This window comes from Streptomyces spirodelae (assembly GCF_017676385.1).
Classification (GTDB): domain Bacteria; phylum Actinomycetota; class Actinomycetes; order Streptomycetales; family Streptomycetaceae; genus Streptomyces; species Streptomyces spirodelae.
The window spans coordinates 1-56,108 of record NZ_JAFFZN010000013.1 but is presented as its reverse complement, the minus strand read 5'-3'; the positions used below and the strand labels follow the sequence as shown (position 1 = coordinate 56,108).

53 protein-coding genes and 1 pseudogene (1 of these 54 running past the window's edge) are annotated in these 56,108 nt (G+C 71.8%); 27 read left to right on the top strand and 27 right to left on the bottom strand.

What is annotated here, in order from left to right:
* The 8 genes in view from JW592_RS15745 to JW592_RS15710 are tightly spaced (at most 51 nt apart) and all read right to left on the bottom strand, a layout consistent with a single transcriptional unit that may run on beyond the window.
* On the bottom strand, positions 1-16 hold the 5' portion of the coding sequence (locus JW592_RS15745) for a GvpL/GvpF family gas vesicle protein (protein WP_209265710.1). It extends 926 nt beyond the left edge of the window; 16 of the gene's 942 nt are visible here — the first part of the coding sequence; the start codon lies at positions 14-16; the stop codon falls past the left edge of the window.
* A complete protein-coding gene (locus JW592_RS15740) occupies positions 13-420 on the bottom strand; it encodes a gas vesicle protein (RefSeq protein WP_372446513.1) in 408 nt (135 codons plus the stop codon). Before JW592_RS15740 ends, JW592_RS15745 begins: the two co-directional genes overlap by 4 nt.
* Positions 421-432: 12 nt before the next feature.
* A complete protein-coding gene (locus tag JW592_RS15735) occupies positions 433-1,437 on the bottom strand; it encodes an SRPBCC family protein (RefSeq protein WP_209265709.1) in 1,005 nt (334 codons plus the stop codon).
* A complete protein-coding gene (locus JW592_RS15730) occupies positions 1,430-2,020 on the bottom strand; it encodes a hypothetical protein (protein ID WP_209265708.1) in 591 nt (196 codons plus the stop codon). The genes JW592_RS15735 and JW592_RS15730 overlap by 8 nt, the downstream gene beginning before the upstream one ends.
* Entirely contained in the window at positions 2,013-2,336 is a 324-nt protein-coding gene (locus JW592_RS15725; protein ID WP_209265707.1) for a gas vesicle protein GvpG, read from the bottom strand. Before JW592_RS15725 ends, JW592_RS15730 begins: the two co-directional genes overlap by 8 nt.
* Position 2,337: 1 nt before the next feature.
* Entirely contained in the window at positions 2,338-3,117 is a 780-nt protein-coding gene (locus JW592_RS15720; protein ID WP_209265706.1) for a GvpL/GvpF family gas vesicle protein, read from the bottom strand.
* Between the two features lie 3 nt (positions 3,118-3,120).
* Positions 3,121-3,645, bottom strand: a complete 525-nt coding sequence (gene gvpJ, locus JW592_RS15715; RefSeq protein ID WP_209265705.1) for a gas vesicle protein GvpJ — start codon at positions 3,643-3,645, stop codon at positions 3,121-3,123.
* Between the two features lie 51 nt (positions 3,646-3,696).
* Positions 3,697-4,053 (bottom strand): gas vesicle protein GvpO, encoded by a 357-nt coding sequence (locus tag JW592_RS15710; RefSeq protein WP_209265704.1) that lies wholly within the window; start codon positions 4,051-4,053, stop codon positions 3,697-3,699.
* A 201-nt stretch (positions 4,054-4,254) separates the two neighbouring features.
* Between JW592_RS15710 and JW592_RS15705 the strand changes: the two genes are divergently transcribed.
* The 3 genes from JW592_RS15705 to JW592_RS15695 are packed head-to-tail and all read left to right on the top strand — an operon-like array spanning position 4,255 to position 7,138.
* Positions 4,255-5,346 (top strand): type III polyketide synthase, encoded by a 1,092-nt coding sequence (locus JW592_RS15705; protein ID WP_209265703.1) that lies wholly within the window; start codon positions 4,255-4,257, stop codon positions 5,344-5,346.
* Entirely contained in the window at positions 5,343-5,939 is a 597-nt protein-coding gene (locus JW592_RS15700) for a cupin domain-containing protein (RefSeq protein WP_209265702.1), read from the top strand. Before JW592_RS15705 ends, JW592_RS15700 begins: the two co-directional genes overlap by 4 nt.
* Before the next feature lie 2 nt (positions 5,940-5,941).
* Positions 5,942-7,138: a cytochrome P450 gene (locus tag JW592_RS15695; protein WP_209265701.1), complete on the top strand. Its 1,197-nt coding sequence runs from the start codon at positions 5,942-5,944 to the stop codon at positions 7,136-7,138.
* A gap of 196 nt (positions 7,139-7,334) precedes the next feature.
* Here the strand turns inward: JW592_RS15695 and sodN are convergent, their stop codons facing one another.
* The gene (gene sodN, locus JW592_RS15690; RefSeq protein ID WP_209265700.1) at positions 7,335-7,730 is read right to left on the bottom strand and encodes a superoxide dismutase, Ni; all 396 of its coding nucleotides are present in this window, start codon (positions 7,728-7,730) and stop codon (positions 7,335-7,337) included.
* Between the two features lie 140 nt (positions 7,731-7,870).
* Between sodN and sodX the strand changes: the two are divergent.
* A pseudogene (gene sodX / locus JW592_RS15685) lies at positions 7,871-8,239 on the top strand (nickel-type superoxide dismutase maturation protease); the annotation flags it as partial.
* Between the two features lie 44 nt (positions 8,240-8,283).
* On the opposite strand, the gene JW592_RS15680 reads toward sodX, so the two are convergent.
* Positions 8,284-8,958 (bottom strand): CGNR zinc finger domain-containing protein, encoded by a 675-nt coding sequence (locus JW592_RS15680; RefSeq protein ID WP_307805430.1) that lies wholly within the window; start codon positions 8,956-8,958, stop codon positions 8,284-8,286.
* A 77-nt stretch (positions 8,959-9,035) separates the two neighbouring features.
* Between JW592_RS15680 and JW592_RS15675 the strand changes: the two genes are divergently transcribed.
* Complete coding sequence (locus JW592_RS15675) at positions 9,036-9,821, top strand: class I SAM-dependent methyltransferase (protein ID WP_209265698.1); 786 nt, start codon at positions 9,036-9,038, stop codon at positions 9,819-9,821.
* 124 nt (positions 9,822-9,945) lie between these two features.
* Here JW592_RS15675 and JW592_RS15670 read toward each other — a convergent pair whose 3' ends face one another.
* Entirely contained in the window at positions 9,946-11,142 is a 1,197-nt protein-coding gene (locus tag JW592_RS15670) for an NAD(P)-dependent malic enzyme (RefSeq protein WP_209265697.1), read from the bottom strand.
* A gap of 530 nt (positions 11,143-11,672) precedes the next feature.
* Between JW592_RS15670 and JW592_RS15665 the strand changes: the two genes are divergently transcribed.
* The 6 genes from JW592_RS15665 (at position 11,673) to JW592_RS15640 (ending at position 17,202) form a co-directional block, all read left to right on the top strand.
* The gene (locus JW592_RS15665) at positions 11,673-12,629 is read left to right on the top strand and encodes an ABC transporter substrate-binding protein (RefSeq protein WP_229376128.1); all 957 of its coding nucleotides are present in this window, start codon (positions 11,673-11,675) and stop codon (positions 12,627-12,629) included.
* A 124-nt stretch (positions 12,630-12,753) separates the two neighbouring features.
* A complete protein-coding gene (locus tag JW592_RS15660) occupies positions 12,754-13,710 on the top strand; it encodes an amino acid ABC transporter permease (protein ID WP_209265696.1) in 957 nt (318 codons plus the stop codon).
* Positions 13,707-14,468, top strand: a complete 762-nt coding sequence (locus JW592_RS15655) for an amino acid ABC transporter ATP-binding protein (protein ID WP_307805429.1) — start codon at positions 13,707-13,709, stop codon at positions 14,466-14,468. The genes JW592_RS15660 and JW592_RS15655 overlap by 4 nt, the downstream gene beginning before the upstream one ends.
* Before the next feature lie 88 nt (positions 14,469-14,556).
* Positions 14,557-15,462, top strand: a complete 906-nt coding sequence (locus tag JW592_RS15650) for a TIGR03620 family F420-dependent LLM class oxidoreductase (protein ID WP_209265695.1) — start codon at positions 14,557-14,559, stop codon at positions 15,460-15,462.
* 112 nt (positions 15,463-15,574) lie between these two features.
* A complete protein-coding gene (locus JW592_RS15645) occupies positions 15,575-16,168 on the top strand; it encodes a Uma2 family endonuclease (protein WP_209265694.1) in 594 nt (197 codons plus the stop codon).
* 71 nt (positions 16,169-16,239) lie between these two features.
* Positions 16,240-17,202 (top strand): zinc-binding dehydrogenase, encoded by a 963-nt coding sequence (locus JW592_RS15640; RefSeq protein WP_209265693.1) that lies wholly within the window; start codon positions 16,240-16,242, stop codon positions 17,200-17,202.
* Here JW592_RS15640 and JW592_RS15635 read toward each other — a convergent pair.
* The 6 genes from JW592_RS15635 to JW592_RS15610 form a co-directional block, all read right to left on the bottom strand.
* A complete protein-coding gene (locus JW592_RS15635) occupies positions 17,199-17,738 on the bottom strand; it encodes a DUF6624 domain-containing protein (protein WP_209265692.1) in 540 nt (179 codons plus the stop codon). The genes JW592_RS15640 and JW592_RS15635 overlap by 4 nt on opposite strands.
* 73 nt (positions 17,739-17,811) lie before the next feature.
* On the bottom strand, positions 17,812-18,636 hold the full coding sequence (locus JW592_RS15630) for a class I SAM-dependent methyltransferase (protein WP_209265691.1): 825 nt from the start codon (positions 18,634-18,636) through the stop codon (positions 17,812-17,814).
* A 207-nt stretch (positions 18,637-18,843) separates the two neighbouring features.
* Positions 18,844-19,950, bottom strand: coding sequence for an NAD(P)H-dependent flavin oxidoreductase (locus JW592_RS15625; protein WP_209265690.1), 1,107 nt, complete (start codon positions 19,948-19,950; stop codon positions 18,844-18,846).
* Complete coding sequence (locus JW592_RS15620) at positions 19,947-20,732, bottom strand: CoA-transferase subunit beta (RefSeq protein ID WP_209265689.1); 786 nt, start codon at positions 20,730-20,732, stop codon at positions 19,947-19,949. The genes JW592_RS15625 and JW592_RS15620 overlap by 4 nt, the downstream gene beginning before the upstream one ends.
* On the bottom strand, positions 20,729-21,532 hold the full coding sequence (locus JW592_RS15615) for a CoA transferase subunit A (RefSeq protein WP_229376151.1): 804 nt from the start codon (positions 21,530-21,532) through the stop codon (positions 20,729-20,731). Before JW592_RS15615 ends, JW592_RS15620 begins: the two co-directional genes overlap by 4 nt.
* 56 nt (positions 21,533-21,588) lie before the next feature.
* Positions 21,589-22,356 (bottom strand): enoyl-CoA hydratase family protein, encoded by a 768-nt coding sequence (locus JW592_RS15610; RefSeq protein WP_209265687.1) that lies wholly within the window; start codon positions 22,354-22,356, stop codon positions 21,589-21,591.
* Between the two features lie 94 nt (positions 22,357-22,450).
* On the opposite strand from JW592_RS15610, the gene JW592_RS15605 reads away from it, so the two are divergent.
* Both JW592_RS15605 and JW592_RS15600 read left to right on the top strand, forming a co-directional pair.
* The gene (locus JW592_RS15605; RefSeq protein WP_209265686.1) at positions 22,451-23,209 is read left to right on the top strand and encodes an SDR family oxidoreductase; all 759 of its coding nucleotides are present in this window, start codon (positions 22,451-22,453) and stop codon (positions 23,207-23,209) included.
* 14 nt (positions 23,210-23,223) lie between these two features.
* Positions 23,224-24,219, top strand: coding sequence for an SDR family oxidoreductase (locus JW592_RS15600; protein ID WP_209265685.1), 996 nt, complete (start codon positions 23,224-23,226; stop codon positions 24,217-24,219).
* A 40-nt stretch (positions 24,220-24,259) separates the two neighbouring features.
* Here JW592_RS15600 and JW592_RS15595 read toward each other — a convergent pair whose 3' ends face one another.
* From JW592_RS15595 to JW592_RS15580, 4 genes are read right to left on the bottom strand one after another with little or no spacing between them, the layout of a single operon-like run.
* A complete protein-coding gene (locus tag JW592_RS15595; RefSeq protein WP_209265684.1) occupies positions 24,260-25,081 on the bottom strand; it encodes a hypothetical protein in 822 nt (273 codons plus the stop codon).
* A gap of 47 nt (positions 25,082-25,128) precedes the next feature.
* Positions 25,129-26,292, bottom strand: a complete 1,164-nt coding sequence (locus JW592_RS15590) for an acetyl-CoA C-acetyltransferase (RefSeq protein WP_209265813.1) — start codon at positions 26,290-26,292, stop codon at positions 25,129-25,131.
* A 19-nt stretch (positions 26,293-26,311) separates the two neighbouring features.
* Complete coding sequence (locus JW592_RS15585; RefSeq protein ID WP_209265683.1) at positions 26,312-26,944, bottom strand: TetR/AcrR family transcriptional regulator; 633 nt, start codon at positions 26,942-26,944, stop codon at positions 26,312-26,314.
* A 35-nt stretch (positions 26,945-26,979) separates the two neighbouring features.
* Entirely contained in the window at positions 26,980-27,774 is a 795-nt protein-coding gene (locus JW592_RS15580; protein WP_209265682.1) for an SDR family oxidoreductase, read from the bottom strand.
* Positions 27,775-27,913: 139 nt separating this feature from the next.
* Here JW592_RS15580 and JW592_RS15575 point away from each other — a divergent pair, with 139 nt between their 5' ends.
* Genes JW592_RS15575 through JW592_RS15565 form a run of 3 tightly spaced genes read left to right on the top strand, consistent with a single transcriptional unit; the run spans position 27,914 to position 31,053 of the window.
* The gene (locus JW592_RS15575; protein ID WP_209265681.1) at positions 27,914-28,864 is read left to right on the top strand and encodes an enoyl-CoA hydratase; all 951 of its coding nucleotides are present in this window, start codon (positions 27,914-27,916) and stop codon (positions 28,862-28,864) included.
* Positions 28,865-28,866: 2 nt separating this feature from the next.
* The gene (locus JW592_RS15570) at positions 28,867-30,069 is read left to right on the top strand and encodes an acyl-CoA dehydrogenase family protein (RefSeq protein WP_209265680.1); all 1,203 of its coding nucleotides are present in this window, start codon (positions 28,867-28,869) and stop codon (positions 30,067-30,069) included.
* 6 nt (positions 30,070-30,075) lie between these two features.
* On the top strand, positions 30,076-31,053 hold the full coding sequence (locus tag JW592_RS15565; protein ID WP_209265679.1) for an acyl-CoA dehydrogenase family protein: 978 nt from the start codon (positions 30,076-30,078) through the stop codon (positions 31,051-31,053).
* Positions 31,054-31,111: 58 nt separating this feature from the next.
* On the opposite strand, the gene JW592_RS15560 is transcribed toward JW592_RS15565, so the two are convergent.
* Complete coding sequence (locus tag JW592_RS15560; RefSeq protein WP_229376127.1) at positions 31,112-31,846, bottom strand: permease prefix domain 1-containing protein; 735 nt, start codon at positions 31,844-31,846, stop codon at positions 31,112-31,114.
* Positions 31,847-31,857: 11 nt separating this feature from the next.
* Positions 31,858-32,235 carry a PadR family transcriptional regulator gene (locus JW592_RS15555; RefSeq protein WP_209265678.1) on the bottom strand — a complete coding sequence of 126 codons (378 nt, stop codon included), beginning with the start codon at positions 32,233-32,235 and terminating at the stop codon, positions 31,858-31,860.
* Between the two features lie 103 nt (positions 32,236-32,338).
* On the opposite strand from JW592_RS15555, the gene JW592_RS15550 reads away from it, so the two are divergent.
* The gene (locus JW592_RS15550; protein WP_209265677.1) at positions 32,339-32,839 is read left to right on the top strand and encodes a DUF2269 family protein; all 501 of its coding nucleotides are present in this window, start codon (positions 32,339-32,341) and stop codon (positions 32,837-32,839) included.
* 95 nt (positions 32,840-32,934) lie between these two features.
* On the opposite strand, the gene JW592_RS15545 is transcribed toward JW592_RS15550, so the two are convergent.
* Both JW592_RS15545 and JW592_RS15535 read right to left on the bottom strand, forming a co-directional pair.
* The gene (locus tag JW592_RS15545) at positions 32,935-33,705 is read right to left on the bottom strand and encodes a transglycosylase SLT domain-containing protein (RefSeq protein WP_229376126.1); all 771 of its coding nucleotides are present in this window, start codon (positions 33,703-33,705) and stop codon (positions 32,935-32,937) included.
* Positions 33,706-34,044: 339 nt separating this feature from the next.
* Positions 34,045-35,352: a sensor histidine kinase gene (locus JW592_RS15535; RefSeq protein ID WP_209265676.1), complete on the bottom strand. Its 1,308-nt coding sequence runs from the start codon at positions 35,350-35,352 to the stop codon at positions 34,045-34,047.
* Positions 35,353-35,508: 156 nt separating this feature from the next.
* On the opposite strand from JW592_RS15535, the gene JW592_RS15530 reads away from it, so the two are divergent.
* The 10 genes from JW592_RS15530 (at position 35,509) to fxsT (ending at position 50,804) form a co-directional block, all read left to right on the top strand.
* On the top strand, positions 35,509-35,724 hold the full coding sequence (locus tag JW592_RS15530) for a hypothetical protein (protein ID WP_209265675.1): 216 nt from the start codon (positions 35,509-35,511) through the stop codon (positions 35,722-35,724).
* A gap of 155 nt (positions 35,725-35,879) precedes the next feature.
* On the top strand, positions 35,880-36,065 hold the full coding sequence (locus JW592_RS15525) for a DUF6104 family protein (RefSeq protein WP_209265674.1): 186 nt from the start codon (positions 35,880-35,882) through the stop codon (positions 36,063-36,065).
* A gap of 201 nt (positions 36,066-36,266) precedes the next feature.
* Complete coding sequence (locus tag JW592_RS15520; RefSeq protein WP_209265673.1) at positions 36,267-37,268, top strand: DUF4097 family beta strand repeat-containing protein; 1,002 nt, start codon at positions 36,267-36,269, stop codon at positions 37,266-37,268.
* Between the two features lies 1 nt (position 37,269).
* Positions 37,270-38,451 (top strand): PadR family transcriptional regulator, encoded by a 1,182-nt coding sequence (locus tag JW592_RS15515; RefSeq protein WP_209265672.1) that lies wholly within the window; start codon positions 37,270-37,272, stop codon positions 38,449-38,451.
* Between the two features lie 168 nt (positions 38,452-38,619).
* Complete coding sequence (locus JW592_RS15510) at positions 38,620-39,036, top strand: CU044_2847 family protein (protein WP_229376124.1); 417 nt, start codon at positions 38,620-38,622, stop codon at positions 39,034-39,036.
* A gap of 178 nt (positions 39,037-39,214) precedes the next feature.
* A complete protein-coding gene (locus JW592_RS15505; protein ID WP_209265671.1) occupies positions 39,215-41,560 on the top strand; it encodes a VMAP-C domain-containing protein in 2,346 nt (781 codons plus the stop codon).
* Positions 41,557-42,621: an AAA family ATPase gene (locus tag JW592_RS15500; protein ID WP_209265670.1), complete on the top strand. Its 1,065-nt coding sequence runs from the start codon at positions 41,557-41,559 to the stop codon at positions 42,619-42,621. Before JW592_RS15505 ends, JW592_RS15500 begins: the two co-directional genes overlap by 4 nt.
* Before the next feature lie 88 nt (positions 42,622-42,709).
* Positions 42,710-45,823, top strand: a complete 3,114-nt coding sequence (locus tag JW592_RS15495) for an SAV_2336 N-terminal domain-related protein (RefSeq protein WP_229376122.1) — start codon at positions 42,710-42,712, stop codon at positions 45,821-45,823.
* Between the two features lie 577 nt (positions 45,824-46,400).
* Entirely contained in the window at positions 46,401-47,723 is a 1,323-nt protein-coding gene (locus JW592_RS15490; protein WP_209265668.1) for an aKG-HExxH-type peptide beta-hydroxylase, read from the top strand.
* A 60-nt stretch (positions 47,724-47,783) separates the two neighbouring features.
* Positions 47,784-50,804 (top strand): FxSxx-COOH system tetratricopeptide repeat protein, encoded by a 3,021-nt coding sequence (gene fxsT, locus JW592_RS15485; protein ID WP_209265667.1) that lies wholly within the window; start codon positions 47,784-47,786, stop codon positions 50,802-50,804.
* A 91-nt stretch (positions 50,805-50,895) separates the two neighbouring features.
* Here fxsT and JW592_RS15480 read toward each other — a convergent pair whose 3' ends face one another.
* Both JW592_RS15480 and JW592_RS15475 read right to left on the bottom strand, forming a co-directional pair.
* A complete protein-coding gene (locus JW592_RS15480) occupies positions 50,896-54,789 on the bottom strand; it encodes a multifunctional oxoglutarate decarboxylase/oxoglutarate dehydrogenase thiamine pyrophosphate-binding subunit/dihydrolipoyllysine-residue succinyltransferase subunit (RefSeq protein WP_209265666.1) in 3,894 nt (1,297 codons plus the stop codon).
* Positions 54,790-55,012: 223 nt separating this feature from the next.
* A complete protein-coding gene (locus JW592_RS15475) occupies positions 55,013-56,107 on the bottom strand; it encodes a HAMP domain-containing sensor histidine kinase (protein ID WP_209265665.1) in 1,095 nt (364 codons plus the stop codon).
* Position 56,108: the final 1 nt, after the last annotated feature.

The window sequence follows — 56,108 nt, the reverse complement described above, 5'->3', positions numbered from 1 at the left end:
CCACCGTCTGTGTCATCTGCCGCCCGCCTCCTTCACGTGGTGCCAGCTGTGGCTTCGGCTCTCGTCCCAGCCCGCGTCCCGCGGTTTGTCCCTGCTCTCGCCGGCGCCGGCCTCCAACTCGGCGATCCGCTCCCGCAGCCGCTTGTTCTCCTCGTCGACGGCCTCCCGGTGGGCGCGGGTCGAGAGCGCTGGATCGGTCTCCCACCAGTTGATGCCGGCCTTCTTGGCCGTCTCGACCGAGGAGACGAACAGACGCAGACGGATGGTGAGCAGTTCGATGTCGAGCAGGTCGATCTTGATGTCCCCGGCGATCACGATGCCTTTGTCCAGCACTCGTTCGAGGATGTCGGCGAGGTTCGCCGGGCCGGACGGGGTCGAGGGTGCATGGGTGATGGGCCGCTCGGCGGTGCGTTCGGTCACGGTCGGCCTGCCTCACCGTTCGTCATCCTCGTCCTCCTCGTCCTCGTAGCCCTCGTCTTCGTCCCCGTTCTCGTCTTCCGCGTCTTCCTCGTTGTCCTCGTCCTCGTAATCCCCCTCCTCGTCCTCGTCGGGCCCCTGGTCCTCCCTGTCCTCCTGGTCCTCCCGGCCCTCGCGTTCCTCTTCGTCCTCCTGCTTGACCACGTCCTCGTGGCTACGGACGACCTCGCCGTCCCGGATCTCGCCGCGCCAGCCCTCCACCTCGTCCCCCTGGAGAGTGACGTAGCGCTGGAAGTGCTTGAGGTCGAGGCGGAGCCGTCTGCCCTGGGCCCGCCAGATGTTGCCGGTCTTCTCGAAGAAGCCGGAGGGGTAGTACTCGACGACCGCCGTGACGCGGGTGAGGTTCTCATCGAGACGGTGGAAGCTGACCGCGCCCTTGGTGGTGCCCTTCGAGCCCTCGGAGGTCCAGACGATCCGCTTGTCGGGGATCTGCTCCTGCACGGTGGCGTCAAAGCTGCGCGTCGAGGGCCAGACCCGGACCTTCCAGGTCGACTTGGTCTCGTCCTCCTCGTCCCGCTGCGCGCTGCTGACACCGTTCATGAAGCTGCCGAAGTCCCAGTACTGGGTGAACTGGTTGTAGACCGTGCTCAGCGGGCGGCCGACGTCGATGTGCTCGATGATGTTGATGGCCTTCAGGTCCCCCGGCTTGCTGCCGCCCCCGCCGAACGCCTCCTTGGCCTTGCCGACCACCTTGTCCTTGGCGCCCTTGACCTTCTCCTTGGCGAGGGACTTCGCCGGGCTCTCGCCCTGCAGCGTGCGGGCCGCCACCTTGGCCATACCGCCGCCGTCACCCTCCCCGCCACCGGGCAGCAGCTTGCTCGGGTCGGCGATGTCGGTCAGCTTGTCGGTGGCCTTGCCGACGGCGTGCCGGCCGGCGGCGCTCAGATACTCCAGCAGTTCCTCGCGCACCCGCCCCAGCGGCGAGTCACCCTCGTCTGCCTTCTTGTTCTGCTCAGCCATGGCGCCTGCCTCCCGCAGCCGATCGGTCGGCGGACTTCTCCCGCTGACTGCCTGCTGACGACCTCTCTCCGGTGGAGCCGGAGGGCTTCTTCTTCGCGGGCCGGTCGGTGGACGGCTTTCTCCGCGGTCGCCCGGCGGAGGAATCCCCACCGGACGAGGAACGCTGCTCGCCGGAGCTCTGCCGTTCCTCCTGCCGTTTCTGCGGCTTCTCCCCGCCGTCACCGTCACCGTCTCCGTCGTCGCCCCCGTTCTCGTCGTCCGGGCCGCCCTCGCCGCCGAGCCGGGCCGTGCGGTCGCGGAGCGAGTCGGCCAGCGATTCGAGCCGGCGGTTGGCCGTCGAACTTGCCGCCGTGCGGGCCGCTGCCATCAGTTGATGCTTGATCTGATCGGTCAGCTCCTCGAACTGGGGCGTCTCCGCGAGCTTGCGGACGCCCTGGCGCAGCAGCTCCTGCGGGTCGAGGCCGAGCCGCCGTCCGGCCACCACAGAACCGAGGGTCAGCGCCAGCTTGGCTTTCCTGGTACGGCCGAGGAGGTAGCCGCCCGCGACGGCGGCGAGGACGGCCGTCTTGCAACTGTCAGTCATGACTGGTCCCTTGAGCTCGGTCTGTCCTGGTCTCTTCGTCGGTCGATGTCCGTACCCGGGTACGGGCCACCGTGGTGGGGCCCCCGAGCGGAGGGCGCTGTTCGAGCTGGTCGAGCAGCCGCTCCTCCTCCTGCTCGAACTCCTCCTCGGTCAGCTCCCCCGCCTCGTAGGCGCGATTGAGCTCGCCGAGCCTGGCCCTGAGCGTCGCCGGGTCGCACAGCTCTCGCTCGGCCGCCTCCAGCAGCCGGTCGGCCACCCACTCGACGCCCCGCACCGGCGCCAGCGGCAGCAGCAGCACTCCACTGAAGAGCCCCACGTCAGCTTCCCGTCATGGCGTGCTCGGCGCGGGCGCGGGCCGGCGGCGCCGGTTCGGCGCCGTCCTGCGGGACGAAGCTGTAGCAGGGCAGCGGTCCGGTCAGGCGCAGCTCCACCTGGTCCGCGTGGGCGGCTGCGGTGCGCTCCACCTCGGCGCGGAAGCGCTCGCTCGCCGCAGCCGGGACGAGGAAGGATCCGTTCAGCACGCATCCGGGCACCTCAGGACCGCGTACGAAGCCGTCCGCGAGGGCTGTCAGCCGGGGCAGCGCCTCCTCGACCGCCTGGGTCGCACGGCGGGTCAGCCCGTCCGCGACCGCCTGGCCGAGTCGTACGTTCCCCTCGTACGAGGGGCGGCGCCGCACATCGGTGAGCATCCTTCTCAGCTCTGCGTCGGCCCTGACCAGGGACTCGATCCCGCACTGTGCCGGGGAGACCTTGAGGTTCATCTCGGTGCGGTCGCGCAGGCGTTCGAGTGCTGCCAGGTGTGTCGCGGCGGCGGCCTCGACGGCCTCTGCCACTGTCCTGGTGTCCTCGGCCACCATGCCGAACCGCATCGGCAGCACCGGTGCGTCGGCCCCCAGCCGGATCAGCAGGTCCTGATGTGCCATCAGGTCGCGGCGCCGGGCGCGCAGGTCCTCCGGTACGTCGCTGACCACCGCGGCCAGCTCCCCGACCGGCAGCAGCCGGACGGAGGCCGGGGGGCGGCCGACGCCGCGCGCTTCCGGAGGGAGGCCCCGGCCGGCGTGGACGATGGCGTAGACGTACACCTGGGAGGTGCCCATTCCTCAGCCCTCCTCGGTGCGATGGGTGCCGCGTGCCGTGCGGCCGCCGCCCGAGCGTGCGGAACCGGAGCTGCTGCTGGTACGGCGCCTGCGGGGCTCGGCGGCCTCCTCCTCGCGGTCCTCGTAACGATCCCCGGTGTCCTCGTAGCGGTCCTCGTCGCGTTCGTCATCGTCGTCGCCCGCCCCGATGGCTTCCTTGACCTTGCCGCCCACCGACTTGGCGGCCCGCTTGGCGCCGGTCCTGGACACGCCGGTCGCCATCCCGGCGAAGAGCTCGGGCACCGTCCTGCTGGACGCGTCCTCGTTGAGGTCGAGGCGGTTGCAGACCTCGGCGAAGCGCAGATACGTATCGACGCTGGCTACCACGATCCTGGCGTCGATCTTGAGGATCTCGATGCCGACGAGCGACACCCGGACAAAGATGTCGATCACCATGCCGCGATCGAGGATGAGCTCGAGTACGTCGTAGAGGGTCCCGGCGCGCGGTACGCACACCGCAGCCTCGTTGTAGGTGGTGGTCGTCGTCATGGGCGGCTTTCCTCTCGGGCGATGACGGCACCTCGGGGCGGAGCGGCGCCGTCAGTCGTCGCTCGCGCCACGCCGGTAACGCCGGATCCTGCGGTACTGGGTGAGCTCTCCCTTGCCGTCGAGCTCCACCTCGTAGGTGGCCAGGAGGCTCGTGGTGTCCGGGATGCGCGGGACCTCCAGCACGTCGACGTGGACGCGCCACCCCTCCTCGGCACGGCGCACCGCCGAGACCCCTTCGGCCTCGTGGCCGATCAGTCGGCTGAGACCGCGGCACGCGCGGCGCGCCGCCTCCTCCGGGCCCTTGGTGCGGGAGGAGGTGGAGCGTTTCGAGGCAGCGGCGGACTTGGTGGCGGATTTGGTGGCGGATTTGGTCGCCGTCCGCGTGTGCCGTTCACGTTGCTCAGGCATGAACACAGTCTGTTTATATTCAGCAACGTTTCGCACGCGGTGTTGACCCGTATGGGTATTGCCGCCCGAAAAGCGCGGCCGCATCTCCATCGCGCCCTATGGGGCGATTGGTGCTCCTGAGGCGTATTTCAGCAGGTCAGACAGTTATTGCCGCTCGATAGGTGGAGTGTCCACCGGAGTCGGTCCCTCGTTGGACCTTTCATGGCGACATTGTGCAGACCTGCTGTACAGGTCCCGCCACATGTGATCACGATGGCGGACACTCTCGCACTGGCGCGTTCCCTGCACTCGGAGCACCCACAGCTCCCCCTCGTGCTGCGGCTCATCGAGAACACCGGGGTCAGGACCAGACATCTGGTCCAGCCCCTGGACCTCACGCTCCGGCACCCCGGCTTCGAGGCCCGTAACACGGTGTACGAGTCCGAGGCGAAGGCCCGGGTGCCGCAGGTGGTCTCCAGAGCGCTGGCCACCGCCGAACTGGCCGCCGAGGACATCGACCTGATCGTCTATGTCTCCTGCACCGGCTTCATGATGCCCTCGCTCACCGCGTGGCTGATCAACACCCAGGGGTTCAGGTCCACGACCCGGCAGTTGCCCATCGCGCAGCTGGGGTGCGCGGGCGGCGGCGCCGCGATCAACCGTGCGCACGACTTCTGCACCGCGCACCCCGACGCCAACGCCCTCATCGTGGCCTGCGAGTTCTGCTCCCTGTGCTACCAGCCGACCGACTCCGGAATCGGATCACTGCTGTCCAACGGCCTGTTCGGTGACGGTGTGGCAGCGGCGGTGGTACGGGGCTCGGGCGGAACGGGCATCTCGCTGGAGCGTAACGGCTCGTATCTGATCCCCGGCACCGAGGCGTGGATCTCCTACGACGTGCGCTCCACCGGCTTCCACTTCGTACTGGACAAGCGGGTGCCCTCCACGATGGGCCCGCTCGCACCGGCGCTGGGCGATCTGGCGACGCTCCACGGCTGGGACGTCACGGGTCTGGACTTCTACATCGTGCACGCCGGCGGCCCGCGCATCCTGCTGGACCTGGGCGAATTCCTGCGGGTGCCGCAGTACGCCTTCCGGTTCAGCCGGGCGACGCTGACCGAGTACGGCAACACGGCCAGCGTCGTCGTCCTGGATGCGCTGCGCAGGCTGTTCGAGGAGGGCGGGCCGGGGGACGGGGCCAGGGGGCTGCTGGCCGGGTTCGGGCCCGGTATCACGGCTGAGATGGCCCTGGGCCGGTGGCGGAGTCCCCTGCACAGCCCCGACAGCCCTCCGGAAGGAGTCCTCAGCCCATGACCGGTACCGGAGACACCGACAACCGACCGGCCCCGGGGAAAGCCGCCCCTCGGCCGCCCCGGCACGGCCTCGTCGTCCCGCCGGGCCAGGGCCGCACGGTGCGGACCGCGGCGCAGCAGGTGACCTTCAAGGTGACCGGGGAACACTCACAGGCGGCCTCGAGCTTCGAGGTCGTCGTCCCGCCGGGTTTCGATGTCGGCGCCCACGTCCACTCCCGCACCGAGGAGTTCTTCTACGTGCTGGAGGGCGAGCTCGACATCTTCGCCTTCGAACCCAGGGTCCGCACCAGCGACGGCTGGCGGGGCTGGGAGTCGGCCGGAGGCGACCGGGTGGTACGGGCCACGCCCGGCACCGTCGCGGTGGTGCCGCCGGGCTGCCCGCACGCGTTCGCCAACCCGACCGGCGCCCCCGCACGGATGCTGTTCCAGTCGGCACCGCCGCCCGACCACGAGCGGTACTTCGAGGAGCTGCTGGAGATCCTGGCCGCGGGCGGCCCTCCCGATACGCGGGTCGTCGCCGAACTGCGCGCCCGCTACGACATCGAGCAGCTCACCCCGCTCCGGCACGGCCCGGAGCGGAGGCAGGAGGGGTGACCGTGCCGGAGTGTCCGCTGTACGAGGTGCCCGAGGCGCCGCCGGAGCTGGAGTTCGACCCCTTCCTCGGGGCAGCGGTGGCCAGGCCCCCGTTCCGTATCCGGCTGCCGTACGGAGAGGGGGACTGCTGGCTGGCGACGCGGTACGACGACGTCCGCTTCGTCACCTCCGATCCCCGGTTCAGCCGGGACATCGTCGGACGCCCCACGCCCCGGATGACCAGACACCTCGTCCCGCTCGACAGCGCGGTCAGCTTCGTCGATCCGCCCGGGCACTCGCGGGTGCGCTCCGTGGTGGCCCCGGCGTTCGGCCGGCGCGCGGTGGAGGGAGCCAGGACGCGGGCGTGGGAGATCGTGGACGGGCTGGTGGACACGATGGTGGCGGCCGGGCCGCCGGCCGACGTCGTACGCCACGTCGTCTCGCCCTTCCCGCTGGCGGTGGTGGGGGAGCTGATGGGCGTACCGGCCGAGGACCGGCCGCAGTTGCGCGACTGGGCCGAGGCGCTGCTGAGGCGGGCGCACGACGACGCGGCTCACGCGGAAGCCGAAAGAGTGAAGGCCGCCGCGCGTGGATACTTCCGCGAGCTGGCCGCCCACCGCAGGTTCCGGCCTGCGGACGATCTGATGACGCGGATGGTGACCGCGGTCGACGGGGGCCGGATCGACGAGGAGGAACTGCTCGCACTGGCCACCCTGATCGGGCTCAACGGCTGGCACGCGGTGCGCAACAACGCCGCCAACATGGTCTATCTGCTGCTGACCCGCCGACGGCTGCGCGAGCGGCTGCTGGCGGAGCCGGACGTGCTGCCGCGGGCGGTCGAGGAGTTGCTGCGCTGGATTCCGCACAAGAACGGGGTAGGGCAGCCGCGGATCGCCACCGAGGACGTGGAGGTCTCGGGTGTGCTGATCCGCCGCGGCGAGGTCGTACAGGTCTCGTATGTGGCGGCCTGCCGCGACCCCCGCCGCTTCCCGGAGCCGGACGAGATCGACCCCGACCGCCAGGGCCCGCCGCACCTGGCCTTCGGCAACGGGCCGCACCACTGCGTGGCGCCGCTGCTGGCCCGGATGGAGGCAGAGGTGCTGCTGTCCACCCTGCTGCGACGGCTGCCCGGGCTGCGGCTGGCGGTCCCCGGGGAAGAGGTCGCCTGGCAGCGGAGCGTGCTCATCAGGGGACCCGTCGGACTGCCGGTCACCTGGTGAGCCGACGGACGGCCCGTCATGAGCCGGGCCCTCTGCGTCGGGCCCTCAGGAGCCGGGTTCCTCGGCAACCGGGAAGACGTCCGCGCCCGGTCCGTCCTGGCCGGTGATGCCGGCTGGGCACGGACCGGGCGCGGACCGGGCGCGGAATCGTCGCCCTCGCGGCAGGGGAGCCGCAGGCCGTGGACGCGAAGGCGGTTCAGCCCTTCTTGGTCTCCCAGAAGATCTTGTCGATCTGGGCGATGTAGTCCAGCGCCTTCTGGCCGGTGGCCGGGTCGGTGGACCCCTTGGCCGCGCTGAGCGCCTTGAGGGCGTCGTTCACCAGCTGGTGCAGCTCCGGGTACTTCTCGAAGTGCGGCGGCTTGAAGTAGTCGCTCCACAGCACCGAGACGTGGTGCTTGGCGAGCTCCGCGCGCTCTTCCTTGATGGTGGTGGCCCGAGCCCGGAAGTGCGGGTCGTCGTTGGCCTGGTACTTCTCCTGAATGGCCTTCACGGACTCGGCCTCGATCCGGGCCTGCGCCGGGTCGTAGACACCGCAGGGCAGGTCACAGTGGGCGCTGACCTGCACCTTGGGGGCGAACAGTCGGGAGAGCATAAAAGCCATCCTTCCTCGTGATCGTCTTCTCACGTGCGAGATTACTCCGTGTGGGAAGTCTTTTCGCGTGTGCCCCCACGGGCTTAGGACAAAAGTCCAGTGACGGGCTGGATCTGCTGGAGTACTGGATCTGCTGAGTAATGGGCCGGAGGCGGCCTGGGGACCGGAGGCGCAGACTGATGCCGGAACGTACGCCGCAGCGCGAGCAGACCCACGGTGCTCAGGGCCGGGATTGGGACGGGCACGGTGGGCCGCTGAAGCGGATCGGTCTGGCCGAGGTCTACAACCCCTCGATGGAGCCGACCCTCTTCCCCGGCGACCAGCTCCTGGTCACCTACGGCGCGACCGTGCGCGCGGGTGACATCGTCGTGCTGCGCCACCCCTTCCAGCACGATCTGCTCATCGTCAAACGCGCCCTCGAACGCCGCTCGGGCGGCTGGTGGGTGCAGGGTGACAATCCGGAGGTCAAGAACGACAGCCGGGAGTTCGGCGCGGTCCCCGACGACCTCGTCGTGGCCAGGGCGTGGCTGCGGCTGCGCCCGCCGCGCGGCCTTCAGCGCTCGCCGGGACCGCTGGTGCGCTGGTCGGTCTCGGCTGTCCGCCCGCTGGTCGGCCCGGTGCGGCCGCGGCCGCCGTCCGACGGTGCCTCGGCGGGGCCCGCCGGGCTGCTCTCCAGGCGCTTGCGGGCGCGGTAGGCGGCCACGTTGGCGCGGGTCGCGCAGCGGTCCGAGCAGTAGCGGCGCGAGCGGTTGGTCGAGGTGTCCAGATAGGCGTTGCGGCAGGGCGTCGCCTGGCAGATGCCCAGCCGGTCCACTCCCAGGTCGGTGAGGTGGAAGGCGAGCCCCATACAGGCCGTCGCGGCGTAGGCGGCGGTGGCGTTGGCCGGCTGCTCGGCCAGGTGCATGTGCCAGCGCGGCCGCCCCTCCTCGTCCAGGTCGCCGTGTCCGGAGATCTGTGGACTGGTGGGGAATTCCATCAGCAGCGCGTTGAGCAGGTCGACGGCGCGCACCTCGTCGCCCTCGGAGGCCGCGGTGAAGACGGCGCGCAGCCTGGTGCGTACGGCGCGCAGCCTGTTGACGTCAGCCTCGGTCGCGCGGCGTGCCGTCACCCATTGGGCGCCGAACAGGTCACGGACGGCCTCCACCGAGGTGAGGGTGTCCTCCCCGCGCTCGGGCTGCTCGCTGTTCACCAGGCGCACTGCCAGATCTGAGTAATAGTTCAGTTCCACTTGTGATCCTTACGGCGGGCGGTCTATCGTCAGTAATAGTTGAAGGCCCTACGAGCGTATTACGGCGGAGGACGGGCATGACGACCCACGCACTCGACAAGGCCGACTGGCGGCGCTGGCAGGAGAGTTGGGACCGGCAGCAGGAGTGGTACATGCCCGACCGCGAGGAGCGGTTCCGGGTCATGCTGGAGATGACAGCGGCCCTGGTGGGCCCCGAGCCCCGGGTGCTCGACCTCGCCTGCGGTACGGGCAGTATCTCGGACCGCGTCCTTACGCGGATGCCGAACGCGAGGACTGTCGGCGTCGACCGCGACCCCGCGCTGCTGGCCCTCGCGCGCGGCACCTTCGCGGACGACCCGCGGGCCACCTTCGTGACGGCCGACCTGAGCGACCCCGACTGGCCGGCCCTGCTCCCTGAGGGCCCCTATGACGCCGTGCTGACCGCCACGGCGCTGCACTGGATGCGCACCGAGCCGCTGCGCGCCCTCTACGGGCAGCTCGCCGGGGTGGTGCGGGAAGGCGGCGTCTTCCTGAACGCCGACCACATGCCGGACGAGTCGACGCCGCGCATCAACGCCGCGGTGCACCTCTTCGAGGAGGAGCGGCGCAAGCGGCAGCGTGACGAGGGCGCGCTCGACTGGGGCGGCTGGTGGCGGGCGCTCTCCGAGGAGCCCGCCCTCGCCCAGGTCGCCCAGGAGCGGTTCGCCCTCTTCGGCAACCCGGCCGAGGTGCGGCACGACCACAACAACGAGGAGTTCCAGAGCGCGGAGTGGCACGCGGCCACGCTGCGCGACGTCGGCTTCGCCGAAGCCCGCACGGTGTGGGCCTCCCCCACCGACGCCATGGTGCTCGCCTTGCGCTGACGTGCCCCGTCAGGGGCGCGGGGAACTGCGCGACCAGCCGGGGATGCCCCCGCGGTCCGCGGACAAGCGACAGGGGCCTCCCCCTCACCGGACGCCGGCGAGGGGGAGGCCCCAAGAAGTTCGGCTAACGCCGCGCGACGCCCTCCGCTCGGGCCGCGGCCGCAACGGCGGAGGTCACCGCGGGTGCCACCCGCTCATCGAAGGGCGAGGGGATCACCCTCTCGGCGCTGAGCTCGTCGGCGACGACTGCGGCCAGCGCCTCCGCGGCGGCCAGCTTCATCCCCTCGGTGATGTCCGTCGCCCGGACCTGCAGCGCACCGGCGAAGACACCGGGGAAGGCCAGCACATTGTTGATCTGGTTGGGGTAGTCACTGCGCCCGGTGGCCACCACTGCTGCGTACTTGCGGGCCACATCCGGGTGGATCTCCGGGTTCGGGTTGGCCATGGCGAAGATGAACGAGCCCTTCGCCATCTTCGCGACGGCCTCCTCGCGCACCGTGCCGCCGCTGACGCCGATGAACACGTCGGCGCCCTCCAGGGCTGCCTCCAGGGAGCCGGAGAGGCCCGCCTTGTTGGTGAAGCCGGCCAGCTCCCGCTTGACGTGGGTGAGGTCGTCGCGGTCCGCGGAGACGACGCCCTTGCGGTCACAGACCGCGACGTCCCCGATGCCGGCCTCGACGAGGATCTTGGCGATGGCGACCCCGGCGGCGCCCGCGCCGGAGATGACGGCGCGCAGCGAGCCCAGCGCGCGGTCGCTCAGCTTCGCCGCGTTGCGCAGCGCGGCCAGCGTGACGATGGCCGTACCGTGCTGGTCGTCGTGGAAGACCGGGATGTCCAGCTTCTCCTTGAGGCGGGCCTCGATCTCGAAGCACCGGGGTGCCGAGATGTCCTCGAGGTTGACACCGCCGAACGACGGTGCGAGCCGGGTCACGGTGTCCACGATCTCGTCCGTGTCCTGGGTGTCGAGCGCCAGCGGGACCGCGTCGACGCCGCCGAACTGCTTGAAGAGGATGGCCTTGCCCTCCATGACCGGGAGGGAGGCGCCGGGGCCGATGTCGCCCAGTCCGAGCACCGCGCTGCCGTCGGTCACCACGGCGACGACCTGGGACTTCCAGGTGTAGTCGTCGACGAGCCCGGGCTGTTCGGCGATGGCGCTGCAGACCTTGGCGACGCCCGGCGTGTAGGCGAGGGACAGGTCGTCGGCGTCCCGCACCGGCACGGTCGCCTGGACGGCCATTTTGCCGCCCCGGTGCAGGGCGAACGCCGGATCGATGACATCCGACTCCAGCCCGTCCTTCTGATTGACGATCTCCGCTGCCACTGTGTTGAACCCCTTTGTCGAATCTGTGTGAGGGTGACCGCTCCCTGCGGTGAGGAACGGGCGGGCACCACGTCCGCTTCCCGGGCGAGCGGCCTGTCGCGGCCCGGAGGGAGGTACGGACGCCGGGCGCGCCGCACACGCGCCCTGGTCCCCGGGTGAGGGGTGTAATCGACCTTTCTACCCGACACCGGCAGCCGAGGACGACCTAGTTCCGGCCGCACCGGCATCGAAGCTGCACCAATGCGGGGCAAACTGCCTCGACTCCGACTTGAAGTCCGCGGAGTGAGACAGGGGGCCGGTGTGAGCGACCACACTTCGGTCCCCGACCCCTTTACGGCCCTCCGCCGTGCCCTGTAATCGGAGTCGGATATCCGTTATCCGATTTTGACCTCGGAGGCGTCCTGTAGCCGCTTGTCCGGATGGCAAGATGCCCCCCATCGTTCATCCGTTCATCCGTCGGACACGGTCGCGACATCCGAAGGTGTGTGCCCGACCCCACGGCTTCCCCCTCACCTCAGGAGGACCAGCGCATGACCGTCAGCAGACTCATGACCACCGGCCGGGCCGCACGCGCGGCCGCCCGGCGTGCCGGGACCGTTCCGGTGGCCCTCGCGGTCGGCGGCGCCCTGCTGCTGGCCGGCTGCGGCGACCAGACCGAAGGGGCCGGCGGCGGCTCCGGCGGCGGGAGCAGCAAGCTGAACTCCATGCTGCCGGAGAAGATACGCAGTGCGGGTGTGATCAAGGTCGGCACCGACGCCGCCTACAAGCCCATGGAGTACAAGGAGGGGGCCGACATCGTCGGCCTCGACCCGGACCTCGCCGACGCGATGGGCAAGAAGCTGGGCGTCCGCTTCGAGTTCACCAACGGCACCTTCGACGGTCTGATCACCTCCATGCAGACCGGCCGCTTCGACATGATCATGTCGTCGATGACGGACACCAAGGACCGCCAGGAGGGCCTGGACGACAAGGGCAAGAAGGCGGGCAAGGGCGTCGACTTCGTCGACTACCTCTCCGCCGGCTCCTCGATCCTGGTCAAGAAGGGCAACCCGGAGAAGATCGAGTCGGTCGACCAGATGTGCGGCAAGAAGGTGGCCACCCAGCGCGGCACCACCTCGCACGAGATCCTCAAGGCGCAGACCAAGAAGTGCGTCAAGGAGGGCGAGAAGAAGATCGACATCGAGCCGTACAACACGGACGACGAGGCTCGGGTACGGCTGAAGGCCGGCGGCGTCGTCGCGGACATCTCCGACTTCCCCGTCGCGGCCAACGCCGCCAAGTCCGGGAGCGACTTCGAGGTCGTCGGTGACCAGATGCAGTCGGCCCCCTACGGCATGGCCGTCAGCAAGGACAACAAGAAGCTCCGCGACGCCCTCAAGGCCGCCATGGAAGAGATCATCGAGGACGGGTCCTACAAGCGGGCGCTGGAGAAGTGGGGCGTGCAGGACGGCGGCGTGAAGAAGGTGACGATCAACGCCGGCACCTGAGCCGCCGGAACCTTGACCGGCGGCATCTGAGCCGCCGGTACCTGAGCCGCCGCCACCTGGGCCGCGCGGCGCGGACCCATGAGACACCCAGCACGACGCCGAGGACGCTGAGAGGCAAGCCCCCGTGACACCACCCACCATCGACAAGACCTCCTCCGGCGGGGCACCCCCGTCGAAGGAGGCCCCCCAGGCCATCAAGGCCATACCCGTGCGGCACTACGGGCGGTATGTGTCCGCCGTCGTGGTCATCGCTCTCCTGGCGCTGCTCGTCCGCGCCTTCGCCACCGCCGAGGGGCTGCGCTGGCAGGCGGTGGGCGACTTCTTCTTCAACGATCAGATCCTCGAAGGCGTCAGGAACACGCTGGTCGTCAGCGTGCTGTCGATGCTGATCGGGCTGGTGCTCGGGATCGTCCTCGCGGTCATGCGGATGTCGAAGAACCCGGTGACCTCGTCCGTGGCCTGGGGCTACATCTGGTTCTTCCGCGGCACGCCGGTCTATGTGCAGCTGCTGCTGTGGTTCAACCTGGCGCTGGTCTTCCCCGTGTTCAACATCATGCCCATCTACAAGGACGAGATGACCGACGTCATGACTCCGTTCATGGCGGCGCTCCTCGGCCTCGGCCTCAACGAGGCCGCGTACATGGCGGAGATCTGCCGGGCCGGCATCCAGTCGGTGGACGAGGGCCAGACCGAGGCATCGCAGGCGCTCGGTATGACCCAGGGGCAGAACATGCGCCGCATCGTGCTGCCCCAGGCGATGCGGGTGATCGTGCCGCCCACCGGCAACGAGTTCATCAACCTGCTGAAGACCTCGTCGCTGTGTTCGGTCGTGATGTACGAGGAACTGCTGCGCAAGGGGCAGAACATCGGCAACAACTCCAGCGCGGTCGTGGAGATGCTGCTGGTGGCCACCATCTGGTACCTGGTCATCACCAGCGTCTTCAGCGTGGGCCAGTACTACCTGGAGCGCCGCTACGCGCGTGGCTCCCTCCGCCAACTGCCCGACACCCCGTGGCAGCGCATACGCAAGAACGTCTTCGGCATGGGCCGGGGCACCGGATCGGGGGTGCAGGGCGCATGAGCACGATGGTCAAGGCCGAACAGGTCTGCAAGTCATTCGGCCACGTCGAGGTCCTCAAGGGCATCGACCTCGAGGTGAGGACCGGCGAGGTCTTCTGCATCGTCGGGCCCTCCGGCTCCGGCAAGTCCACCTTCCTGCGGTGCATCAACCACCTGGAGAAGATCAACGCCGGGCGGCTGTACGTCGACGGCACGCTCGTCGGCTACCGCGAGAAGGGCGGCAAGCTCTACGAGCTGCGGGACCGCGAGGTCGCGGCACAGCGGCGCGACATCGGCATGGTCTTCCAGCGCTTCAACCTCTTCCCGCACATGACGGCGGTGGAGAACGTGATGGAGGCGCCCGTCCAGGTCAAGCGGACCCCGCGGGCCGAGGCGCGCAAGCGGGCCACCGAACTGCTGGACCGGGTGGGGCTGGCCGACAAGGTCGACAGCTACCCGGCGCAGCTCTCCGGCGGCCAGCAGCAGCGGGTGGCCATCGCACGGGCGCTGGCCATGGACCCGAAGCTGATGCTGTTCGACGAGCCGACCTCGGCGCTCGACCCCGAGCTGGTGGGCGAGGTGCTCGACGTGATGAAGGCGCTGGCCAGGGACGGGATGACGATGGTCGTCGTCACCCATGAGATGGGCTTCGCGCGGGAGGTCGGCGACTCGCTGGTGTTCATGGACGGCGGCGTCGTGGTCGAGTCCGGCAATCCGAAGGACGTGCTCGGCAACCCGCAGCACGAGCGCACCAAGTCCTTCCTTTCCAAGGTGCTGTAGCCGAAGGACGAGGGCCGCCGCCGCTTCCCACGGGTCGAGACGCCGTCGTTCCTGGAATACCAGCGTCCGATGTGATGCTGTGTCGGCCATGGCATACAACGCACAACTCGGCAGGGTCGGCATCTGGGCCGCCGCACTGCGCATGGACGACGCCGCACGGCGGCCCCAGGTCGAGGAGGCCGCCGCCGAACTGGAGGAGCTGGGATACCGCGCCCTCTGGATCGGCGGCAGCCCCTCGCCCGACATGGCACACCAACTGCTGGCGGCCACCTCGCGGGCGACCGTCGGCACCAGCATCCTCAGCATCTGGCAGCACGCGGCGCCCGAGGTGGCCGCGCGGCACGCGCAGCTGACGGAGGAGTACGGCGGCCGCTTCCTGCTCGGCCTCGGCGTCAGCCACGCGGAGGCGCACAGCGGCCACACCCTCGACCATCCGCTGGCCAACCGGCCCTACTCGGCCATGCGCTCCTACCTGGACGTGCTGGACAACGCGCCGCGTCCGGTCCCGGCTGCCGGGCGCGCACTGGCGGCGCTGGGGCCGAAGATGCTGCGGCTGGCGGCCGAGCGGTCGCTGGGCGCTCTGCCCTACCTCGTCACCCCCGAACACACGGCCGAGGCCCGGGACATCCTCGGCGCCGACCCGGTGCTCGCCCCCGAGCTGAAGGTCGTCCTCCTGCCCTCCGGCGGCGACCGCGCCCGGGCCTACGCCACGGCGCGCGACTACCTCTCCTTCTATCTGGGCCTGGCCAACTACCGGAACAGCCTGCTCCGCCTCGGCTTCGCCGAGTCCGACCTCGCCGACGGCGGCAGCGACCGACTGATCGAGGCGGTGTACGCCATCGGCGACGCCGAGGCCATCCGGGCCCGTGTGGACGCCTTCTTCGACTCCGGCGCCGACCACGTCGCCCTCCAGGTCGTCACCCCCGGCATCGGCACCGATCTCCCCCGCGAGGAGTGGCGCACCCTGGCGGAGGCCATGCCGCTGGACGGCTGAAGCGCCGGCTCCGAGCGAGTGGATCACTCGTTCGGAGTACCGCGAGCGTGAATCCGTACGACAAGCCGTCCGGTCCGCCAAGACTGTCCCCGACAAGGAAGGAGGTGCCAACATGACGGTTATGGTCGAGCGGAACGCGCACAAGCCCGCAGGGCAGATGGCCGTGGAGGAGTTCGAGCAACTCGCCTCCGGGGCCCCCGAGACCGTCACGCTGGAGTTCCTCGGCGGACAGATCGGGGTCAAGAAGGTGCCGGACGGAGATCACGACGAGATCATCAAGTGGGTGCAGAGGCAGTGCATGCAGCATTGCCCGAAACTGTGGCTGTACCCCGAGCGGGGCTTGGTGGTGGAGGCGTACCGCAAGGGGCGGGCCCGCCCGGACGGCGTGCTGGCCCCCGACGGTCACTTCGCGGGGCATGGCGAGTGGTCGGACGCCGAAGGGGTCCTGATGACGGTGGAGGTCACCTCGTACGACCACGACACCGACCAGCGCGACCGGTGGGAGAAGCCCAGGGCGTACGCGGAGGCCGGAATCCCCGTATACCTGCTGATCGACCGGGACTCCTGCACCGTCACCGTGCACAGCGGTCCGGAACGGGGCCATTACCGCGACACCCACACCGTGAACTTCGGCGAACCGGTCGAACTGCCCGATCCGGTCGGCTTCACCCTGGATACGGCGAAGTTCAAGGACTACGTGCGCTGACGGCGTGAGATGGGTCGCTCGGGGGCCGCACGGTCTGTCCCCGGGCGCACGGCGCGGCGTAGCGTCGGGGCATGTTTGCTGCATACGCCGCTCGTATCGACAAGGAAGAGCCGCTCAGTGGGCTGGAGCTGGGCGACAGGCCGGAGCCCAAGGTGCCGCCCGGGTGGATGGCGGTGGCGGTGAAGGCAGCCTCGCTCAACCACCACGACCTGTGGTCGCTGCGCGGTGTGGGGCTCGGCGAGGAGTCGCTGCCGATGATCCTCGGCTGTGACGCGGCCGGGATCGACGACGACGGCAACGAGGTCGTGCTGCACTCGGTCATCGGGCAGACCGGGCACGGAGTGGGCCCGCGCGAGCCCCGCTCGATCCTCACCGAGCGCTACCAGGGCACCTTCGCCGAGCGGGTCGCCGTACCGCAGTGGAACGTACTGCCGAAGCCGAAGGAGCTCTCCTTCGAGGAAGCGGCCTGTCTGCCCACGGCCTGGCTGACCGCCTACCGGATGCTGTTCACCAACGCCGGTGTGCGGCCAGGGGACTCGGTACTGGTGCAGGGCGCGGGCGGCGGCGTGGCCACCGCCGCCATCGTGCTGGGCGCCGCCGCAGGACTCAGGGTGTTCGCCACCAGCAGGGACGAGACCAAGCGGAAGCGGGCGCTGGAGCTGGGCGCCGAGGCGGCCCTGGAGGCGGGCGCCCGACTGCCGCACAAGGTGGACGCCGTACTGGAGACGGTGGGCGCCGCCACCTGGTCGCACTCGGTCAAGTCGCTGCGCCCCGGCGGTGCGCTGGTGATCTCCGGTGCCACCAGCGGCCCCAACCCGCCCGCCGCCGAGCTGAACCGGATCTTCTTCCTGGAGCTCAAGGTGATCGGCTCCACCATGGGCACCAAGGAGGAGCTGGCCGGGCTGCTGAACTTCTGCGCCGCCAAGGGCGTGCGGCCCGTCATCGACTCCGTCCTCCCGCTGGACCGGGCCCGCGAGGGCTTCGCGAAGATGGCGGAGGGCGACCTGTTCGGCAAGGTCGTGCTGACCGTCTAGGGCCGCTTCCCAGCGGGTGCGTGCTGTGCCGTGTACCGGGCGAACGGCGGGATGCCGACCTCCGCGCGGTGGGCGTCCAGCTTCTCCTCGTCCTCGACCGGCCAGGGGACCGGTGCCCCACCCGCTGTGATGCCCTGGATCTGGGTGCCGTAGCGCTGCGGCAGGCCCGCGTTGACATGCAGCCGGTCGCGGAGGAAGGCCAGCCGGGAGGGGCCCTCGGGACCGGCGCTGCCGTCCTGGACGGCCTGTTCCAGCAGGCGGAGGGCCAGCCGCTGCACGTCCAGCTGCCGGTCCGCGTGCTGTGCCACCAGCCAGGCGCCCAGGGCGGCTTCCTCGCCCACCTCCGCGGCGGCCGGCCAGTGCCCGTGCTTCTCCAGCAGGGTGCGCAGCCGGTCGCCGTGCCGCGCTGTCACCCGCCGCCAGGCGAGTTGTTCGGCGGGGTCGTCGCTGTTGGCCCTGGGGGCCGCCGCCTGATCCGCGGCCTTCATGGCGATCAGTTCGTGGCTGAGCTCGGAGTGCTGTTCGAGTGCGGTCATGGCAGCGACTCTAGGAGCGATTTCCGCGCCGAATGTCCTCCTGGAAGACGGTGACGAGACCCCCTTCCGGCAGTCATACTTGAACAGAAGGCGAGGCCGGTGAGGGTTTCGCGGCAGGTGAGGGCTCCAGCGATACGCGGATCTTGGACTGGCCGTGGCCCAGCAGCTCCCAGTCGTCCATGAAGCGGGCGCACAGGCCGTGCCGCTCGGCCAGCGCCGTCAGCGTCTCCGTGCGGTAGTAGAAGTCCTCCCGCAGCACTTGGTGTTCGGTGCCGAGAGTGCGGTCGAAGGTGAAGTCGAAGAACCCGCCGGGCGCCAGCACCCGGCCCACATGGGCCAGACACTCCTCGATGATGTGCAGGGGCGAGTGCGAGAAGACGCTGTGCGCGTGGACGACGTCGAAGTGCGCGTCGGGCAGGAAGTCCAGCGTCAGGTCGTGGGTGAGGGTCAGATGCGGCAGCTTGTCCTGTAGGCGCTGTTCGGTGAGTGTCCGCTTGGCGGCGATCAGCACGTCGGGGGAGATGTCGATGCCGTAGTAGTTGCCCGGCTCCAGGAACTGGATGAAGCGCCAGCCGGCGCGCAGGTTGCCGCAGCCGATGTCGAGCATCCGCGTCGACGGCTGCAGTCCGTGTCGGCGCAGGTAGTCGAATTGGAGCTCGCCCAGCTTCAGCCACGCCTCACGGGTCGGGCTGCCGACCGCGGCGTCCGGGCTGCGCCGGGTGTCGGAGGCCATCACCGCGCGGTAGTAGCTCACATGGTCGCGGTGCTTGAAGGCCAGCCACCGGTCCCGGCCAGCGCGCCGCAGATGGCCGGGGATGCGCTGCGGATGCGTCAGGGCGTATCTGGCCTTGTGGGCGAGGGCCGTCCGGTCGACGAGGAGGTTCTTCCTGCTGGCCATGGGGACTCCCGGCTGCGAGGCGTGGGCGCCGTTCGGCTTTCGTATGACGAACGCACTGCTGTCAGTCTCGGCAGCGGTGCCCGGGCGCGCCCCGCCCGGCTGGGCCACCCGGGTTCTTCCGCCCGCCTGTCGGAGTGACGCGGGAAAAAGCGCTGGTCCGTCCGTGTGGCGGAAGCAGGCGTACCCGGGGGCGCAGCGGCCCGGCTGTCACCCGATGGCAGGGGGCCCGCTGACCCCGGCTCCCAACTCCGCCAGCACCGCCGCTGCCTGGCGGACCGTCCCCTCGACCAGCTCGGCGACGCTCGGCAGGTCGTCGATCACCCCCGCGACCTGCCCGGCGGCCATCACCCCGGCGTCCGTGCGGCCCTCGACCATGGCGGCCCTCAGCAGCATCGGGGTGTTGGCGGCGAGCAGCAGCCGGCCCAGGGACAGGTCCTTGCCGTGCCGCAGGGCGCGGCCGTCGCGCAGCATCGCGGCCCAGGAGAGCCCCGCGTGCTTCTTGAACGCGGCGGCGTGGCGCAGCGCGCGCAGCAGCCCCGCCAACCGCCCCGAGGACTCCAGGGCCGCCACCATCTCGCTGCGCAGCATCCGGTGCGGCAGTCCGTCGACCTTCGTGGTGACGGTGACGTCGGTGACCCGCGCCGCCAGATAGCGGGCCTTCACCGCGTCGGGCACCGTGGACTCGCTGGTCAGCAGGAAGCGGGTGCCCATGGCGGCGCCCGCCGCGCCGTAGCAGAGCGCGGCGGCCAGCCCGCGCCCGTCGTGGAAGCCGCCCGCGCCCAGAACGGGAACCGAGACCGCGTCCACCACCTGCGGCAGCAGCACCGAGGTGGCGACCTGCCCGGTGTGCCCGCCGCCCTCGCTTCCCTGTACCAGGACGGCGTCCGCACCCCACTGGGCGACCTTCCGCGCGTGCCGCGCGGCGCCGACGGTCGGTATGACGACCACGCCCGCGTCCTTGAGCCGCCCGATCAGCTCCCGGGAGGGAGCCAGCGCGAACGAGGCGACGCGAACGCCCTCCTCGATCAGGAGCCGCACCCGTTCTTCCGCGTCGCCCGCGTCGGCGCGCAGGTTGACCCCGAACGGTGCCTCGGTACGGGCCCGTACCTCCCGTACGGCCTCGCGCAGTTGCGGCAGCGTCATGGTGGCGGAGGCGAGGAAGCCCAGCGCCCCCGCCTCGGCTGTCGCGGAGACCAGCCGGGGCCCGGCGACCCAGCCCATGCCTGTCTGCACCAGGGGATGGCGTACACCGACGAGCGAGGTGAACGGGGTGCTCAGCGGCGCGTCGGGGGCTGCCACCGGGTGGGGGCTCATGTGCGGACCTCGCGGTCGCGGTTGCCGTGCGGGTCCAGTACCTCGCGCAGCAGCCGCAGCTCCTCCCCGGTGGGTTCGCGGGTGACGGGCACCTGGTCGGGCACGGCCGGCTCGAACCCCGTCTGCTCGCACACCTGGGCGACGCTCACGCCCGGGTGGACACTCGCCAGCCGCATCCGGTGGTCAGGGGTCGCGAAGTCGAACACCGCCAGATCGGTGACCACCCGGCGCAGCTCGTGGAAGCGCGCGGCGGCCGGGCCCGCCTCGGCTGCCCGGTCGTAGCCCACACCGCTGACCGTGTCCACGCGGGGGACGAAGACCCGGGGCGAGTGCCTGGGCACCCAGTAGGAGACGGGGTGGTTGACGGTGTTGGAGGGGGCTCCGCGCGCGCCGAGCAGCTGCCGCCGGGGGCGGGCCCAGTCGCCGATGCAGGAGATGTTCTGGTTGCCGTAACGGTCCAGCTGGCTCGCGCCCATCATCATGTGCCGCTTGCCGCGCGCGGCGAGGGAGAGGTGCTTGCGGTACGGCAGCCAGCCCTCGGCCGGCGCGGGGTCCTCCGGGGCGCCCACCGGGGTGCTCAGCAGCATCGCCTCGCCGTCGGTCAGCAGCAGCCGCGGGCTGAACGTCAGCCGCGCCAGCCGGGCGCCCAGCGCCGGCACGGTGCCCGCTGTGGCGGCCAGCACCTCGCCGTCGCCGCGCCAGACCTCGGCGCAGGCGACGACGCAGACCTCGGCGCGGGTGGCGCGGGCGGCGTCGGCGGCAGCGGGGACCCGGGCTGTCATACGGTCGCCTCCCGCTGCGCGAAGCCGTCGACAGCGCGCTGGTAGGCGTGCTCGTCACCGGCCAGGAAGTGCTCCTCGAACCTCCGCCAGGCGTCCGGGTCCTGGGCGGCTCGTAAGTAAGCGCGCTGGAACGCCTCGTCGCGCCCGTAGTCGGGGGCGCAGGCGGTGAAGTGGGCGCCGCGCGGCGTGTGCAGCACGCCGGTGACGTTCTGCCGCTGCACCAGCAGCGACTGCGGCGGTCCGGTGAAGTGGTCGACGACCCGTTCGCACGACAGATAGGTGTGCTCGGCCGCCTCCGTGAACAGGTCGTCGAAGAACGGGTCGGGGCCCAGCGACTGCCCGTTGCCGCGTACGTCGGCGCGGTTGAGGTGCACCAGCGTCACGTCCAGCGTCAGCGCCGGCGCCGCCAGCAGCTCCTCGCCGTCCTGGTACGGGGAGGTCACCGTACGCAGCCGGGGGTTGTGGCGCGGGATGTCGGAGCCGATACCGGCGCGTACCGGCATGAACGGCAGCCGGTGCGCCGCCGCCGTCAGCCCCCACAGGAACATCGACTCGTCCCACTCCTCGAACTCCAGCGCTCCCGCTTCCCGGGCGGCGCGGAAGTGCGGTTCCAGCGGCACCGAGTCCAGCGTCACGAATGGTGCCACCAGCTTGCTGATCCGCCCGGCCGCTGCGAGCAGTCCCACGTCGGGGCCGCCGCACGAGACGACGGTCAGATCCGCCACGTCGGTCCGCAGCAGCGCCCGAACCAGCGCCATCGGCTTGCGCCGTGCGCCCCAGCCGCCGATGCCGACGGTCATGCCCGACTCGATACGGGCCGCGAACCCGGCGAGGGAGAGGCTCTTGTCCAAGGCGGTCACCGCTCGGCCCCCTCGGCGGCCGGCGCGTCGACGAAGGCGTCCCGGTGTCGGTCGGAGACGCCCGAGAGGTTGGCCTCGAAGGTGAAGCCCTGCTCGTAGCGGTAGCTGCGGCGCACGTCGAGCGGGTCGATCCCGTTGAGGGCCTCCTTGGCGAGGCGGAGCAGCAGGCCGTCCTTCGCGGCGATCCGGTCGGCCAGCTCGAAAGCCGTCTCCAGCAGGGTGTGCGGGCCCTCGGCGAGGGCCCATACGGCGCCGTGCCGGTGCAGTTCGCGGGCTGTGACGCTGCGGCCGGTGTAGTAGAGCGGGCGCATCAGGTGCGGGGGCAGCATGCGGGACAGATGGGTGGCGGCGCCCAGTGCGCCCCGGTCGAGTTCGGGGAGGCCGAAGGTGGCGTCCTCGGTCGCCACGAGCGCGTCGGCGTTGCCGACCAGGCCGATGCCGCCGCCCAGGCAGTGGCCGTGCACGGCGGCGATGACCGGCACCTCGCACTCGTAGACGGCGGCGAACGCCGCCGCGCAGCCCCGGTTGGCGCCCAGGAGCGCGCTGTGTCCCGCGGTCCGCTGGATCTCCTTGATGTCGACCCCTGCGTTGAAGCCCCGGCCCGCGCCGGTCAGTACGACGGCGCGGTGCGCCGGGTCGCGGCCCGCCGCCGTGAGGGCTTCGGCCAGCTCGTACCAGGCGTGCACCGGCAGGGCGTTGACCGGTGGATGGTCGACGGTCACCAGTGCGACGCCGTCGCGCGGTGTGGAGGTGGAGACAGACATCGCGGGATCAGCTACCTTTCCACCTAACGTTTGTTTGGTGCCATGCGGTTGTGCAAGCTAGCAGCGGTGCCGCCCTCGCGAAAGAGCCGACGTCATGAGCGTTGCTGTCATCACCGGTGGAACCCGCGGGGTGGGTGCGGGTATAGCGCGCGCGTTTCTCCGCACCGGCGCGCAGGTCGTCATCTGCGCCCGCCACCCGCCCCCGCGCCCCCTCACGGCCGACGGCCGCCACGCCCGCTACCTCCCTCTCGACGTCCGCGACCCGGAAGCGGCGGCGGAGTTCTGCGACCGCGTAGCCCGCGACCACGGCTCCCTCGACGTGCTGGTCAACAACGCGGGCGGTGCCCCGTACCGCCCGCTGGCCGAGGGCGCCCCGCGCCGCCACGCCCGCGTCATCGAACTCAACCTGCTCGCCCCGCTGTACCTCTCCCGCGCGGCACACGCGCTGATGCGCACCCAGCGCGGTGGCGGTGCCATCGTGATGGTGGGCAGCGTCAGCGGGACCCGCCCGTCACCGGGCACGGCGGCCTACGGCGCGGCCAAGGCGGGGCTGGAGAACCTGGCGCGCTCGATGGCCATGGAGTGGGCCGGGGACGGGGTGCGGGTCAACACCGTCGTCCTCGGAATGGCCCGCACGGAACTCACCCAGCTGCACTACGGCGACGAGGCAGGTGTCGCGGCCGTCGGCGCGACCGTGCCGCTGGGGCGGCTCGCGGAGCCCGAAGAGGTGGGCGACGCCTGCGTGTTCCTGGCCTCCGACGCCGCGCGCTACATCTCCGGCGCCTCGCTCGCCGTGCACGGCGGGGGCGAGCGTCCCGCCTTCCTGGACGCCGCGAACGTCAACAAACCCTGAGCCCGGAGGCCGTCATGGACCAGCAGCGAGCCACTCCCACCGAGGGGACCCCCACCGAGGGGACCCCCACCCAGGAGGCCCCGACCCAGGACCGCCCCGCCGCGGGACGCGTCGTCGTCGTCACCGGCGCGGGCCGCGGGCTGGGCCGCGCGCACGCCCTCGCCTTCGCCCGCGCGGGCGCCCGGGTCGTCGTCAACGACCTGGGAGTCGCCCTGGACGGAGCGGGCGGCACTGCCCTCTCAGCCGAGACCCCGGCCGGACAGGTGGCGGCCGAGATCCGGGCGATGGGCGGCGAGGCAGCCGTCAGCACGGACGATGTCGCCGACAGCCAGGGAGCGGCCCGGCTGGTCCGTACCGCGCTGGAGCACTTCGGCGGCCTGGACACACTGGTCAACAACGCGGGGTACCTGCGCGACCGGATGCTGGTGAACCTCGAGGAGGACGACTGGGACGCGGTCGTACGGGTGCACCTGAAGGGGCACTTCCTGACGATGAAGCACGCGGCCGGGTACTGGCGCGCCGAGTCGAAGGCGGGTCGCACGCGCCGCGCCCGGATCGTCAACACCTCCTCGGGCGCCGGCCTGCTGGGAGCCGTGGGACAGGGCAACTACGCTGCGGCGAAGGCCGGTGTCGCGGCGCTCACCCTCGTCGCAGCGGCCGAGTTCGGCCGGTACGGCGTCCAGGTCAACGCGGTCGCCCCGGCGGCCCGCACCCGGATGACCGAGCGGACCTTCGCCGCGCGGATGGCCGCGCCCGCCGACGGGAGCTTCGACGCGATGGCCCCGGAGAACGTCTCGCCGCTCGTCGTCCACCTCGGCTCCGACGCCTGCGAGGGCGTCACCGGGCGCGTCTTCGAGGCGGAGGGCGGCCGGATCACCCTCATGGACGGCTGGCGCCGCGGCGCCCACATCGACAAGGGCGCCCGCTGGGAGCCGGCCGAACTGGCGGCCCCCCTCCAGGGCTTGCTCCACAGGTCCCCTGACCCCGAACCGGTGTACGGCGCGGGGTGAGCGGCTGTGCTCGGGCAGTCTGCGCCATGGGGGCACCCCCTCATCGCTCCACAGGGGCACCCACCCTGCCGGGGCGGCCCCCGGCCAGGAGCTCCGCATGGGTGAGGGCGAAGTCCCCGTTCGGCAGCAGCCCCGAAAACTGCTCGCCGCGCACCTGGTCGGGCAGAAACCCGCGTAGGCGGTGCCGCATGGCGGGGGAGTGGCCCACCGGCTCGCCCCACCCGGCAGGCGCCTCGTCGCTGCCGTACAGCACCCAGTGGTCGACCGGAACCCTCCCCGCCATGCCCGGTGGCCTCCCGGTGTGGGCGTCCAGCGCGGGTGCGGTCAGCACCTCGGGGTCGAGCGGCGGGTACCACATCAGCAGCGGCTTCGCCTGCGCGGCCTCGGTGTTGTCGAAGCAGCACACCGCCATCGCGTAACCGGGGTAGCGCTCCGCGTAGAACCGCATCAGTTCCGGGGCGAGGGCCGGCCGCTTGTGCGCGGGTACCCGGTCGAGCGCGGCGGGCAGTTCGGTGGGGTCGGAGGCGAGCAGCACCGTGTAGATGTCGTGCTCGAAGACCTGCACCCCGCGCGTCGGCTGCTCCCAGCCCATCCAGGCCATCCCGCCCGCTGCCACGGACCTGGGCCGTACGGCCTCCACCATCCGCTCCAGCACGTCCGAACTGCGCCCGACTTCCAGGAAGTTGTCCTGCGTCATTCCGCGTGCGGGCAGGTGCAGCAGCATGGCGTTGGGGCCGTCGGCGCGGTTGACGGCGGTGTTCTGGTAGCCGAGGACATGCACCAGCCCGTGCTCGGGGTGGTGCACGCGCCCCATGTACAGCGTGGTGCCGGAGAACTCGGCGGGGCCCAGGGAGACACACATGGGCCCACGTTCTCAGAACGCGCGGACGGGCATGCCCGGGGTCCCCCTCACAGCCGTTCGATGATCGTCACATTCGCCTGGCCGCCGCCCTCGCACATGGTCTGCAGCCCGTACCGGCCGCCGGTGCGCTCCAGTTCGTGCAGCAGGGTGGTCAGCAGTCTGGCGCCGGTGGCGCCGAGGGGGTGGCCCAGGGCGATGGCGCCGCCGTTGACGTTGACCTTCTCCGGGTCGCAGCCGGTCTCCCGCAGCCAGGCCAGGACGACGGGCGCGAACGCCTCGTTGATCTCGACCAGATCGATGTCCTCCAGCGTCATCCCGGCCCGCTCGAGCGCGTGCGCCGTCGCCGGGATGGGCGCCGTCAGCATCCGGATCGGGTCCTCGCCGCGCACGGCCAGCTGGTGCACCCGCGCGCGGGGTGCGAGGCCGTGGGCGCGTACGGCCTCCTCGGAGGCGAGCAGCACGGCGCTGGAGGCGTCCGAGATCTGCGAGGAGACGGCGGCCGTCAGCCGGCCGCCGGGGACCAGCGGGTCGAGAGCGGCCATCTTCTCCAGGCTGGTGCCGCGCCGTGGCCCCTCGTCCACCGCGTGGTCGCCCCAGGGGGCGATCTCGCGCTCGAAGCGTCCCTCATCGACGGCGCGCAGCGCCCGCTCGTGCGAGCGCAGCGCCCAGCGCTCCATCTCAGCGCGGCTGATGTCCCACTGCTGGGCGATCTGCTCCGCGCCGGTGAACTGGCTGACCGGCTTGTCGCCGTAGCGGGCCCGCCAGCCCTCGGAGCCCTGGAAGGGGCCTTCGGTGAGGCCGAGCGGGGCGCCCGCACGGCCCGAGGCGTAGCCGATCGGTACCTGGGACATGTTCTGCACCCCGCCCGCGACCACCAGATCGGCCGTGCCGGACATGACGGCCTGTGCCGCGAAGTGCACGGCCTGCTGAGAGGAGCCGCACTGCCTGTCGACGGTGACGCCGGGCACCGACTCGGGCAGTCCCGCTGCCAGCCACGCCGTGCGCGCGATGTCGCCGGCCTGCGGGCCCACGGTGTCCAGGCAGCCGAAGACGACGTCCTCGACCGCCTCCGGGTCGATGCCGGACCGCTCCACCAGCGCACGCAGCGCGTGCGCCCCCAGGTCCGCGGGGTGCACCTGAGCCAGCGCTCCGCCGCGCTTTGCGACGGGCGACCTGACGGCCTGGACGATGTACGCCTCACCGCGGGACATACCGGTCACGCTCCTTGGGTCATCGGGCCACCGGATGGGTGGCGATTCCGTCGAGCACCATCGAGGTGTACTGCTCGGCGATCTGCGCCGCGCTCTTGCGTCCGCCGGGCCGGAACCAGACCGCCGCCACCCAGACGGTGTCGCGTACGAACCGGTAGGCGATGGGGATGTCCAGACCCCCGCGGAAGCTGCCGTCGGTCACCCCGCGTTCCAGGGTGCGCGTCCACAGCTTCTGGAACCGCTCCTGGGAGTCGGCCAGATACCGGAACCGCTCCTGGGAGGCCAGCCTGCGGGCCTCCTTCTGGTAGATGGCGACGGCCGGGCGGTGCCGCTCCATCTGCCGGAACGACTCGGCCACCAGCCCCTCGAACGTCTCGCGCGGCCCCAGTCCGGCCTCCTCGATCCGCTGGTAGCCCGCCCACAGGTCGGTGAGGAAGGCGCTGAGGATCTCGTCGGCCATCGACTCCTTGGAGTCGAAGTGGTAGTAGAGGCTGCCGGCCAGCAGCCCGGCACGGTCCGCGATCGTACGGACGGTGGTCGCGTTGTAGCCCAGCTCCGCGAACACCTCGGCGGCGGTGGCCAGCAGTTCGGCACGGCGCCCGGCACCGGGCGCCGTCCTCGCGCCGGGGGCGGTCTTCTTCGGCGTCACCATGCGTCCATTGTCCGTCGGGTGTGCGGCCGGTCCCGTCATGGATGCTGGCTGCTCACGGCGACGGTCTCGCCCGTCATGTACGAGGAGTAGTCGCTGGCCAGAAAGACGATCACGTTGGCGACCTCCCACGGCTCGGCGTGGCGCCCGAACGCCTCCCGGGATGTCAGCTCCTCCAGCAGCTCGGGAGTGGTGACCTTGGCCAGATGCGGGTGCATCGCCAGGGAGGGCGAGACGGCGTTGACCCGTACGCCGAAGTCGGCCGCCTCCAGTGCCGCGCAGCGGGTCAGTGCCATCACGCCCGCCTTGGCCGCCGCGTAGTGGGCCTGGCCGCGCTGGGCGCGCCAGCCGACGACCGAGGCGTTGTTGACGATCACCCCGCCGCCGCCCTGCTGGTCGCGCATGGCACGCAGCGCTGCGCGGGTGCAGCGGAAGGTGCCGTTCAGTGTGGTGTCCAGGACGCGGGACCACTGCTCGTCGGTCATCTCCACCAGCTCGGCCGTGCCGCCCAGGCCCGCGTTGTTGACCAGTACGTCGATACGGCCGTGGCGGTCCGTGCAGGCGGCCAGCAGCGCGCCGACCTCGCTCTCTTCGGTGACGTCGCAGCGCACGGCGTGCACACGGCCGGGCCCGAACTCGCGGGCCAGCGCCTGTGCCGTCCCGCCGAGTCGGCGCTCGTGCACGTCACCGATGACGACGCCTGCCGCGCCCTCCTCCAGTACGCGGCGCGCCGTCGCCCCGCCGATCCCGCTTCCAGCCGCTGCCGTGACGACGACGGAGCGGTCGGCGAGCAGACCGTGCGGTGCGGGGCAGGGGGGTGCGGCGCTGGTCATGGGGCGGCCCCTCGCGGCTCTGCGGCTGTGTGCGGCTCTGCGACTCTCTGCGGCTCTCGACGTGGTGGCGGAGCCACGTTAATCTACCAAACACTTGTTAGGGAAGCACTGTGCAGCCTCGTGCGAGGAGCGTGCCCGCATGCCCGACGACCGCCCGGCGGCCCCGCAGGTGGTGACGTACGAGCGCGTCGGCGCCGTCGCCCACGTCACCCTCGACCGCCCCGAGTACCGCAACGCCCAGAACTCCGCGATGACCTACGCCCTGGACGCGGCCTTCCAGCGGGCAGCGGACGACGACGCGGTCCATGCCGTCGTCCTCGCCGGTGCCGGCGAACACTTCAGCGCCGGGCACGACATCGGCACCCCGGGCCGGGACGCGCACCGGTCGTTCCCCCGTAAGGCCGGGCTGTGGTGGGACCACGTGGGCAAGGAGGGCGCCGAGGCCCGCTACGCCCGCGAGTCCGAGGTATACCTGGGTATGTGCCGCCGCTGGCGCGAGCTGCCCAAGCCGGTCGTCTGTGCCGTACAGGGTGCCTGCGTTGCGGGCGGACTGATGCTCGCCTGGGTGTGCGACCTGATCGTCGCCAGCGAGGACGCCTTCTTCGCCGACCCGGTGGTACGGATGGGCATCCCCGGCGTCGAATACTTCGCCCACCCCTGGGTGCTGGGACCGCGCGTCGCCAAGGAGCTCCTGTACACGGGGGACCGGATGACGGCCCGGCGCGCGTACGAGATCGGCATGGTCAACCGCGTCGTCCCGCGCGCCGAACTCGCCGCCGAGGCCGCTGCGCTCGCGGCCCGCATCGCCGAGATGCCGCGCTTCGGCCTCGCCCTGACCAAGCGCGCGGTCAACCAGGCCGAGGACCTGATGGGCCTGCACAGTGGCCTCGACTCGGTCTTCGGACTGCACCACCTCGCGCACGCCCACAACGCCGAGACCGGCACCGACGCGCTCAGCGGGATGGACGCGCGCGCGATGCGGGAGGCGGGCCGTCGCGCCGGGCGCCCCGCGCGGGACACCGGACTTCAAGACGGGGCCGGAGCTCGTCGGGACGGGGCCGGAGCTCCTCGAGGCGGGGCCGGAGCCTGAGCATGGACCTGGAATTCAGCGCCGCCGAGCAGGCATTCCGCGCCGAGGCCCGCGCCTGGCTGCGGGCACACGTACCCGACCGGCCGCTGCCGTCCCTGGAGACGGCCGAGGGCTTCGCCGCGCACCGGGCCTGGGAGCGCGAGCTGTACGCGGGGGGCTGGTCGGCGGTCTCCTGGCCGCGCGAACTGGGCGGCCGCGGCGCGAGTCTCACCGAGTGGCTGATCTTCGAGGAGGAGTACTACGCGGCCGGGGCGGCAGGGCGCGTCAGCCAGAACGGCATCAACCTCCTCGCCCCCACCCTGTTCGCGCACGGCACCGAGGAACAGCTGGCACGCATCCTGCCGCCGATGGCGGCAGGGGAGACGATCTGGGCGCAGGCATGGTCGGAACCCGAGGCCGGCTCCGACCTCGCCGCGCTCCGCTCGCGCGCCGAACGCACCGGACAGTACGGCGGCGGCTGGCTGCTGTACGGCCACAAGACCTGGTCCTCGCGCGCCGCGTTCGCCGACCGGGCCTTCGGCCTCTTCCGCACGGACCCGGAAGCCGAACGGCACCGGGGGCTGAGCTATCTGATGTTCCCGCTGGACGCGCCGGGAGTCACCGTACGGCCCATCGGACGGCTGGATGGCAAACCGGCGTTCGCGGAGATCTTCCTGGACGCCGTCTTCGTCCCCGACGCCGATGTCATCGGGGAACCGGGAGACGGATGGCGGGCCGCCATGTCCACAGCGGGCAACGAACGGGGCCTCACCCTGCGCGCACCCGGCCGCTTCACCGCCGCAGCCGAGCGCCTCCGCCGACTGTGGCGCGAGCGGGCCGCCACCGATGACACCGCGCTCGCCGGACGGGTGGCCGACGCGTGGATCCGGGCCCGTGCCTACCAGCTCGCGGGGTACGCGGCGGCATCGGCGGCTCCCGGGGCAGCCGCGGACTCGCCCCGGGGGGAGCGGGGAACCGGCGCGGGTCCCGCTGCCTTCGCCTCCTCCATGAACAAGATCTTCTGGTCCGAGCTCGACATCGACCTGCACGAGACCGCGCTCGATCTGCTCGGCCCCGGCGCGGGTGAGATCACCGAGGGCGGTCCGGACGCCGAGTGGCTGGACGGCTGGGTCTTCGCCCTCGCCGGGCCCGTCTACGCGGGCACCAACGAGATCCAGCGCGACATCGTCGCCGAGCGGGTGCTCGGCCTGCCGAGGGGACGCTGAGCTGCCGTGCGCTTCCTGCCGGACGAGGACCACCGCAGCTACACCGACACCGTCCGCCGTCTGCTCGCCGACGCCGGTCCGTCCGACGCCGGTCCGTGCGAGGCCGCCCGCGCCTGGGCCGCCGGCGACCACGCGCCGGGCCGCGCCCTGTGGCAGGCGCTCGCCGGGACGGGACTGCCCGCGCTGGCCGTCCCCGAGGAGCGCGGGGGCCTCGGCTGGTTCCCGCCCGAACTCGCCGCCGCCTTCGTGGAGATCGGCCGGGCCTCGGTCCCCGGGCCGCTGGTGGAGACGGTCGCGCTGGCCGCTGGGCTGCCCGCCGCCTCCGGCTGGACAGCGCGCCTGCTGAGCGGCGACCGGCTGGCGACCGTCACCGATCCTGCGGCCGGATACGCGGTGGACGCGCAGATCGCGGATGTGGCCTTCGTTCTGGAGGGCGACGGGCTGGCCACCGGCACGGTCGCGGATGCCCCGTCGCGCTCCCTTGACCCGGGCCGCCACCTGGTGCGCTGTGTGCCGGACGAGGCCGTCGCCGCCGATACCCGCCGGATCAGGGCGCTCGCCACCCTGCTGACCGCAGCGCAACTCCTCGGCGCCGGAGAGGCGCTGCTTCAAGGCAGCGTGGAGTACGCCAAGCACCGGCAGCAGTTCGGGCGGCCGGTGGGCTCCTTCCAGGCGGTCAAGCACCAGCTGGCGAACGTTGCCGTGGCGCTGGAGTTCGCACGGCCGCTGCTGTACGGCGGGGCGCTCGCCGTACGGAGCGACACCGGAGCCGACCCCCGCGACCTGCCCGCCGCCAAGACGGCCTGCGCGCACGCCGCTCATCTGGCCGCACGCACCGCGCTCCAGGTGCACGGAGCCCTGGGCTACACGGACGAATACGACCTGACCCTGCCGCTGCGCAAGGCCCGCGCCCTGCACGGCGCCTGGGGTACCCGGGCCGCCTGTCACGCGGCGGTACTCGCCGGTGATCTGCTGCCGGGCTGAGGTGGCGGCAGGGGGCCGTGTACGGGGGAGCGGGGGATGCCGCGCCGAGGGTGGGGGCTCAACCCGCCAGGGAGCGGGGCCCGCCCTGGGAGAGCGCGGCCTCGGGCGCGAGACAGCGGCGGCAGGCGCGTACCGAAGTGCTCAGCACGGCGTGCGAGGCGGCGGACAGCGCACCCGCCAGCGCGGGCAGCGGCCACGGGTCGGTGACAAAAGCCGTGCAGGCCAGCCCAGCCGTGGCGAGCGCCATGCCGACACCGGCTCCCGTCCCCGCCCAGGCGACCACCCGGGGCAGCGCAGGCGGGCTGGGGAACCGGCGCGCCAGCACACCACCGGTCGCGGCGAGGGTGACGGCCGCGAGCAGGGTGCTGACGACCGCCAGCAGCGCCAGGGGAGCGGCCACCGGGCCGACGGCGCTGCGCGCCAGCGCCCAGCACACCAGAAGGAACGGCACGCACAGGGCCGCTGCTCGCGCGGTGTGGCGCGTCTGCGCGACCGTCAGCTCGCGCTGACACTCCCGCGCCAGCTCGGCCACCGCTCCGAAATCCCGTACCGCCAGCCGCGCCGCCTCGGCGCGGGGCAGGCCGTCGAGGACGTACGCGTCGGTGGTGTCCAGCAGCCCGTCGTGGATCTCCGCGACCATCCGGGACCTGACCCGTGCCGGGCCTGTCAGCCGGGTACTCAGCGCCGTCGTGTAGGCGACCAGCGGATCGGTGTGCGGCCGCTGCGCCTGCGGCTTCCCGTCGCTGCCGGTGCTGCGGCTCGTGGCGCTGCCGCTCGGGCTTCGGCGGCGCATGATCCGGCTGCTCATGTCGCGGGCCCGGTCCCGAGGGCGCCGGGCCCGGTCCCGAGCGCGCCGGGCCCGAGGGGAGCGTTGAGAACCGCACCGATCGCCGTGGTGAACTGCTGCCAGGCCGTGCGCTCCTGTGCGAGCGCGCTCCGCCCGGCATCGGTCAGCGTGTAGCAGCGCCGGCGCCGCTCGCCGACCGACTGCCAGTCGCCGGCCAGCAGCCCCAGCCGCTCCAGCCGGTTGAGCGCCGGATAGACGGTGCCTGTCCGCAGCTCCAGCGCGCCGCCGCTGCGCTCCTGCACCGCGGTGATGATCGCGTACCCGTGCAGGGGCCCGTCCTCCAGCACGGCCAGCAGCAGTCCGTCGAGGTGCCCTCGCACCGCCTCCGTCTTCATGGGGGCAGTGTAGGCAAGGAACATATTGGTGTGCTACCTATTGGCAGCCAACGCATATACGTAGGCTGCCAAGATATCCGTTCGCCAGAACCGGGGGTCCTCGGTGACCAAGCTGCTGCTCTCCCTCCATGTCCTCGCGGCGATCCTGGCCGTGGGCCCGATCGCGGTCGCCGCTTCGATCTTCCCGCGTGCCGCCAGGGAACTGCTGGCCGCCGGGGAAGGCGCCAGGAAGGGGCGCGGCGCCGGAGCGGCCGCGCTGCTGCACCGGGTCTGCAAGGGGTACGCCGTCTTCGGTGTGGCCGTGCCGGTCTTCGGTATGGCGACCGGTGCCCAGCTCGGCGTCCTCACGGACGCCTGGCTGGTCGCCTCCCTCATCCTGACGACTCTCGCCGCCGTCCTCCTCGGTGCCGTCGTGCTGCCCAGCCAGGCCCGGATGCTGGGCGCGGCGGGCATCGGCCTGGACGAGGGTGAGTCGGTGCCCGAGATATCCGACCCGCGCGCCGCCGCGGCCCGGCTGGCCATGGTGACCGGTGTCTTCAATCTGCTGTGGGCCGTGGTGGTCGTCCTGATGATCGTCCGCCCGGGCTCCACGACCGGGGCATGACGCCCGGGTGCGTACGCGAAGGAGCGGGTGGGAGGTGTTTCTCCCACCCGCTCCTTGTCGCATGCGGGGTGTTGCGGTGTGGCCTGGGTGTGGGCTCAGTAGGCGGAGTCGACGTTGTCCATGGAGCCGTAGCGGTCGGCTGCGTAGTTGCAGGCGGCGACGATGTTGGCGACGGGGTCGGTGAGCTTGTCGGGGGTTCCTTCGACGTGGTAGCGGTCGAAGGTGGGCTGGATCACCTGGAGGAGGCCCTTGGAGGGGGTGCCCTTCTTCGCGTTGATGTCCCAGTCGTTGACCGCGTTGGGGTCACCGGCCGACTCGCGGATGATGTTGCGCTTGATGCCGTCGTAGGAGCCGGGGATGCCGTGCTCCTTCATGATCGCGCGGGCCTCGCGGATCCACCCGTCCAGATTGTCCGCGTACTCCTGGCCACCAGCCTGCTTGCCATCGCTCTTGCTGTCGGCCTTGCTGTTGCCCTTGGCGTGGGCCTGCTCGGCCTTGGCGGCTGCCTTCTTGGCCTGCGCGGCGATGTCCTGGGCGGTCGAAGAGGCGCCCTGGACGGCCGGAGAGGCGCCCTCGGCGGACGTGCCCTCGGCGCGGTCGGCGGGGGTACCGAAGTGCACCGTCGCGGAAGCGCTCTTGACGGCGAAGGTCTTGCCCTCCGCCTTGCCCGGCGCGCTGTTGTGCGGCGCGGCGGCCGAAGCGGCGCTCTCGACGGCGAAGGACTTGCCCTCGGCCTTGGCGGGCGCACCGGCGGCGTGCGCGGTGCCGGCCAGTGCGGTGGTGGCGATGCCGGCCGCGCCCAGAGCGGTCAGGCCGGTGGTGGCGAGGCGGCGGGTGGGCTTGAGATTACGCAGAGCAGTACGCATGCGAGCAGAGAGCCTTCCAGTGGGGGACGTTCCGGCCGCGTCCTCCGGGCGCCTCTTCGGGGGCGTGCATCCCGGTCTCGTCGCGACCTGGCCCCACCCTGCGGACTGGCTCCCCGTCGCATCAAATATGTGACGTACGATCCAGAATCGTCGGATTTGCCCCGAGGTGGTGGGTACTCGCCGTCAGGCAAGGGAACCGGCGAACCGGACATACGAGGCCGCCTCGTAAGTGATCTGGCTCCTATGGGCGGCTTCACATCCGGGCCCTCGTCGGCCCCCGCTCCGCTCGCCCTGGGTGCGGACGTCCGGACTCGCCGTAGTCGGCCGACAGGGGTGCAGTCAGCCGGGCCAGGGGAGGGTCGCGTACAGCCGGTAGTCGGTGCCGTCCCAGCCGTGTTCGAGGGTGCCGCCCGCTAGAGAGGCGCGTTCCTTCAGGCCGATGAGGCCCTGTCCGGCTCCTGGGATCGTGCCGTCGGCAGGCGCGGCGGGCCTGGCGGGGTTGCGGATCTCGACCGTCAGGCCCTGGCCGGAGGCGCCCCGCACGGTCACCGAGACCGGGGCTTCGGGGCCCGGACCGTGCTTGCGGGCATTCGTCAGGCCCTCCTGGACGATGCGGTACGCCGTACGGCCCACTACGGCGGGTACCGGAGGCACTGTTTCGGTGCCGTCCGGCACGTCCATTTCCAGGGTGATGCGGGCACCCGCCTGCCGTGACTCGGCCGCCAGCCGTTCGACGTCGGCGAGCACCGGCTGCGGGCGGTCCCCCTCCTCCGGCGCGCGCAGTACGCCGATGATCTCCCGCAGGTCCTCCAGCGCCTGGTGCGCACTGTCGCGGATGACGGCCGCCGCCCGGCCCACCTGGTCGGCTGAGGCGCCGGGATTGAACTCCAGGGCGCCCGCGTGCACGCTCAGCAGCGAGAGGCGGTGCGCCAGTACGTCGTGCATCTCGCGGGCGATGTCCTCGCGTGCCTCACGCCGCGCCTCGGCCGCCGCGCGAGCCGCCCGCTCGCGCAGTGAGACCACGAGCTGGCGTCGCGACCGCACATACAGGCCCCAGCCGATGGCACAGGCGAGGAGGGCGAAGTAGGTGAGGGCCGAGGCCGTTCTCGGGTCGTCGGACGATGGTGCGCCCGCCAGGAAGACCGGCAGCGGGCCGAATGCCAGGACGGCGACGCAGGCCGTCACCCGTGGTGGCCTGCTCGCGGCCACGGTGAACAGCGCGACCATGATCGGGCCCGCGAGGAAGTGCGAGAAGGGTTCCGCCAGCAGCAGCGCGACAGCGAGCAGAACCGGCCACCGACGGCGCAAAAAGAGGGCGGCACAGGCCAGGCCACCGGTCAACTGGTCCAGGAGGAGCGCCGTCCGGGACATGCCCGGGTCGATGAACACGGCGTCGGCGCTGAGTACCAGAAAGCACCCGGCGAACAGGAAGGCACCAATGTCCACCGCCCACTCGCGCGCCCCGCGCCGGCGCACGGGTTCACCGCGCGCCGCGCCCGCACCGGCGCGCTCCCCGGTGCGGTGCACCAGTCCCGCCGCACGGCGCAGCCATCCGGTCGGGCCGCGTCTCCACCCCGTCGGGTGAGAAACCGGCCATCCCGCGCGGGAGTTCCGGCGCTCCGTGTCGTCGATCCCCAGCAGCCCCATGCCGCGAATCTACGGGCCGCCCTGCGCTGGGGGAGCGGGTGACCAGCAGACAGCGACTTAGGTATGACAGGGGTGGCGCGTATCGCAGACTTCCGTCGCTGCCGCCCACCCAGAAGCCCGATCCCCACGCCGCGTCGGCGCGGCCAGTCTGCCGCCATGAAGAAATTTCTCGGCTTCGTCTCGTTCGTTCTCATCCTCCAGGGCGGGGGCGGCCTCCTGCACGAGCTCAGTGGCGACCGGCTCCATCTCCCCTGGACGGTGCTCCAGCACTTCGGCTTTCTCGACGGCTACGAGATCTACGCCTGCGTGCTGCTGATCGTCCTCGGTGTCGCGGTCGGCGCGGCCTCCGACGCGGTCAAGGGGCAGGGCTGACGGGCAGGGCTGACGTGCACGGCTGATGGGCACGGCTGACGGCCCGGACGGCGCCGTCCGGGACCGGGGCCGGGAGTCGTGGCCTCGGCATATTCTGAGGCGGAGGCGACAGGCCGCGCCCTCACTCCCCGTACGTACCGACCAGGAGCAGAACCGTGTACTTCACCGACCGTGGCATCGAAGAGCTGGAGCAGCGGCGCGGCGAGGAAGAGGTCAGTTTCGCGTGGCTGTCCGAGCAGCTGCGCACCTTCGTCGATCTGAACCCGGACTTCGAGGTGCCGGTCGAGCGGCTCGCGACCTGGCTGGCACGCCTGGACGACGAGGACGAGGACGAGGACTGACGCGAGCGCCCGTGGGCCGGGTGCCGGGTCGCCGGGTGACTTCGCCAGAGCGGGCCGGGCGGGCCGGGCGGAAGGCGTGAGGCTTGCGCCTGTCGCGATACGCGACATATCGTGTCTCTTGACGAGACGCGATATGTCGTTGCGCGTTGGACAGGTGCCGTCTGCCCTCACGCCGCAGCGTCCGAGCCTGGGGAGGCCGCAGTGCCCGTACCCGATGACCGCTCGTGGGAGATCAGCGAGCCGCAGCGGCTCGAGTTCGACGACCCGGTGACCGAGTTGCACGTCCGCGTGGTGAACGGCACCGTCAACGTCGTCGGCACCCCGGATGCGACCACATGCGTCGAGGTCGGCAAGGTCAAGGGCCCGCCACTGCTCGTCCGCCGCGAGGAGGGCAAGCTGGTGGTCGCCTATGACGACCTGCCCTGGCGCGGCTTCCTCAAGTGGCTCGACCGCAAGGGCTGGCGGCGCGAGGCGGAGGTGTCGGTCCGGGTGCCCGCGCACGCCGAGCTGTCGGTCGGCGTAGTGGCGGCCGGCGCGGTGGTCTCCGGGATTCGTGGCCGCACCCGGGTGGCCGGAGTCTCCGGCAGCACCACCCTGGTCGGGCTGTCCGGCCCGGTCGCGGCCGAGACCGTCTCGGGCGACGTGGAGACCCAGCGGCTCTCGGGAGCGCTGCGCTTCTCCACCGTCTCCGGCGACCTGACCTGCATCGACGCCTCCGCCGGAGAGATCAGGGCCGAATCGGTCAGCGGCGCGATGATCCTCGACCTGTGCTCGCCCCGCACAGGTGAGCCCGCCGACATCCGGCTCTCCAGCGTCTCGGGGGAGCTCGCCGTCAGGCTCCCGGACGACGCGGATCTGACGGTGGACGCACACACCACGGGCGGTGCCGTCTCCAGCGCCTTCGACGGGCTGCGGGCCGGTGGCTGGAGTGCCCGCCGCATCACCGGCACCCTCGGCGCGGGCCGCGGCACCCTGCAGGCCGCCAACGTCTCCGGCGGCCTCGCCCTCCTCCGCCGGCCACCGGGCGAGGACCCACTGGAGGAGGACCCACTGGACGGCTTCGCCGACCCGGCAGCCGCCGACCCCGAAGCGACCGGCCAGGACACCGCTGCCGAAGAAGCCGCCGTCGAAGACGCCGCGGCGGCAAGCGACCCCAATCCGCCCGCGCACCCCGGCAACCCCTCTCCGGCGAAGGACCTGTGACATGCCTCCCGTCTTCGCACACGGCCGCCTGCGGCTGTATCTGCTGATGCTGCTCGACGAGGCGCCGCGCCACGGCTACGAGGTGATGCGCCTGCTGGAAGAGCGCTTCCAGGGGCTCTACGCGCCCTCCGCCGGCACCGTCTACCCGCGGCTGGCCAAGCTGGAGGCCGAGGGCCTGGTCAGCCACACCACCGAGGGCGGCCGCAAGGTCTACTCGATCACGGAGGCGGGCCGCGCCGAACTGGCCGACAGGCGGGCCGAGCTCGCCGAACTCGAGGTCGAGATCCGCGACTCCGTGGCCGCGCTCGCCGCCGATATCCGCGAGGACGTCAGCGGCACAGCCAGCGACCTGCGCCGCGAGATGCGGGAGCAGGCGCGCGACGCGCGCGGCCGGACCAGAACCGGGCGTGGCCGAGGCAGGACCGGTGAGCGTGCCGACGGCGACAGTGGCGCACCTCCCGGCTGGGACGACGGCTGGGAGAGCGGCTGGGACGGGGTCTGGACCGACAACGAGGCATGGCGGAAAGCCAAGGAGGAGCTGCGCCGCGCCAAGGACGAGTGGAAGGAACAGGCCCGCAAGGCGAAGGAGGAGGCCCAGCAGGCCAAGCGGCAGGCGCGCAAGGAGCGCGAGGCGCACACCGAGGCACTGGCCGAGGTGCGGCGGATCGCGCGCCAGGTGCAGGAGCAGATGCAGAGCCGGATGCGTACGGGTGACTGGCAGGGCGCCGTCCGCGACGGCATGTCCGGACTGGCCCGCGAGATGGGGGACCTGAGCCGCTTCGCCGGTCAGACGCCACCTTGGGCCGCGGAGCCTGGCCCGCCGCAGGACGGCACGGGACAGAGCCGTTCGACGGGTACGGCGCCGGATGCCCAGGGCGCTAAGGGTCCCCAGGACGCCCAGGACGCCCAGGACGCCCAGGACGCCCAGGACGCCCAGGACGAGGTGCCGCTCGCCGACCCCACGGGCGACCCGGCGCGCGACCTGGAACGCCTGCTGGACCGCTTCCGTGACGACGTGCGCGACGCGGCCCGCGACCACGGTGTCGACGAAGCCCAACTGCGCGAGGTGCGCCGCCATCTGTCCACCGCCGCCGCCCATATCGGCGTCGTGCTGCGCGGGGCCGGTGGTGCGGGCACAGGGGGCAGGGCAGGAACCCAGGGCTGGGGCGCGAGCGACAGTTGACTCTTCCCGCCCACCACACCCGACAGTGTAGGCCCCGCGCTCGAACTCCGTGAGCCCGTTGGCGGATTGCCCGTTCCGGCCGTTCGATCGACGGCGCGGGGTTCAATATGACCCCGCGCCGGGCACGTTGACGCGGACAGAGACGAACGCGGAAGCGAGGGGGTGCACATGGAGCGGGAGATCCGGGAGATCACGCTGCCGGGCGGGGAGACGGTGCTGGCGCGGGTGCACGTGCTGGACGAGGACGAAGTCCCGCTCGGGGCGGAGGAGTTCGAGTACGACGACGTGGGCATGCGCGACCAGCTCCTCGCGCGTGCCCAGCAGCTCAACGAGGTGATCGGCGGGGTGGGGTCCGCCGTTCTCACCGCCGCCCGGCAAGCGCGCCCTGACGAGGTCAGCGTGACGTTCGGTATCGAACTCGCCGTCAAGTCGGGCAAGGCGCTCGCTGCCGTCCTCGCCGAGGGAGAGGCCAAGGGGTCGGTCTCCGTCACCCTCACCTGGCACAAGCCCCCGACGGCGGACGACGGGCCCACAGCGCTCGGCGGAGCCGCCGACCCGGGGACCACGGCCCTGCCGGGCGGATGACCACGGGGACCCGCCCCTCCCGTCTGTCACCCCCGGCGACTAGCCTGCTACCTCATACACCTCACGTAGGAGAGCCGCGGGGGAACGGGGCGTAGAGGGGGAGCGCTGTGCAAGGAGTGCGAGCCGCGCGACGCGGGGGGCGACGATTCGGCGTGCTGCTGTGCGCGCCCTGTGCCGCATGAACGCCCCCGCGAACCTCGCCGACTCCGTTCGCGCATCCGTCGTGCGCATCGGGGCACCGCCCGAGGGGTACGACGCAAGCAGCGGGCCAAGCGGCGACAGCCGTCGCAGCGACAGGAACCGGCGAGCGTTCTGGGGGAGCGGTTTCTTCGTCGCGCCCGGATGGGTCCTCACGTGCGCCCATGTCGTCGGCAAGGGTGCCGCGCCCGTGTGGAGGGGGGAGCGCGCCATCGGCATCACGATCGGGGACACCGCGGGCACAGCCGTCGCGGCCGGTGGCGTGGGCGCGGGTGACCTGGGCAGCTCGGACGAGGTAGTCGGTGCCGAGGGCGCCGCCGGCACCGTCCTCCTCGGTGAGCTCGCGTTCGGGCTGCCGCTGCCCGAGGACCCCCAGGCGCCCCCGGCCCCCTGGCCGTTCCCGGACCTGGCGCTGGTACGGGTGCCGGGCGCCGAGGACGCCGACTGCCTGTGGCTGAGCGACCGTTCGGTACTGACTCCGGCGGACATCGGGCTGTACGGCTGGGCGCCGAGCGAGGTCAAGGGCGAGCAGATGTTCTTCACCGGGCTGGGCAAGGCGACCGGAGTCGTCGGCCGCCCGCTCATGCTCAGCGGCGACCAGCTGACCGAGGGCTGCTCCGGCGGGCCCGTGCTCGACCAGCGCCGCGGCACCGTGCTCGGCGTCAGCAAGGGCGCGGGCCGCAGACCGGGCTCCGGGCTGGCCACCCCCGTCACCGCGCTCCGCAAGCTGTGCGACGCGGGGCCGCGCGGCGCCCGCCTCCTGCACGAGGTGCTCTCCGCGCACGACAGACACCACCTGAGGCGCTACAGCGGGTTCTGGGGCCACAGCTGGTACCGGCAGCACGCCCGCCTGGGGCCCTCGGGCGGCGAGCCCGCGTACGGCTTCACGGTGGACCGCCGCGCCGAGCTGTACGCGCTGTTCGCCGAGGTCGACCCGCCCACCGGCGCCGGCCAGGTGCTGCAACTGGCCAACGAGGCACGCAACATGGTGCTGCGCTGGCCCTACACGCTGCGCGACCACGATCCCCGCTCCTGGCGGGAGGGCGCCGGGCTGCTCTACGACCCCCGGGACAACAGCACGGCCGACGAGGAGCCGTCCGGGGATCTGGCCCTGGAGGCGGTGGTGCTGTACGCCGCCAAGGTGACGGCCGCGCTGACCCGATCGGGTAGGACGCGTACGCCGCGCGCCGCCCGGGCGCTGGCCGACCTGCGCGAGTGGGTGGAGCGCACGGCCCGGACGCTGCTCAACGACGTCATCCGGGCCCGCGTCCCCGGAGTGCTGGACGGCCACCGCCCCGCCTCGGCCGCACGCGCGGATGTGCTGGTGGAGATAGAACCGGACATCTACGGCTCCGGACGGCACGCCTGGCGAGTCGCGCTGGTGCGCCCGGCCGAGAAGGACGAGTTCCACACCGGTGACCCCGCGACCGTCGGCGGGATAGCCGAACCCGGGACCGACCCTGCCGCCGAGGACGGCGAGCGGGAGGAGATCACCGTCGAGCAGAGCCGCGAGGACGCACCGCGCTCCCGGCTGGAGGAGGCCGTGCGCGGCGCGCTGTCCCAGGCCCTGGACCAGTGCGATGTGGACGACCACCTGGCGGCCGTGGAGTTCGTACTGCCACGCCCGCTGTTCGACGAGCCGGTGGACGCCTGGCGTGCCAGGCCCTACGACCCCTCCGACCCGTTCAACCCGCACACCCTGCCGCTGGGCCAGCGCAGGCTCGTGGTCGTACGGGACAGATCCCGCAAGGACCATGGCTTCACCCCCGAGTGCCGCAGCCGCGCCGCCGCTGTGCTGGACGGCCCCATGGAGGCCGTCCCGCTGCGCAGGGAGGTGCCGGGCTCAGGCCACGACGCACCGGTGCCGGAGGGCGGCCAGGCCGCCTACGGACGGCTGATGGCGGCGCCGCCCGGCGCCGTGCCGGTGTACTGTGCACGGACCGGCAGCGGCTCGGGGGCCCGCGCCATGGCGGCGGCGCTCGGTGCCGGACACGCCATGGCACTGTGGCGGCACTCCTACAGCGACGGCCACGACCACGACGACTGCGCGGAGTTCCACGAGCGGGCCGCCGAGCTGCTGCGCGAGACACACTCGGCACGGCAGCTGCCCTGGCACATCAGAGCCCTGCGCAACAGGAACGCCGACCTGTCCGACGACTCGGATGGCGCAAGTGACGTCAACAGCAGGCCAATTGATCCCTCGTCGGCCTGGGCACGGCATATCGTCCTGCTCTACGATCCGCCCCACAGGACCTCGGGGGACGGACCGTTGCGCGAACCACCGCTCATGCCCAGGCCGCCGACAGCGTTGAGGAGCACACCGTGAGCGATTGGCGCATCTACCGCGGTGCGGGCGTCCCGCACGAGGGTGTGCGCGGGCTGCCCGAGCCGCCACCCTGGCGCGACTTCACCGGCGCGGGCACCGGCCCCGACTCCCCGGCGGGGGCGCACGGCGACGACCCGGAGGGCGCCGACACCGCCCGGAGGCTGGGCGCCAGGCGCCGCTTGGTGGAGAGCCTCCATCCGCGGCCCGAAGAGGTCGAGGCGGTCAACGCGGCACTGTATCTGCGCCGCCCGCTCCTGGTGACCGGCAACCCTGGCACCGGCAAGTCCACCCTCGCGCACGCCGTCGCACACGAGCTGGGCCTGGGCCGGGTGCTGCGCTGGCCAGTCGTCAGCCGGACGACGCTGCAGGACGGGCTCTACCACTACGACGCCATCGGCCGCCTCCAGGACGTCCAGCTGGACCGTGCCGTCGCCGGGGACAGCAGCGCGCCGCGCGCCCGCCCGCCGATCGGCTCGTATCTGCGCCTCGGTCCGCTCGGCACGGCGCTGCTGCCGGCCCGGCCGGCCGAGCCGGAGGGCACCCCGCTGCCCCGGGTGCTGCTCGTCGACGAGCTGGACAAGAGCGACATAGACCTGCCCAGCGACCTGTTGAACGTCCTGGAGGACGGCGAGTTCGTCATCCCCGAGCTGGAGCGCATCGCCGACCGCGAGCCGGTCACCGAGGTGCTGACGGCCGACGGCGAGAAGGTGCGCATCGAGGGCGGCCGGGTGCGCTGTACGGTCTTCCCGTTCATCGTGCTCACCTCCAACGGGGAGCGCGACTTCCCGGCCGCGCTGCTGCGCCGCTGCATCCAGCTCGACCTCAAACCGCCCGGCGACGAACAGCTCGCCGCGATGGTCTCCGCACACCTGGGGGAAGAGGCGCTGGAGGAGGGCGCCGAACTGGTCCAGCGATTCCTGCGGCGCCAGCCGGGGCAGGTCATCGCCACCGACCAGCTGCTCAACGCCCTGTTCCTGACACAGCGCGCCTCGGGCGTCGAGCGGGTCACCCGCGACCGGCTGGCCGAGATGCTGCTACGCCCCCTCGACCGCCCGAGGTGACGTTCACATGAGTGCGGCCTCGCCGCCGCCGCGGCGACCTTTGGACGCGCCGCGGTCCACGGCGGCCTCGTGGCCAGGGCGGCAGCCGTTGCAGGACGTCACGGAGCTGGTGGCGCGGCTGCGGGCGGCCGGCTGGAACCCGTCGTCCGAGGAGCTGGCCGAGGCACTGTGGCTGGCCCGCTTCGATTTGGCGAGCGCTGCAGGGGAACCCGACGCGGACTCCACCCGGCCCGGCTATCCAGAGGGCCGGAAGCCGCAGCCGGAGCCCCCCATGCCACCAGTCGAGGACCACGCCGCCGACGAGCCGGAGGAGACGCCCCCGGGACCGGAGCGCACGGCTCCCGTCTCGCTGTTCGCGCCGCGCCGGCACGGCGGCGCCCCGCCGGCCGGCTTCCCGGTCCGTGCGCCCGCGGCGGGAGCGCTGTCCGGACTGCTCGAACTCCAGCACGCGCTGCGCCCGTTGCACGGCTACCGGCCGCCGCTGCCGCCCGCCAAGGGCGCGCTGGACGAGGACGCCACCGCGGACCTGAGCGCCCGCTCCACGGCCGTGCGGCCGGTCTTCGGCACCGAGGTCCGCCGCTACAGCGAGATCCAGCTCATCATGGACGCCTCGCCCACCGCTTCCGTATGGCAGCCCACCCTGGAGCGGCTGCGGCAGACCTTCGAACAGCTCGGCGCCTTCCGCGACGTCCAGGTGCGCTATCTGCACCGCGCCAGGGACGGAGCCCCGCTCATCGGCACAGGGCCGGCCGACGGCACAGCGCGGCTGCGCCCCGCCGACGAGTACCGCGACACCACGGGCCGCCGCCTCACCCTCGTGGTCAGCGACTGCGTGGGTGCCCTGTGGCAGGACGGCCGCGCCCAGCGGCTGCTGCACCACTGGTCGGGCCGTTCGCCGCTGGCCGTCGTCCAGCCGCTGCCGCCCCGGCTGTGGCCGCGTACGGCGCTGCCGGCCGAACCCGGGCGGTTACTGCGCGAGCGCGGGCTCGGCGGGCGCGTCACCTTCGAGCCCGACAGCTACGGCCCGCCCCCGCCCGCGGAGGCCGTGCCGGTTCCCGTGCTGCTGCCCACACCGGAGGCGCTGGGCAACTGGGCGCGGCTGCTGGGCACCGACAGCGAGCGGGCGGTCGCGGGCGCCGCCGCCTGGGTCCTGCCCCGGCACCCGGCGATGCCCGCACCGCGCACCCCGGCCGGTGGCGTACCGGCCCGCACCCTGCTGCGCGAGTTCCGCAACAGCGCCTCCCCCGGGGCCCTCGATCTGGCCGTGCACCTGGCCGTGGTGCCGCTGCTGCTGCCGGTCATCCATCTGGTGCAGGAAGCGATGCTGCCCGACACCGGGCCGATGGAGCTGGCGGAAGTCCTGCTGTCCGGGCTGCTGACCCGGCTGCCGGAGGACGACGGGCCGGAGGGAACCGGTTGCCGCAGAAGTCTGCCGGGTCCGCGCTACGCGTTCGCTCCCGGCGTCCGCGACCTGCTGCTGCAGTCCCTGGACCAGGGCGCGGCAGTGCTGATCCTCAAACACCTGTCCGGGTATGTGGCGCAGCGCTTCGGCAAGGGCACCCGCAACTTCGCCGCCATGGCCGTCGCCCAGCTGACCGGCCGCGCCGAACAGGAACGCGCCGAAGGCGATCCCGCGGGCACCGTCGAGGGCGGCTCGGAGCCGGACGAGGCCGAGGACGGCGACGAGATGTTCGCGACCATCCCCGCCGAGGTCGTCCGCTTCTATCTGCCCGAGCAGACCGCGGCCGACCAGGTGGCCGAGACCGAGCGGCTGCTGCGGCAGTGGCGTGCCCAGGGCGACATCCAACTGCTGCACCGCGCCCGCTCGGTGGGCGAGGCCGCACGCGCCGCCGACCGCGACAGCGCACGCGCCCGGCTCGCCCTCGGCCGGGTCCTGCACGCACTGGCCGGCACGGCCGCCGTACGGCGCAGCCCGCAGGGCCCCGAGCCGCTGCTGCGGGACGCCGCCGAACTGCTGACCGACAGCGTGCCCGGGACCCTGCTGGAGCGCGCGGGAGTGGAACATTCGCTCTGGCAGATCAGCGGCGGCACCCGGCACCTGCTGCGCGCCGAAGGACTGCTGCGCTCGCTGGCGGGCCGCACGGGTGCACCGCAGGACACGGCCGACCCGTCACTGCCCTCGGACGCCGAGCGCACCCGTAAACTCCGGCTGGGCCGGGTGCTGCTCGCCCTGGCCCAGACCGCACCCGAACACCGTCACCGGGCGGCCCTCGAGGCCGTCGGCGAACTCCGCGAAGCGAGCGACATGCTGGCAGACCGCGCGCCCGGGTCCCCAGAGCCCTCCAGCGCCTCCGCGACCTCCGAGACCCAGGCCGTACCGGTGGCCCGGCAGACAGCCGATGCCGGCGGCCGGGAAGCCGGCAGCCGTGACGAGACCGGCGCACAGCGCTGTGGCGCTCTGCTGGACCTGGCGGCCGCGCTGCGGCTGAGCGGCGCCCCGCCGCAGGAGCGCCTCGAGGTGCTGGCACAGGCCGGCGCGCTGGCCGGGGAGCGGTCCGGGCTGCGGCTGCGCAGTGCCAGGGAGCGCGCCCGCGTACTGCGCGAGACCCGCGACTGGGAGGCGGCGGCCGAGGCGTACCGGGAGGCCGAGGGGCTGACCGAACGCGACAGCGCCCAGCGCGGCGAACTGCTCATCGAATGGGGCGAGATGCTGCTCGGCGAGGCGGGCGACCTCTCGCGCGCCGAGGGACTGCTGCGCGAGGCGCTCACCCGGGCACCGTCCGGCAGCTCCACCGTGGCCAGGGCGGCGCTGCTGCTCGGCCGTGCGCTGCTGCTCCGCTACGAACGCGAGAACTTCCTGCCCGACCTGTACGAGGGATGCCATCTGCTGGAGCAGGCGGCCCGTCAGGGCCCCGACGCGGACAGCAGGGCGCAGGCGTGGCTGCGCCTGGGCAGGGCCCGGGCGCTCTTCCCGGCGGCCGCTCCGGAGTCCCAGCAGGCGGCGGCAGAGTTCAGCAGAGCACTGGAGGAGCTGGCCCAGGAGCGGGAGCGCGGCTCCCTCACCGCGGCCAGGGCGCTGCACGCACGGGCCGGTTTCCACCGCTCCCAAGGGCGCACCGAGGAGGCGCTGGCCGACTACCGCGCGGCGGAGGCCGAATGGCGGTTGCTGGCCGGTCATCTGGCGGACATCCCCTGGGAAGAGGTACGCGACACCAGGGACCGGGTGGCCGAACTGTCCTGAGCGGGTAGGGGTTACGGGGGGAGGCAGCGAGGGGGAACGGGGGGTGCCCTGATGTGGTGTGCGGGGAAAGACGAGGACCGGCCGAATGCGGTGGCACCGCGCCTCGCAAGTGTTTCCGGTTTCCTGCCCCGGGAAAGAGACAGCATCCGTGCAACTGCCCCCGGGCGGGTTCCTAGGGAGGAGAAGAGCGTGCCGAAGCGGACCGAGGGCGCGTCCCGCAGTCCGGGCCGTGGGCCCGGCGCCGCACCGTCGTCGCCCTTGCCCGATCTCTCGGGTCTGACCCTGCGCGCTCTGAGGACCTGCGACGATCCCGCCGTAACCGCCGCCGTGGAGAGCGCGCTGCGTGCTCCCGAGGAACTCTCGCGGGTGTGGCGGTCCTCCGGCACACAGGGCGGGCGCGCGCGGCCCGGGCACACGGGTGACGCGCAGCAGAACAGCGCCCGGACAGCTGGAAAACGGGGCGTGATCCGGTCAACCTTCGGCTCGGTCCACGGCACCTCCGGCCCGCCTGTGGGACCGGGAGACAGCGTGGGCCGCCATGAACCCCTTTGAGATTCCGCCCCCTCAGCTACGCCGGATGGGGGAGACACGACCGCTGCCGGGCGAAGCCGACTTACTGGACGGCTGGTTGCACAGCAGACGCCTGGTGCTGCTCAAGACCCTGCTGACCCGGGCCGAGCGTGCCCGGCTCCCCGGGCCTGCGGCCCGAGCCCTGCGGGAGCACTGGGCGCTCCTGGAGGACGCCGAGCACCACGATCCCGTCGCGGCACGTGCCGCCCTGGGCTGCCCGGCCGCCGGGAACTGGCTGGCACACGCGCTCGCCGCCCCGCCCGATGAGGAGTTCGTCACCGCGCTGTCGGGCCTGGGCACGCTGGCCGCGACGGTCGCCCTCGCCGCCGGATGCGACTTCCGGCTCGTGCTGCCTGCGACGGAAGGCCGCCTCATCCTCCCCGGCCTGGGCTCGTATGCGGCTTCGGCGCCGCGGGTGCGGATAGCGGCGACGGAGAACACCGTCACCCTCACCCCCGAGGACGGACGCCCGCTGTCCGTTCCCCGTGAGGACTTACTCGGCCACCGGACCGTGCCGCAGCGCGGCCTCGGCACCGACGCGCCACAGGGCGGCCCGCAGCCGCGCTGGCGCCCGCTGACGCCGCTGCCCGGGGCGCCCGCAGTCCTCGACGACCAGGACCCGCACCTGGCGAGCGAGACGGGCCGCGCCGGACTGGCCGGACTGCTGCCCGCCTCCGTCACGGCCCCTGACGAGGCGTACGAGTGGCGGGAGCTGTGGGCGCGGGGGCTGGACCTGCTGCGCGAGGCGGATCCGGAGCGGGCCACCGAGGTGGCGACGCTGGTCCGTACCGTCGTACCCGTCCTTTGGAAGCCCGACGGGCGCGCCAGCGCGACCCGGCTGGCCGCCCCCTGGGCGGTGCTGACGACGCTTCCGCAGACGCCCCAGGAGATGGCCGAGGTCCTCGTCCACGAGGTGCAGCACAGCAAGCTCGCCGTGCTGGGCGGTGTCGTACGGCTCAACGAGGAGTCGGCCGAGGCCGTCTACCGGGTGGGCTGGCGCAGCGATCCCAGGCCGCTGGGCGCCGTGGTGCAGGGCACGTACGCGCATCTGGCCCTCGCCGACCTGTGGGGCAGGCTGGCCCGCCGGGCCTCGGCCACATCCGCCGAACGTGCCGCCGCGCGTGCCCACGCCGCCGACTACGGCGCCCAGGTCGACCACGCTCTTTTCCTCCTTCTGGGCTCTGGCCAACTCACCCGTCAGGGCACAGAGTTCGTGGAGGGCATGCGCCACCGCTACGAGCGGCTGCGCTCCCCGGGCGTGCGGGCCGGCGGCGCCCGCGGGAACACAGAAAGCGCAGCCGACAGGCTCACAAACGGTCACTTTGGGTAATCTCGCCGTATACGTCGCCCGCAGGGCGGCGACGGCTGCTGGACGAGGGAGAACGCAAGCATGGTCGCTCAGCGGGAACCGGCTCAGGGCACTGCGCCCGGAGGGGAGTCCGAGCACTTCGTGGTGGTTTTTCCCGGCTACCACCGGGGGTGGGGAAACTGGATCGCACACCGGCTGGAGAGCCATGGGCATCGCACCACCCTCCAGCGGTGGGACCCGGACCGCGAGCAGCCGCTGGAGGAGGCGCTCGGCGATCTGCTGCTGGCCTCCGGGCGGGTCCTGCTGGTGATCAGCGACCTGTTCCTCCAGCTCGGACCGCGCACCGAGGCCGACTGGAACGCGGTGCTGCGCGGCTATGTCGCCGACCACGTCGACCGGTTCGCCGCCGTCAACCTCACCAACCGCGAACTGCTGCCGGCCACCGCCGTACTGGAGCCGGTCAACCTGTGGGGCGTCGGTGAGGAGGAGGCCGAGCGGCGCCTGCTCAACCGCCTGGGGCTGCGCCCCCGCCGGATGCCCGTACCGCAGCCGGGCTACGCCAGCCGCTACCCCAACGACCCGCCCGCCGTGTGGGGCGAGGTGCCGCGCCGCAACGCGCGCTTCACGGGCCGCGACCTCATCCTCGGCGACCTCCAGCAGCGGCTGATGGACGCCGAGCACGGTGCCGCCGTCTGCACGCTCGTGGGTACGGCGGGCATCGGCAAGACGCAGATCGTGGCCGAGTACGCACACCGGTTCGCACCCGACTACGACGTCGTCTGGTGGGTCAACTGCGACCAGCGCAACACCCAGCGTGACACCTTCGGGTCGCTGGCCGCCGAGATCGGCCTCGACAGCTCCGGCGAGGTCGGTGAGCGGGTACGTGCCGTACGCGAGGCGCTGCGCAGGAACGAGCCCTCCGGACGGTGGCTGCTGATCTTCGACGGCTGGGAGGAGCCCGAGGACGCCGCCGCCTACCTCCCGCAGGGCGGCAGCGGCCACGTCCTGATCACCTCGCGCAACAAGAGCTGGCGGTCCCTCACCGACATCAAGCAGATCAGCGCCTTCCGCCGCGCCGAGTCCACCGGCTATCTGATGCGCCGCGCCCCGCACATCACCGTCGAGCAGGCCGACCAGGTGGCGAGCGAGTTCCAGGACCTGCCGCTCCAGCTGGCACAGGCAGCGGCCTGGCTGGGCGAGGAGGGCATGGAGGTCCCCGAGTACCTGCGCATGGTGCGCGGCGTGGGGCTCACCCGGCTGGAGACCAACACCATGCCGGACGACTACCCGTACTCGTCCCTGACCTCCTGGTCGATGCTGCTGAACAAGCTGCGCAAGTCCGAGCCGCGCGCGGTCGAACTGCTCTCCCTGTGCTCGGTCTTCGCGCCCGGCCGCATCCCACTGGGCCTCGCCCGGGGCATCCCGTCGGCTGAACTCCCGGACAATCTGCGCTGGCTCAGCACCGACCGCTCCGGCTGGTCCCGCGCTCTGGACTCCCTGGTCAACTACTCGGTGCTCACCCGCGAGGCCCGCACCTCCGCGGTCGGCGACGTCGAACAGAACGACTCCGTGCATATGCACCAGGTGGTCCACAGCGTCATCAGCGAGCTGACCCAGGGGCGGCAGAACGACGTCTACCGCGAGACCGTGCACCGGCTGCTGGTCGAGGCCGACCCGAGCACGCCCAACGACAGCCGCCACTGGGGCCGGTACGCCGAGATGCTGCCCCACCTGCTGGCCTCGGCCGCCCCCTCCAGCAAGGAGCGGCGTGTCCAGGAGATGCTGCTCAACTGCCTGCGCTACAGCTACTCCAGCGGCGAGTACTCCCTCGGCGCCGAGCTGGCCGAGAGCATCCGCGCCGACTGGGAGACGTTCCTGGACGCCGCTGCCGACCAGATGCTGGCCCTCACCACCCTCCAGGGCAATCTGCTGCGCGAAGGCGGCCGCTTCCGGGAGGCCCAGGCCCTCGACAGCGCCCGCCTCGAACGGCTGCGTGAGATGCCGCAAGCCGACGGCGCCCACGAGGAAGCCATCATGGACGCCACCAGCTGCCTCGCCTCCGACCTTCGGTTGCTGGGCCAGTACGACGAGGCGCTGCATCTGCAGGAGCAGGTCGTCGAGGTCTCCCGTCGGCTGTACGGCCCGGAGGAGTGGACGAGCTTGCTGGCGCAGCACAATCTCGCCGTCGGCCTGCGGCTACTGGGCCGTTACGAGGACGCCTACGAAGCGGATCTGGACACCCTCCGCAAACGGGAGCAGGTGCTGCGCGCCCGTCACCCGCACACCCTCGCCTCCGGCAACGCCTGTGCCCGCGACCTGCGGCTGATGGGCCGCTACCAGGAGGCGCTGGCCCGGCAGGAGCTGGGCATGCGGCTGCATCTCCAGGTGCTCGGCGCCCAGCATCCGCAGACCCTCATGGCACGGCACAACCTGCTGCTCTGCCAGCGCAGAGCGGGAACCCCGCGCCAGGACATCGCGACCGCCATGGCCGTCCTGCTGGAACAGCACGAGCAGGTGCACAGCCGCACCCACTACTCCACGCTGTCCCTGCTGACCGACTACGGCAACTTCCTGCGCGAGAACGGCGACCTCGCACTCGCCAGCGAACTGCTGATCGAGGCGGAGAACGCCTTCCGCGCCCTGCTGGGCCCGGCGCACCCGGTCCCCACCGCGATGCAGTCCAACGCGGGCCTGGTGCTCCAGGCGTCGGGCGACCGCGACGGGGCGCTGAACATGTTCGAGCAGGCGCTGGCCGGGCTCACCACGCTGCTGGGCGCCGACCACCCCGCCACGCTCGGCTGCGCCCTCAACACCAGCGGCGGCCGCAACTTCAGCGAGGCGCTGGAGGACGCGTACGAACTGAGCCGCGACACTCTGGAGCGGTCCCGGCAGGTGCTGGGCGGGGACCATCCCCTCACGCTCTCGTGCATGGTGGCCAACGCCGGTGACCTGCGCTCGCTGCGGCGCCGGGAAGAGGCCCGCGAGCTGGAGAGCGAGGCCCTGGAGCGGTTCACCCGCTCGCTGGGCGCCCAGCACCATCACACCCTGGCGGCCCGCCAGCGCACCCGCCCGTACTGGGACTACGAGCCGTACCTGGGCTGAGCGCCCCTTACGCGAATGCCCGAGGGCCCCCGCCGCATCGCGCGGCGGGGGCCCTCGGTTCCGTACGGCAAGCCGTCCCGTGCAGGCCGGCTCAGATCTCGAAGACCTCCTTGATGAGCTGCGCCTGCTCCTCCGCGTGCCGCTTGCCCGAGCCCACGGCGGGCGAGGACGAGGACGGCCGGGAGACGCGCCGCAGCCGGTCCGCGTTGGGGACGGGCTCCGAGCCGATGATCAGGTCCAGGTGGTCGACCAGGTTGAGCGCGATGAACGGCCACGCGCCCTGGTTGGCCGGCTCCTCCTGTGCCCACACGTACTTCTCGGCGTTGGAGAACCGCGCCATCTCGGTCTGGATCTCCTTGCCGGGCAGCGGGTAGAGCCGCTCCAGGCGGATGATGGCGGTGTCCTTGAGCTCCCGCTTCTGCCGCTCGGCGTCCAGGTCGTAGTAGACCTTGCCGGAGCAGAAGACGACCTTGCGGACCTTGGCCGGGTCGATCTGGCCGCTGTCCACCATCGTGTCACCGATCACCGGGCGGAAGCCGCCACTGGTGAACTCCTCCGTCTTGGAGGCCGCAGCCTTCATCCGCAGCATCGACTTCGGAGTGAAGATGACCAGCGGCTTGTGGTGCGGGTTGTGCACCTGCCAGCGCAGCAGGTGGAAGTAGCTGGAGGGCAGCGACGGCATGGCGACCGTCATGCTGTTCTGCGCGCACAGCTGGAGGAACCGCTCGATACGGGCCGAGGAGTGGTCCGGGCCCTGGCCCTCGTAGCCGTGCGGCAGCAGCAGGGTGACACCAGAGGTCTGGTTCCACTTCTGCTCGGCCGAGGAGATGAACTCGTCGATGACCGTCTGCGCGCCGTTCATGAAGTCGCCGAACTGCGCCTCCCACATCACCAGCGAGTTCGGCCGAGCCAGCGAGTAGCCGTACTCGAAGCCCATCGCCGCGTACTCGCTCAGCAGCGAGTCGTAGACGGTGTAGCGGGCCTGGTCGTCGGAGAGGTACAGCAGCGGGGTGTAGTCGTCACCGGTGTTCTGGTCGAGCAGTACCGCGTGCCGCTGGCCGAACGTGCCGCGCCGCGAGTCCTGGCCGGCCAGCCGGACCGGGGTGCCCTCCATCAGCAGCGAGCCGATGGCGAGCGTCTCGCCCATGCCCCAGTCGATCGTGTCGTCCTCGACCATCTGCGCGCGGCGCTGGAGCTGCGGCGTCAGGCGGGGGTGGACGGAGATCCGCTCGGGGATGTTGACCTGGGACTCGGCGATCCGCTTGACGACCTCCTGGCTGATGGCCGTCTCCACGTGCACCGGGAACTCCGGCTGCGGCGCCGGGACCTCGGCCGGGGCCGGGGCCGACGTGGCATCCCGCACCTCGGTGAAGACCTTCTCCAGCTGTCCCTGGAAGTCCTGGAGCGCCTGCTCGGCCTCCTCCAGCGTGATGTCGCCCCGGCCGATCAGCGACTCGGTGTAGAGCTTGCGCACCGAGCGCTTGCGGTCGATCAGCTCGTACATCAGCGGCTGGGTGAACTTCGGGTTGTCGGTCTCGTTGTGACCGCGGCGCCGGTAGCAGATCAGGTCGATGACGACGTCCTTGTTGAACGCCTGCCGGTACTCGAACGCCAGTCGCGCCACCCGGACGACGGCCTCGGGGTCGTCGCCGTTGACGTGGAAGATCGGCGCCTCGACCATCCGGGCCACGTCCGTCGAGTACATCGACGAGCGCGCCGACTCGGGAGCCGCGGTGAAGCCGACCTGGTTGTTGATGACGACGTGGACGGTGCCGCCGGTGCGGTAGCCGCGCAGCTGCGACATGTTGAGCGTCTCGGCCACCACGCCCTGGCCCGCGAAGGCCGCGTCACCGTGCAGCGCGATCGGCAGCACCGTGAAGTCCGTGCCGCCCTTGCCGATGATGTCCTGCTTGGCGCGTGCCACGCCCTCCAGGACCGGGTCGACGGCCTCCAGGTGGGAGGGGTTGGCGGTGAGCGAGACCTTGATCTGCTCGCCGTCGAGGCCGGTGAAGACGCCCTCGGCACCCAGGTGGTACTTCACGTCGCCGGAGCCGTGCATCGACTTCGGGTCGAGGTTGCCCTCGAACTCCCGGAAGATCTGCGCGTACGGCTTGCCCACGATGTTCGCCAGCACGTTCAGCCGGCCGCGGTGCGCCATCCCGATGACGGCCTCGTCCAGCCGCGACTCGGCGGCCGCGTCGATGACCGCGTCCAGCAGCGGGATGACGGACTCGCCGCCCTCCAGCGAGAACCGCTTCTGGCCGACGTACTTGGTCTGCAGGAACGTCTCGAACGCCTCCGCGGCGTTGAGCCGGCGCAGAATACGCAGCTGCTCCTCGCGCTCCGGCTTGACGTGCTGGAGCTCGACGCGGTCCTGGATCCACTTGCGCTGCTTGGGGTCCTGGATGTGCATGTACTCGATGCCGGTGGTGCGGCAGTACGAGTCACGCAGCACGCCCAGGATGTCGCGCAGCTTCATCATGGACTTGCCGGCGAAGCCGCCGACCGCGAACTCCCGCTCCAGGTCCCACAGGGTCAGACCGTGCTCGGTGATGTCCAGGTCGGGGTGCTTGCGCTGCTTGTACTCCAGCGGGTCGGTGTCGGCCATGATGTGGCCGCGCACCCGGTAGGAGTGGATCAGGTCGAAGACGCGCGCCGCCTTGGTGACGTCGTCGTCGTGCGAGGCGTCGATGTCCTGCATCCAGCGCACCGGCTCGTACGGGATGCGCAGCGCCTTGAAGATCTCGTCGTAGAAGTTGTCCTCGCCCAGCAGCAGCTGCGAGACCTTGCGCAGGAACTCGCCCGAGGCCGCGCCCTGGATGACGCGGTGGTCGTAGGTGCTGGTGAGCGTCATCACCTTGGAGACGCCGAGCCGGTTGAGGGTGTCCTGCGAGGTGCCCTGGAACTCCGCCGGGTACTCCATCGCGCCGACGCCCATGATCAGGCCCTGGCCCGGCATCAGACGCGGCACCGAGTGGACGGTGCCGATGCCGCCGGGGTTGGTCAGCGAGCAGGTGACGCCGGAGAAGTCCTCCATCGTCAGCTTGTTGTTCCGGGCGCGGCGGACGATGTCCTCGTACGCCTGCCAGAACTCGAAGAAGGTCAGCGTCTCGGCCTTCTTGATGCCCGCCACGACCAGCTGCCGCTCGCCGTTGGCCTTCACCAGGTCGATGGCCAGACCCAGGTTGACGTGGTCCGGCTTGACCAGGGTCGGCTTGCCGTCCTTCTCCGCGTAGGAGTGGTTCATCGACGGCATCGCCTTCAGCGCCTGCACCATGGCGTAGCCGATCAGGTGCGTGAAGGACACCTTGCCGCCGCGGGCGCGCTTGAGGTGGTTGTTGATGACGATGCGGTTGTCGAACAGCAGCTTCACCGGGACCGCGCGCACGGACGTGGCCGTGGGCAGCTCCAGCGAGGCGTTCATGTTCTTCGCCACGGCCGCGGACGGGCCGCGCAGCGGCACGTACTCAGGGCCCTCGGCGGCCTCCGTCGCGGGCGCCGCCTTGCCGGCGGGCGCCTTCGCGCCGCCCGCCTGGGCGGGCTGCTGCGCCGCGGGCTTCGCGGGCTCGGCCTGCTTGGGCCCGGCCTGCTTGGGCTGCTGCTTCGGCTCGGCGGGCTCCGCCTTCGCCGGAGCGCTCGCCGGGGCGCCGGCCTGCGCAGGCTGTGGGGCGGCCTGCCCGGCGGCGGGAGCGGCGGGGGCCTGCGCCTGCGCCTGGGCCGGTGCGGCCTTCACCGGCGACGGGGTGTTGTCCCGAGGGGTGCCCGCGCCGTCCGGCGCCGTGCTTCCGTCGGAGGACTCCGGCTGATAGTCAGCGAAGAAGTCCCACCAGGCTCGGTCTACCGAGTTCGGGTCCTGGAGGTACTGCTGGTAGATCTCGTCGACGAGCCACTCGTTTGGCCCGAACGAAGGGCCAGGGTCCTTGCCCTGTCCGTCCTTCCGTTCCGTAGTGGTGCTCGATGAGCTGTTGGGGGACTGTGACGACACGGCGGCAACCGCCCTCTTCCGCTTCCTTAGGTGGTGGACAGCGGAAATAAAGGCTACGCCTCTCCGGACGATTGGTGGAGTCCGGGCCGCTCTTGGTCACGTACATCACATCGCGGCGGCGGTTTCGGGGCAGGATTCGGCGGGAATCACTGACGGATTTGCCCAGCACGGGAACCGGGGAGCCCTTGTTTCGCGTCCGCGAGGTCTCACCTGCGAGGGTACGTCAGACCTGTGTTCCCCCCGCCCCCGGAAGAGTGAGCTGTATCCGGCAGCCACGGGGAGACTCGGCCACCCGGATCCGGCCCCCGTGCAGCTCCACCGCCCAGCGCGCTATGGCCAGCCCCAGACCGGTGCCGCCGCCCGGGCTGATCCCGCCCTTGCGGCCGGTGACCGACTCGGTGCTGTGCGTGCCGTTGAACCGGTCGAAGACCCGCTCCCGCTCCGCCTCGGGGATACCGGGCCCCTCGTCCAGCACCTCGACTTCCAGGCTGCCGCCGCCCCCGGCGCCCGGCGCCGAGCCGGCACCCCCGGCGGCGCCAGGGCCCGGTCTGGCCTTGACCGTGACGCGGCCGTGCTGCGGGCTGTGCTTGACGGCGTTGTCTATCAGGTTGGCCACCACCTGGTGCAGCCGTTCGGGGTCCGCGTAGGCCACCAGCTCAGGCGGTGAGACATCCAGATGGAGGTGGACGTCCTTGCGGGAGTGGCCCGAGCCCTTGCTCATATTGGCCTCCTTCAGCACCCCGGCCAGATACGGCCACACCTCGAAGCGCCGCGAGTGCAGCGGCACCACGCCGCTGTCCAGCCGTGAGAGGTCCAGCAGGTGGTCCACCAGCCTGCCCAGCCGCTCGGTCTGCGACAGCGCTGTGCGCATCGTCTCCGGATCGGCCTGGGAGACGCCGTCCACCACGTTCTCCAGCACGGCACGCAGGGCCGCGATGGGGGTGCGCAGCTCGTGCGAGACGTTGGCCACCAGCTCCTTGCGGTGCTGGTCGACCGCCTCCAGGTCGGCCGCCATCCGGTTGAAGTTCGCCGCCAGCTCGCCGAACTCGTCCCGCCGCTCGCCGCGCACCCGTCGGGAGTAGTCACCGCTCGCCATCGCCTTGGCCGCGTCGGTCATCTCGTCCAGCGGCGCGGTCAGCGACTGCGCGACGAACTGAGTGATCAGCAGGGAGGCGACGATGGAGATGATCGTGATGACCCGCAGCTCGGTCGCCGACTGCATCGCGAACAGCGCCAGCAGCGTGGTGATCACCACGGAGACGATCACCAGCCAGCCCAGCGCCGCCTTGACCGACCGGTAGGGGTCCACGGGGCGCAGC

Coding starts and splice junctions, on each gene's coding strand:
- JW592_RS15735 (WP_209265709.1), bottom strand. CDS start 1,437: ATGGCTGAGCAGAACAAGAAGGCAGACGAGGGTGACTCGCCGCTGGGG.
- JW592_RS15730 (WP_209265708.1), bottom strand. CDS start 2,020: ATGACTGACAGTTGCAAGACGGCCGTCCTCGCCGCCGTCGCGGGCGGC.
- JW592_RS15720 (WP_209265706.1), bottom strand. CDS start 3,117: ATGGGCACCTCCCAGGTGTACGTCTACGCCATCGTCCACGCCGGCCGG.
- gvpJ (WP_209265705.1), bottom strand. CDS start 3,645: ATGACGACGACCACCACCTACAACGAGGCTGCGGTGTGCGTACCGCGC.
- JW592_RS15710 (WP_209265704.1), bottom strand. CDS start 4,053: ATGCCTGAGCAACGTGAACGGCACACGCGGACGGCGACCAAATCCGCC.
- JW592_RS15705 (WP_209265703.1), top strand. CDS start 4,255: ATGGCGACATTGTGCAGACCTGCTGTACAGGTCCCGCCACATGTGATC.
- JW592_RS15700 (WP_209265702.1), top strand. CDS start 5,343: ATGACCGGTACCGGAGACACCGACAACCGACCGGCCCCGGGGAAAGCC.
- sodN (WP_209265700.1), bottom strand. CDS start 7,730: ATGCTCTCCCGACTGTTCGCCCCCAAGGTGCAGGTCAGCGCCCACTGT.
- JW592_RS15675 (WP_209265698.1), top strand. CDS start 9,036: ATGACGACCCACGCACTCGACAAGGCCGACTGGCGGCGCTGGCAGGAG.
- JW592_RS15665 (WP_229376128.1), top strand. CDS start 11,673: ATGACCGTCAGCAGACTCATGACCACCGGCCGGGCCGCACGCGCGGCC.
- JW592_RS15655 (WP_307805429.1), top strand. CDS start 13,707: ATGAGCACGATGGTCAAGGCCGAACAGGTCTGCAAGTCATTCGGCCAC.
- JW592_RS15650 (WP_209265695.1), top strand. CDS start 14,557: ATGGCATACAACGCACAACTCGGCAGGGTCGGCATCTGGGCCGCCGCA.
- JW592_RS15645 (WP_209265694.1), top strand. CDS start 15,575: ATGACGGTTATGGTCGAGCGGAACGCGCACAAGCCCGCAGGGCAGATG.
- JW592_RS15640 (WP_209265693.1), top strand. CDS start 16,240: ATGTTTGCTGCATACGCCGCTCGTATCGACAAGGAAGAGCCGCTCAGT.
- JW592_RS15635 (WP_209265692.1), bottom strand. CDS start 17,738: ATGACCGCACTCGAACAGCACTCCGAGCTCAGCCACGAACTGATCGCC.
- JW592_RS15630 (WP_209265691.1), bottom strand. CDS start 18,636: ATGGCCAGCAGGAAGAACCTCCTCGTCGACCGGACGGCCCTCGCCCAC.
- JW592_RS15625 (WP_209265690.1), bottom strand. CDS start 19,950: ATGAGCCCCCACCCGGTGGCAGCCCCCGACGCGCCGCTGAGCACCCCG.
- JW592_RS15620 (WP_209265689.1), bottom strand. CDS start 20,732: ATGACAGCCCGGGTCCCCGCTGCCGCCGACGCCGCCCGCGCCACCCGC.
- JW592_RS15615 (WP_229376151.1), bottom strand. CDS start 21,532: ATGACCGTCGGCATCGGCGGCTGGGGCGCACGGCGCAAGCCGATGGCG.
- JW592_RS15610 (WP_209265687.1), bottom strand. CDS start 22,356: ATGTCTGTCTCCACCTCCACACCGCGCGACGGCGTCGCACTGGTGACC.
- JW592_RS15605 (WP_209265686.1), top strand. CDS start 22,451: ATGAGCGTTGCTGTCATCACCGGTGGAACCCGCGGGGTGGGTGCGGGT.
- JW592_RS15600 (WP_209265685.1), top strand. CDS start 23,224: ATGGACCAGCAGCGAGCCACTCCCACCGAGGGGACCCCCACCGAGGGG.
- JW592_RS15595 (WP_209265684.1), bottom strand. CDS start 25,081: ATGTGTGTCTCCCTGGGCCCCGCCGAGTTCTCCGGCACCACGCTGTAC.
- JW592_RS15590 (WP_209265813.1), bottom strand. CDS start 26,292: ATGTCCCGCGGTGAGGCGTACATCGTCCAGGCCGTCAGGTCGCCCGTC.
- JW592_RS15585 (WP_209265683.1), bottom strand. CDS start 26,944: ATGGTGACGCCGAAGAAGACCGCCCCCGGCGCGAGGACGGCGCCCGGT.
- JW592_RS15580 (WP_209265682.1), bottom strand. CDS start 27,774: ATGACCAGCGCCGCACCCCCCTGCCCCGCACCGCACGGTCTGCTCGCC.
- JW592_RS15575 (WP_209265681.1), top strand. CDS start 27,914: ATGCCCGACGACCGCCCGGCGGCCCCGCAGGTGGTGACGTACGAGCGC.
- JW592_RS15570 (WP_209265680.1), top strand. CDS start 28,867: ATGGACCTGGAATTCAGCGCCGCCGAGCAGGCATTCCGCGCCGAGGCC.
- JW592_RS15560 (WP_229376127.1), bottom strand. CDS start 31,846: ATGCGCCGCCGAAGCCCGAGCGGCAGCGCCACGAGCCGCAGCACCGGC.
- JW592_RS15555 (WP_209265678.1), bottom strand. CDS start 32,235: ATGAAGACGGAGGCGGTGCGAGGGCACCTCGACGGACTGCTGCTGGCC.
- JW592_RS15545 (WP_229376126.1), bottom strand. CDS start 33,705: ATGCGTACTGCTCTGCGTAATCTCAAGCCCACCCGCCGCCTCGCCACC.
- JW592_RS15535 (WP_209265676.1), bottom strand. CDS start 35,352: ATGGGGCTGCTGGGGATCGACGACACGGAGCGCCGGAACTCCCGCGCG.
- JW592_RS15530 (WP_209265675.1), top strand. CDS start 35,509: ATGAAGAAATTTCTCGGCTTCGTCTCGTTCGTTCTCATCCTCCAGGGC.
- JW592_RS15515 (WP_209265672.1), top strand. CDS start 37,270: ATGCCTCCCGTCTTCGCACACGGCCGCCTGCGGCTGTATCTGCTGATG.
- JW592_RS15510 (WP_229376124.1), top strand. CDS start 38,620: ATGGAGCGGGAGATCCGGGAGATCACGCTGCCGGGCGGGGAGACGGTG.
- JW592_RS15505 (WP_209265671.1), top strand. CDS start 39,215: ATGAACGCCCCCGCGAACCTCGCCGACTCCGTTCGCGCATCCGTCGTG.
- JW592_RS15490 (WP_209265668.1), top strand. CDS start 46,401: ATGGGGGAGACACGACCGCTGCCGGGCGAAGCCGACTTACTGGACGGC.
- fxsT (WP_209265667.1), top strand. CDS start 47,784: ATGGTCGCTCAGCGGGAACCGGCTCAGGGCACTGCGCCCGGAGGGGAG.